Source organism: Streptomyces tyrfis (genome assembly GCF_037034285.1).
GTDB lineage: Bacteria > Actinomycetota > Actinomycetes > Streptomycetales > Streptomycetaceae > Streptomyces.
Genome location: NZ_JBAGJZ010000004.1, coordinates 56,585 through 113,289 on the forward strand (window position 1 = coordinate 56,585; position 56,705 = coordinate 113,289).

Annotated in this window: 49 protein-coding genes (2 of these 49 running past the window's edge); 26 read left to right on the forward strand and 23 right to left on the reverse strand. The window is 75.0% G+C overall.

The window, feature by feature from the left end; translation table 11 throughout:
* The 4 genes in view from WA762_RS04580 to WA762_RS04595 are tightly spaced (at most 8 nt apart) and all read right to left on the reverse strand, a layout consistent with a single transcriptional unit that may run on beyond the window.
* Window positions 1–125 carry the beginning of an N-acyl-D-amino-acid deacylase family protein gene (locus WA762_RS04580; protein WP_335933104.1) on the reverse strand. Its footprint begins 1,492 nt before the window's first position, so the window shows 125 of its 1,617 coding nt (coding positions 1–125); its start codon is at window positions 123–125; the stop codon falls past the left edge of the window.
* Complete coding sequence (locus WA762_RS04585) at window positions 125–898, reverse strand: amino acid ABC transporter ATP-binding protein (protein ID WP_335933105.1); 774 nt, start codon at window positions 896–898, stop codon at window positions 125–127. Before WA762_RS04585 ends, WA762_RS04580 begins: the two co-directional genes overlap by 1 nt.
* Complete coding sequence (locus WA762_RS04590) at window positions 895–1,848, reverse strand: amino acid ABC transporter permease (RefSeq protein WP_335933107.1); 954 nt, start codon at window positions 1,846–1,848, stop codon at window positions 895–897. The genes WA762_RS04585 and WA762_RS04590 overlap by 4 nt, the downstream gene beginning before the upstream one ends.
* Before the next feature lie 8 nt (window positions 1,849–1,856).
* The gene (locus WA762_RS04595) at window positions 1,857–2,744 is read right to left on the reverse strand and encodes an ABC transporter substrate-binding protein (protein ID WP_335933109.1); all 888 of its coding nucleotides are present in this window, start codon (window positions 2,742–2,744) and stop codon (window positions 1,857–1,859) included.
* 151 nt (window positions 2,745–2,895) lie between these two features.
* On the opposite strand from WA762_RS04595, the gene WA762_RS04600 reads away from it, so the two are divergent.
* The 5 genes from WA762_RS04600 (at window position 2,896) to WA762_RS04620 (ending at window position 7,866) form a co-directional block, all read left to right on the forward strand.
* Window positions 2,896–3,840, forward strand: coding sequence for a hypothetical protein (locus WA762_RS04600; protein ID WP_335933110.1), 945 nt, complete (start codon window positions 2,896–2,898; stop codon window positions 3,838–3,840).
* A gap of 142 nt (window positions 3,841–3,982) precedes the next feature.
* Window positions 3,983–4,129, forward strand: a complete 147-nt coding sequence (locus tag WA762_RS04605; RefSeq protein WP_335933111.1) for a hypothetical protein — start codon at window positions 3,983–3,985, stop codon at window positions 4,127–4,129.
* An 83-nt stretch (window positions 4,130–4,212) separates the two neighbouring features.
* Window positions 4,213–5,364, forward strand: a complete 1,152-nt coding sequence (locus WA762_RS04610) for a glycosyltransferase (protein ID WP_335933112.1) — start codon at window positions 4,213–4,215, stop codon at window positions 5,362–5,364.
* A 108-nt stretch (window positions 5,365–5,472) separates the two neighbouring features.
* Entirely contained in the window at window positions 5,473–6,678 is a 1,206-nt protein-coding gene (locus WA762_RS04615; protein ID WP_335933114.1) for an FUSC family protein, read from the forward strand.
* Window positions 6,679–6,861: 183 nt separating this feature from the next.
* Entirely contained in the window at window positions 6,862–7,866 is a 1,005-nt protein-coding gene (locus tag WA762_RS04620) for an alpha/beta fold hydrolase (protein WP_335933115.1), read from the forward strand.
* A 111-nt stretch (window positions 7,867–7,977) separates the two neighbouring features.
* Here the strand turns inward: WA762_RS04620 and WA762_RS04625 are convergent, their stop codons facing one another.
* Together WA762_RS04625 and WA762_RS04630 are read right to left on the reverse strand one after the other, a co-directional pair.
* On the reverse strand, window positions 7,978–9,072 hold the full coding sequence (locus WA762_RS04625; protein WP_335933116.1) for a CU044_5270 family protein: 1,095 nt from the start codon (window positions 9,070–9,072) through the stop codon (window positions 7,978–7,980).
* Window positions 9,069–9,740 (reverse strand): RNA polymerase sigma factor, encoded by a 672-nt coding sequence (locus WA762_RS04630; RefSeq protein WP_335933118.1) that lies wholly within the window; start codon window positions 9,738–9,740, stop codon window positions 9,069–9,071. The genes WA762_RS04625 and WA762_RS04630 overlap by 4 nt, the downstream gene beginning before the upstream one ends.
* 269 nt (window positions 9,741–10,009) lie before the next feature.
* Between WA762_RS04630 and WA762_RS04635 the strand changes: the two genes are divergently transcribed.
* The 3 genes from WA762_RS04635 to WA762_RS04645 all read left to right on the forward strand — a co-directional run bounded on the left by WA762_RS04635 (window position 10,010) and on the right by WA762_RS04645 (window position 13,126).
* Window positions 10,010–11,614, forward strand: a complete 1,605-nt coding sequence (locus WA762_RS04635; RefSeq protein WP_335933120.1) for a serine protease — start codon at window positions 10,010–10,012, stop codon at window positions 11,612–11,614.
* 175 nt (window positions 11,615–11,789) lie between these two features.
* A complete protein-coding gene (locus WA762_RS04640) occupies window positions 11,790–12,500 on the forward strand; it encodes a hypothetical protein (protein ID WP_335933122.1) in 711 nt (236 codons plus the stop codon).
* Complete coding sequence (locus tag WA762_RS04645) at window positions 12,497–13,126, forward strand: hypothetical protein (RefSeq protein WP_335933124.1); 630 nt, start codon at window positions 12,497–12,499, stop codon at window positions 13,124–13,126. Before WA762_RS04640 ends, WA762_RS04645 begins: the two co-directional genes overlap by 4 nt.
* 60 nt (window positions 13,127–13,186) lie before the next feature.
* Here the strand turns inward: WA762_RS04645 and WA762_RS04650 are convergent, their stop codons facing one another.
* A complete protein-coding gene (locus WA762_RS04650) occupies window positions 13,187–14,968 on the reverse strand; it encodes a serine/threonine-protein kinase (RefSeq protein ID WP_335933125.1) in 1,782 nt (593 codons plus the stop codon).
* A gap of 166 nt (window positions 14,969–15,134) precedes the next feature.
* Between WA762_RS04650 and WA762_RS04655 the strand changes: the two genes are divergently transcribed.
* Both WA762_RS04655 and WA762_RS04660 read left to right on the forward strand, forming a co-directional pair.
* Complete coding sequence (locus tag WA762_RS04655; protein ID WP_335933127.1) at window positions 15,135–15,830, forward strand: ribonuclease H family protein; 696 nt, start codon at window positions 15,135–15,137, stop codon at window positions 15,828–15,830.
* A gap of 127 nt (window positions 15,831–15,957) precedes the next feature.
* Window positions 15,958–16,704 carry a CDP-alcohol phosphatidyltransferase family protein gene (locus WA762_RS04660; RefSeq protein ID WP_335933129.1) on the forward strand — a complete coding sequence of 249 codons (747 nt, stop codon included), beginning with the start codon at window positions 15,958–15,960 and terminating at the stop codon, window positions 16,702–16,704.
* Here the strand turns inward: WA762_RS04660 and WA762_RS04665 are convergent.
* A complete protein-coding gene (locus tag WA762_RS04665) occupies window positions 16,670–17,119 on the reverse strand; it encodes an FAD synthase family protein (RefSeq protein WP_335933130.1) in 450 nt (149 codons plus the stop codon). The genes WA762_RS04660 and WA762_RS04665 overlap by 35 nt on opposite strands.
* A gap of 206 nt (window positions 17,120–17,325) precedes the next feature.
* Between WA762_RS04665 and WA762_RS04670 the strand changes: the two genes are divergently transcribed.
* The 3 genes from WA762_RS04670 to WA762_RS04680 are packed head-to-tail and all read left to right on the forward strand — an operon-like array spanning window position 17,326 to window position 21,520.
* Complete coding sequence (locus WA762_RS04670; protein ID WP_335933131.1) at window positions 17,326–18,591, forward strand: glycosyltransferase; 1,266 nt, start codon at window positions 17,326–17,328, stop codon at window positions 18,589–18,591.
* Window positions 18,588–20,279, forward strand: a complete 1,692-nt coding sequence (locus WA762_RS04675) for a lipopolysaccharide biosynthesis protein (protein WP_335933132.1) — start codon at window positions 18,588–18,590, stop codon at window positions 20,277–20,279. The genes WA762_RS04670 and WA762_RS04675 overlap by 4 nt, the downstream gene beginning before the upstream one ends.
* Window positions 20,276–21,520: an MATE family efflux transporter gene (locus tag WA762_RS04680; protein ID WP_335933133.1), complete on the forward strand. Its 1,245-nt coding sequence runs from the start codon at window positions 20,276–20,278 to the stop codon at window positions 21,518–21,520. Before WA762_RS04675 ends, WA762_RS04680 begins: the two co-directional genes overlap by 4 nt.
* Here the strand turns inward: WA762_RS04680 and WA762_RS04685 are convergent.
* Entirely contained in the window at window positions 21,489–22,997 is a 1,509-nt protein-coding gene (locus WA762_RS04685) for a hypothetical protein (protein WP_443080510.1), read from the reverse strand. The genes WA762_RS04680 and WA762_RS04685 overlap by 32 nt on opposite strands.
* Before the next feature lie 105 nt (window positions 22,998–23,102).
* Here WA762_RS04685 and WA762_RS04690 point away from each other — a divergent pair, with 105 nt between their 5' ends.
* Window positions 23,103–24,293 (forward strand): glycosyltransferase, encoded by a 1,191-nt coding sequence (locus WA762_RS04690; protein WP_335933135.1) that lies wholly within the window; start codon window positions 23,103–23,105, stop codon window positions 24,291–24,293.
* On the opposite strand, the gene WA762_RS04695 is transcribed toward WA762_RS04690, so the two are convergent.
* From WA762_RS04695 to gmd, 4 genes are all read right to left on the reverse strand, one after another.
* Window positions 24,265–25,092, reverse strand: a complete 828-nt coding sequence (locus WA762_RS04695) for a glycosyltransferase family 2 protein (protein WP_335933136.1) — start codon at window positions 25,090–25,092, stop codon at window positions 24,265–24,267. The genes WA762_RS04690 and WA762_RS04695 overlap by 29 nt on opposite strands.
* Window positions 25,089–25,805: a hypothetical protein gene (locus WA762_RS04700; RefSeq protein WP_335933137.1), complete on the reverse strand. Its 717-nt coding sequence runs from the start codon at window positions 25,803–25,805 to the stop codon at window positions 25,089–25,091. Before WA762_RS04700 ends, WA762_RS04695 begins: the two co-directional genes overlap by 4 nt.
* The gene (locus WA762_RS04705) at window positions 25,805–28,063 is read right to left on the reverse strand and encodes a LamG domain-containing protein (protein WP_335933138.1); all 2,259 of its coding nucleotides are present in this window, start codon (window positions 28,061–28,063) and stop codon (window positions 25,805–25,807) included. Before WA762_RS04705 ends, WA762_RS04700 begins: the two co-directional genes overlap by 1 nt.
* A gap of 175 nt (window positions 28,064–28,238) precedes the next feature.
* Window positions 28,239–29,252 carry a GDP-mannose 4,6-dehydratase gene (gene gmd / locus WA762_RS04710; RefSeq protein WP_335933139.1) on the reverse strand — a complete coding sequence of 338 codons (1,014 nt, stop codon included), beginning with the start codon at window positions 29,250–29,252 and terminating at the stop codon, window positions 28,239–28,241.
* 127 nt (window positions 29,253–29,379) lie between these two features.
* Between gmd and WA762_RS04715 the strand changes: the two genes are divergently transcribed.
* Window positions 29,380–30,363, forward strand: a complete 984-nt coding sequence (locus WA762_RS04715) for a GDP-L-fucose synthase family protein (protein WP_335933140.1) — start codon at window positions 29,380–29,382, stop codon at window positions 30,361–30,363.
* 141 nt (window positions 30,364–30,504) lie between these two features.
* Here WA762_RS04715 and WA762_RS04720 read toward each other — a convergent pair whose 3' ends face one another.
* The 3 genes from WA762_RS04720 to WA762_RS04730 all read right to left on the reverse strand — a co-directional run bounded on the left by WA762_RS04720 (window position 30,505) and on the right by WA762_RS04730 (window position 34,496).
* The gene (locus WA762_RS04720) at window positions 30,505–32,049 is read right to left on the reverse strand and encodes an exopolysaccharide biosynthesis polyprenyl glycosylphosphotransferase (protein WP_335933141.1); all 1,545 of its coding nucleotides are present in this window, start codon (window positions 32,047–32,049) and stop codon (window positions 30,505–30,507) included.
* Window positions 32,050–32,379: 330 nt separating this feature from the next.
* Window positions 32,380–33,372: an MASE1 domain-containing protein gene (locus tag WA762_RS04725; protein ID WP_335933142.1), complete on the reverse strand. Its 993-nt coding sequence runs from the start codon at window positions 33,370–33,372 to the stop codon at window positions 32,380–32,382.
* A gap of 290 nt (window positions 33,373–33,662) precedes the next feature.
* Window positions 33,663–34,496 carry a PP2C family protein-serine/threonine phosphatase gene (locus WA762_RS04730; protein ID WP_335933144.1) on the reverse strand — a complete coding sequence of 278 codons (834 nt, stop codon included), beginning with the start codon at window positions 34,494–34,496 and terminating at the stop codon, window positions 33,663–33,665.
* 186 nt (window positions 34,497–34,682) lie between these two features.
* Here WA762_RS04730 and WA762_RS04735 point away from each other — a divergent pair, with 186 nt between their 5' ends.
* Entirely contained in the window at window positions 34,683–34,982 is a 300-nt protein-coding gene (locus tag WA762_RS04735; protein ID WP_335933145.1) for a DUF1876 domain-containing protein, read from the forward strand.
* Between the two features lie 359 nt (window positions 34,983–35,341).
* On the opposite strand, the gene WA762_RS04740 is transcribed toward WA762_RS04735, so the two are convergent.
* The 4 genes from WA762_RS04740 to pgm form a co-directional block, all read right to left on the reverse strand.
* On the reverse strand, window positions 35,342–37,042 hold the full coding sequence (locus tag WA762_RS04740; RefSeq protein ID WP_335933146.1) for an acyl-CoA dehydrogenase family protein: 1,701 nt from the start codon (window positions 37,040–37,042) through the stop codon (window positions 35,342–35,344).
* A 235-nt stretch (window positions 37,043–37,277) separates the two neighbouring features.
* Window positions 37,278–37,904, reverse strand: a complete 627-nt coding sequence (locus tag WA762_RS04745; protein WP_335933147.1) for a TetR/AcrR family transcriptional regulator — start codon at window positions 37,902–37,904, stop codon at window positions 37,278–37,280.
* A 37-nt stretch (window positions 37,905–37,941) separates the two neighbouring features.
* Window positions 37,942–40,056: an ATP-binding SpoIIE family protein phosphatase gene (locus WA762_RS04750; RefSeq protein WP_443080511.1), complete on the reverse strand. Its 2,115-nt coding sequence runs from the start codon at window positions 40,054–40,056 to the stop codon at window positions 37,942–37,944.
* Window positions 40,057–40,392: 336 nt separating this feature from the next.
* Window positions 40,393–42,033 (reverse strand): phosphoglucomutase (alpha-D-glucose-1,6-bisphosphate-dependent), encoded by a 1,641-nt coding sequence (gene pgm, locus WA762_RS04755; protein ID WP_335933149.1) that lies wholly within the window; start codon window positions 42,031–42,033, stop codon window positions 40,393–40,395.
* 187 nt (window positions 42,034–42,220) lie between these two features.
* Here pgm and WA762_RS04760 point away from each other — a divergent pair, with 187 nt between their 5' ends.
* Entirely contained in the window at window positions 42,221–42,538 is a 318-nt protein-coding gene (locus WA762_RS04760) for a cupin domain-containing protein (RefSeq protein WP_335933151.1), read from the forward strand.
* A gap of 63 nt (window positions 42,539–42,601) precedes the next feature.
* Here WA762_RS04760 and WA762_RS04765 read toward each other — a convergent pair whose 3' ends face one another.
* Window positions 42,602–43,867 carry an MFS transporter gene (locus WA762_RS04765; protein WP_335933153.1) on the reverse strand — a complete coding sequence of 422 codons (1,266 nt, stop codon included), beginning with the start codon at window positions 43,865–43,867 and terminating at the stop codon, window positions 42,602–42,604.
* 79 nt (window positions 43,868–43,946) lie between these two features.
* On the opposite strand from WA762_RS04765, the gene WA762_RS04770 reads away from it, so the two are divergent.
* The 7 genes from WA762_RS04770 (at window position 43,947) to WA762_RS04800 (ending at window position 52,414) form a co-directional block, all read left to right on the forward strand.
* Complete coding sequence (locus WA762_RS04770; protein ID WP_335933155.1) at window positions 43,947–44,870, forward strand: LysR family transcriptional regulator; 924 nt, start codon at window positions 43,947–43,949, stop codon at window positions 44,868–44,870.
* Window positions 44,871–45,162: 292 nt separating this feature from the next.
* Window positions 45,163–46,047, forward strand: coding sequence for an ABC transporter substrate-binding protein (locus WA762_RS04775; RefSeq protein ID WP_335933311.1), 885 nt, complete (start codon window positions 45,163–45,165; stop codon window positions 46,045–46,047).
* Window positions 46,048–46,261: 214 nt separating this feature from the next.
* Window positions 46,262–47,278: a carbohydrate kinase family protein gene (locus WA762_RS04780; RefSeq protein WP_335933157.1), complete on the forward strand. Its 1,017-nt coding sequence runs from the start codon at window positions 46,262–46,264 to the stop codon at window positions 47,276–47,278.
* A gap of 129 nt (window positions 47,279–47,407) precedes the next feature.
* Window positions 47,408–48,709 carry a beta-ketoacyl-[acyl-carrier-protein] synthase family protein gene (locus WA762_RS04785; protein WP_335933158.1) on the forward strand — a complete coding sequence of 434 codons (1,302 nt, stop codon included), beginning with the start codon at window positions 47,408–47,410 and terminating at the stop codon, window positions 48,707–48,709.
* A gap of 25 nt (window positions 48,710–48,734) precedes the next feature.
* Entirely contained in the window at window positions 48,735–50,663 is a 1,929-nt protein-coding gene (locus WA762_RS04790) for an acyl-CoA dehydrogenase family protein (RefSeq protein WP_335933160.1), read from the forward strand.
* Between the two features lie 252 nt (window positions 50,664–50,915).
* Complete coding sequence (locus WA762_RS04795) at window positions 50,916–51,194, forward strand: acyl carrier protein (protein ID WP_335933161.1); 279 nt, start codon at window positions 50,916–50,918, stop codon at window positions 51,192–51,194.
* Window positions 51,191–52,414: a beta-ketoacyl-[acyl-carrier-protein] synthase family protein gene (locus WA762_RS04800; RefSeq protein WP_335933162.1), complete on the forward strand. Its 1,224-nt coding sequence runs from the start codon at window positions 51,191–51,193 to the stop codon at window positions 52,412–52,414. Before WA762_RS04795 ends, WA762_RS04800 begins: the two co-directional genes overlap by 4 nt.
* A gap of 600 nt (window positions 52,415–53,014) precedes the next feature.
* Here the strand turns inward: WA762_RS04800 and WA762_RS04805 are convergent.
* Window positions 53,015–54,001 (reverse strand): PRC and DUF2382 domain-containing protein, encoded by a 987-nt coding sequence (locus tag WA762_RS04805; protein ID WP_335933163.1) that lies wholly within the window; start codon window positions 53,999–54,001, stop codon window positions 53,015–53,017.
* A 477-nt stretch (window positions 54,002–54,478) separates the two neighbouring features.
* On the opposite strand from WA762_RS04805, the gene WA762_RS04810 reads away from it, so the two are divergent.
* Together WA762_RS04810 and WA762_RS04815 are read left to right on the forward strand one after the other, a co-directional pair.
* Window positions 54,479–55,063 carry an adenosylcobinamide amidohydrolase gene (locus WA762_RS04810; RefSeq protein ID WP_335933313.1) on the forward strand — a complete coding sequence of 195 codons (585 nt, stop codon included), beginning with the start codon at window positions 54,479–54,481 and terminating at the stop codon, window positions 55,061–55,063.
* A 114-nt stretch (window positions 55,064–55,177) separates the two neighbouring features.
* Window positions 55,178–56,221, forward strand: a complete 1,044-nt coding sequence (locus tag WA762_RS04815) for an NAD(P)-dependent oxidoreductase (protein ID WP_335933165.1) — start codon at window positions 55,178–55,180, stop codon at window positions 56,219–56,221.
* 222 nt (window positions 56,222–56,443) lie between these two features.
* On the opposite strand, the gene WA762_RS04820 is transcribed toward WA762_RS04815, so the two are convergent.
* On the reverse strand, window positions 56,444–56,705 hold the end of the coding sequence (locus tag WA762_RS04820; protein WP_335933166.1) for an RNA polymerase sigma factor SigF. It continues 716 nt past the right edge of the window; the window shows 262 of its 978 coding nt (coding positions 717–978); the start codon falls outside the window, past its right edge — the gene reads right to left on this strand; it ends in the stop codon at window positions 56,444–56,446.

The following is a 56,705-nucleotide window of genomic DNA, read 5'->3' on the forward strand; positions in this document are numbered from 1 at the left end:
TCCGTCCCGGCCGGGAGCACGGCGATCCGTCCGTCGGCGACCGCGACGTCCGCCTCCCGGGCGGGCGCGCCGGTGCCGTCGACGAGCGTCCCGCCGCGCAGCAGCAGATCCAGGGGGCGGCCCATCACAGCACCGTCGACAGGAAGGCCCGCGTGCGCGCGTGGCGCGGGGAGGTGAACAGGAGGTCCGGGCTCCCCGACTCGACGACGGCGCCCCGGTCCATGAACAGGACCCGGTCGGCGACCTCGCGGGCGAAGCCCATCTCGTGCGTGACCACGATCATCGTCATGCCCCGGCGGGCCAGATCGCGCATGACGCCCAGGACCTCGCCGACGAGTTCGGGGTCGAGCGCGGAGGTCGGCTCGTCGAAGAGCATCAGGGCGGGCTCCATGGCCAGCGCGCGGGCGATCGCCACCCGCTGCTGCTGACCGCCCGACAGCTGCGCCGGGTAGTGGTCCGCCCGGTCCGCGAGACCGACCTCGGCGAGCAGTTCCTGGGCCCGCTTCGCGGCCTCGGCGCGGGAACGCCCCTTCACGGCGACCGGGCCCTCCATCACGTTCTGCACCGCCGTGCGGTGCGGGAACAGGTGGAACCGCTGGAACACCATGCCGATCCGTTCCCGCTGGCGCCGGATGTCGCGCGGGCGGCGCTCGCGCAGGACCCGGCCGGACGGGCCGTGCTGCTCGTAACCGATCAGCTCGCCGTTCATCCACACCCGGCCCGCGTCGATTCCCTCCAGGTGGTTGAAGCAGCGCAGCAGGGTCGACTTGCCGGAGCCGGAGGGGCCGATGACGCACAGCACCTCGCCGCTGCGGACATCCAGGTCGATGCCCTTCAGCACCTCGGTGTCGCCGAACCGCTTGCGGACCCCGCGGGCCCGGAGAATCACGTCGCTCATGCCGTCGCTCCCTTCCCGCCGGTACGTCCGGGCCGCAGATCGGCCAGGATCCTGCGCCGCAGCGACGGGGCGGCCCCCGGGCTGTAGCGGCGTTCGATCGCGTGCTGCCCGATGCTGGCGACCGTCGTGAGGGCCAGGTACCAGAAGGACGCCACCAGCAGCAGCGCCACCACCTCGAAGTTGGCGAGGTAGAGGTGCTGGGAGACGGTCATCAGGTCGGAGCCCGCGATGACCGACACCAGCGAGGTCGTCTTGAGCATGGAGATGAACTGGTTGCCGAACGGCGGGACGATGACCCGCATCGCCTGCGGCAGGACGACCCGGAACAGGATCTGCCGGTTCGACATGCCGAGGGACGCCCCGGCCTCGCGCTGGCCGGGATCCACGCTCCCGATGCCCGCCCGTACGATCTCGGCCATGTAGGCGCCCTCGTTGATCGAGAGCCCGAGCAGCGCCGCCACGAAACCGGTGATCACCTGGTTCGACTGCCAGCTGATCAGCTTCGGCCCGTCGAAGGGGACCCCGATGCTGATCACCGGGAACAGCAGCGCCAGGTTGAACCAGAAGATGAGCTGGACCAGCAGCGGGGTGCCCCGGAAGAACCAGGTGTACGCACCGGCCGTGAACCGCAGCACCGGACTGTCGGAGAGCTGCATCACCGCGACGACGACCCCGATGACCACGCCGACGGCCATCGAGACGAGGGTGAGCTGGACCGTCACCCACAGGCCCTGGAGGATCACCCCGTCGAACTGGTACTGGGCGACGATGTCCCAGTGCAGATGGGGATTGACGATGACGGTGTACGCGATCCACACCGCGAACAGCGCGGCGGCCAGCACCGCCAGCCAGCGTCCCGGCCGGGGCCGGCGGCTCAGCCGCAGGGCGAGGTCGTCGTCGGGCGCGGCCGCCCCTTCGGCGGGCGCCTCGGACGTCTTCTGATACGTCATGTCCGTTCTCACTGCCCGTCGTTGACCGTTGCCTCGGTGACGGCGCTGTCGCCGACCTTCCACGTGTCGAGGATCTTGCGGTACTCCCCGCTGTCGATCAGCTCCTGCAGCGCCCGGTGCACCGCGTCGCGCAGTCCGGCCTGGCTCTTCGAGACCGCGATGCCCCACGGGGCGGTGCCGTACTGCTTCGACAGCACCTCGTACGCGCCACTCTTCTTCTCGGTGAACATCCTGGCGACGGGGTAGTCGACGATGGTCGCGACGGCGCGTCCGCTGTCCAGCTGGAGCAGCCCCGTCGGCGCGTCCTCGCTCTGCGAGATCCGCATCTTCTCCCCGCACTCGGCGTTCTGCTCCTCGCCGATGCGCAGGTTGGAGCTGCCCTTGGCGAGCACGACGCTCTTCCCGCACAGGTCTTCGAGGGACGCGATGCCCTGCGGGTTGCCTTTCTTCGTCATGATGACGCCGCCGGTGCGGAAGTAGTCGACGAAGTCGACCGCCTGCCGCCGCTGGGCGCTGTCGGTCATGGACGACATGACCAGGTCGAAGCGGCCGGATTCCAGACCGGGTATCAGCCCGTCGAACGCGGCGTTGGTGAGCTCCAGGCGAAGGTTCAGCCGGCGGGCGACGGCCTCGGCCAGATCCGGGTCGACCCCGGTGAGCCGGGTGGTCCCCGGGGCGTACATCTCCATCGGCGGATAGCCCACCGCGGTGGCCACCCTGAGCACCCCCTGCTTCCGGTACGGATCGGGGAGCAGCTCCGCCGCCGGCCGGCCGTCGGCGGCCCGGGAGGAACTGCCGGACGGGGCGTCGCCCTGGCCGGAACGCCCGCAGGCGGTGGCCGCGAGAGCGACGACGGCCAGGGCTGCCAGACAGCGCAGAGAACGGGGACGTTTCATCTGATTTCTCCCTCAACGGGGTGGCGGTGCGCCGATGCTGGCAGCCGGGCCCGGGGGAATGGAAGATGATGAAGCCATTCATGCCTGACCATCGAAATCTGTACGGGTCCCGCGCCGCGCGCCCGGACCCGGAACGGGATTGGGACATCGCATGCCACGACCTCCGGGCCGACGCGCCCTGCTGCTGTCGGCCGGCGGGCTGCTCGCGGGCGCCTCGGGCTGCTCGGGAACCTCCCGCCCGGCGGGCGCGGCCGCGTCCGGCTCCCCGCCGGCGGCGCTCCCCGCGACCACCGCCTGGCGCCCGGACCGCGGCGACGTCGACCCCGACGTGAAGCTGCGGGCCGTCCAGGTGGTGGAGGCGATCGGCGCCTGGCCCGCCGGACAGGGCGGCGCGGACGCGGCGAAGCGGCGGGTCGCCGCGCTGGGGGCGGCGCCGTCGCTGGTGGACCGGGCGGGCCCGTTGCGGCCCGCCGCGGACACCGCCGCGCTCCAGGTGGTCGACGCGCAGTACGGCGGGATCCTGGCGGACGCGGCCAGTGTGATGGTGGCGTACCGGCAGTGGACCCCGGGGCATGCCGGGGGCACCACCGTCGACGTGCGGCTGCGCCGGGCGCGGCCCCGCTGGGAGGTCACCGAGCTCCGTCCCGGCCGCCCCGGCCCGCCCGCGGCCCGGCTGCCCGCGGCGGCGCGGCAGGTGCTGGACCACGCGCGGATCGGCCTGCCCCCGGCGGCCGAGGCCGACGTCCGCAGCGGGCACGTCCATCCGGCCGCGCTGCGCGCCCTGCTGGAACTGGCCGGAACGTACCGGATCGACGTCACGGTGTTCAGCTCCGGACACCCGCTGTACGTGTTCGGCACCGACCGGCGCAGCGACCACCCGCCGGGCCGGGCCTTCGACGTGTGGCGGATCGACGGGCGCCGGGTCGTGGACCGGGCGACCCCGCGCCGGCTCATCGAGTCGTTCATGCGGGACGCCGCCGCGGCCGGCTCGTACAACGTCGGAGGGCCGGTCCGGCTGTCCGGGGGCGCGACCCCGAACCAGTTCTTCAGCGACGACACCCACCACGACCATGTGCACGCGGGGTTCGCGGGCTGAGGCCCGCGCGGCGGCTCGGGGGCGCTGGTCGAGACCGGCGCCGAGCGGCGGCCGGGGCGCGTCGGGCGGCGAGCCGGCCGCCTCGCCGACGCCCCGGCCGCACGCCGGCTCATGCGCCTCCGGCACGAAGAACGAGCCGGCGGTGGGCGCGACCGGCTTCCCCATCACCGGGTACGGCGGCTGCGCCGAACCCGGCGTGGCACGCGCCGTCCTGGTCGCCGCCGTGCTGCTCCGGCCCTACCGGACCAGGGCGCGGGACCGGCGCACGGCCGGGGACCCGCCGGCCTGACCGCCGGCCCGCCCGCCGGGCGGCCCCGGACGGCTCGAACGCGCTCCTGCGGACGCGGAGTTCGCGGACCTAGGCTCGGCGTCATGCGTGTACTCTTCGCCTCGACCCGGGGCACGGGCCACTTCCACCCCCTCGTTCCCTTCATCGACGCCTGCGCGGAACGGGGCGACGACGTCCTCGTCGTCGGCCCGCCCGGCCTCGAACCGCAGCTCGCGTCCCGGCCGCAGCCGTACCGCGTCGGCGCGAACCCTCCGGACGACGAACTCCTGCCGATGATGGACCGGCTGCGGCGCCTGCCCCCGGACCGGGGCGTGTCCGTGATGGTCCGTGAGGTCTTCGGCCGGCTGTACGCCGACGCGCTGCTGCCCGCGCTCGACGAGGCGTGCCGCACCTGGCGCCCCGACCTCGTGCTGCGCGAACCATACGAATTCGCCTCGGTGGTGGCCGCCGAACGCCACGGAGTCCCGCACGCCCGGGTCGCGATCAGCGCCGCCCGGTTCGGGCAGGAGGCCGACCCGCTGCTGGACCCCGTGCTCGACCGGTACGGCCGCGGCATCGCCGACCGCCTCCGGGCCTCCCCGTACCTGTCGCGGCTGCCGGCCTCCCTCGACCCCTCGCCGTATCCCGCGACCCACCGCTACCACACGCCCGCACCGCACGGCGCGCCGCGGGAACGGCGGCACGACGGCGAGGACCCGCTGGTCTACCTCACCCTCGGCACCGAGGCGGGCTCCCTCCCCACCGCCCCCGGCCTGTACCGGGCGCTGCTGGACGCGGTGCGCGAACTGCCGGTGCGGGCACTGCTCACCGTGGGCCACGCCGTCGACCCGGCCTCCCTGGGACCCGTCCCGCCCCACGTCCGGGTGGAGCGGTGGGTGCCCCAGGCCGATGTGCTGGACACCGCGTCCCTCGTCGTCTGCCACGGCGGCTCCGGCACCGTCTACGGCTCCCTCGCGGCCGGTGTCCCGCTGGTCTGCGTCCCGCTCTTCGCCGACCAGCCGTACAACGCGCGGCTGGTGGCCGGGGCGGGCGCGGGGCTCGCCGTCACCCCCACCGGGGGACCCGCCGACGCGGCGGCGCTGATCGGCGCCGAGGACGTCGTCCGCGTCCGGTCCGCCGTCGAACTCGTGCTCAAGGAGCCGTCATACCGGGACCGGGCCCGGCGCCTGGCCGACGAGACGCTCTCCACCCCCACCTGCGCGGAACTGATCGAGACCCTCCGCATCCGCGGCTGACGGCGGTGCGTCCGGGCGGCCCGGGCGCACCGGCGCCCGGCACGTCCGTACGGTGGGGTTCGCGGGCCGGCGGCGGTGCGGGGCGGCGTCAGCGGGCATGGGAAAGAGATGCCAGCAGTCTCCGAGCCCGTGATCAAGCTCGTCCGGCGCACCACCGAGCCCGTCGGGGCCCAGACCCTGCGTTCCACGGCGGCCTCCGTCATCGCCTACGTCGTGGCGGTGTGGACCCTGCCGCATCCGGCCCCGCTCACGGCACCGCTGACCGCGCTCCTGGTCGTGCAGGTCACCCTCTACGCCACCCTCACCACCGGCATCAAGCGGGTGAACTCGGTCGTCGTCGGGGTGGTCATCGCCACCGCCTTCAGCTCCCTGGTCGGGCTCAGCTGGTGGAGCCTCGGACTGACGATCTTCTTCTCGCTGATCATCGGGCGGCTGGTGCGCGTCGACGAGTTCGTGCCCGAGGTGGCGATCAGCGCGATGCTGGTCCTGGGCGTCTCGCAGGTCGCCTCCACGGCGCTGGACCGGGTGCTGGAGACGCTCATCGGCGCGGGCGTGGGACTGCTGTTCAACCTGCTCTTCGCACCGCCGGTGTGGGCGCAGAGCGCGGGCGCCTCCATCGAGAACCTGGCCCGGGCGATGGGGGCGATGTTCCGCGCGATCGGCGACGACGTGCACGGCCATCTCTCCGTCCCCCGGGCGGCCGACCGGCTGCACGAGGCCCGCCGCCTCGACCACGACATCGTCGAGGTCGACGCCTCGCTGCGGCAGGCCGAGGAGGGGCTCACCCTCAACCCGCGCGTCCGGCAGGGCCTGCTCCACCGGGTCGTGCTGCGCACCGGACTGGACACCCTGGAGATCTGCGCCGTGGTGCTGCGGGTGCTGGCCCGCACCCTGACCGATCTGGCGAAGGCCCGTACCGACGAGGCGCTGCTCCCCCTCGACGTGGCCGACTCACTGCGCGCGCTGCTCGGGCAAGTGGCCGACGCCGTCGAGGCGTTCGCGGCGCTGATCACGTCCCCGCTCGCCGAGAACGCCGAGGAGGCGGAGGCCAGGCTGGCGGAGGCCCTGGAGGTCAGCCGCGTGACCAGGGACCGGGTGGCGGACCTGCTCCTGGAGAAGGTCCGGGAGCACCCCCAACAGTGGCAGCTGCACGGGGCCCTGCTCGCGGAGGTCGACCGGATCCTGGACGAACTGGACATCGACAAACGGACCGAACGCCTCGGCAGGGAACTCGACCGGCGTTCGGCGCAGCTGCACGAACGCCATCCCTGGCTGCGCGCCGTCTCCCGCCGCCTGCGGGGCGAACGGGACTGAGAACGGGACGGGCGGGGAGCGGACGGGCCGGACCCGGTACGGCCGACGGGCCTCCCTCCGCGCCGTGGGCGCTCACCCGGACGGTCGGCCGATTTCACTCCGCCGCGTCCCGCGCCGCGCCGACCCGGCACGGGCCCGGGAACGCTGGGCTCACCAACCGCATCCCGACGAAGAGAGACCGACATGACCGCCTCGACCCACTCCGCGCCCCGGACACGGACAGCCGGGCGCCGCGGGCGGACCGTCGCCGCAGCGCTGACCGCGGCCGTGCTCGCCGTCGGCGCCGTGCCCGCGGCGGCCGACGACGCCGACGCACCGGCCGGCGGCAGGCCCACGGTGGTACTGGTGCACGGAGCGTTCGCCGACGCCTCCGGCTGGAACGCCGTGGCGGAACGGCTGCGCGGCGACGGCTACCGGGTCGTGGCCCCGGCCAACCCGATGCGCGGACTGGCGGGGGACACCGCTCACCTGACCGGGGTGCTCAAGGGCGTCAAGGGCCCGGTCGTGCTGGCCGGACACTCCTACGGCGGGGCGGTGATCAGCAACGCGGCCGCCGGAAACCCGCAGGTGAAGTCGCTGGTCTTCGTCTCCGCGTACATGCCGGACAACGGCGAGTCGCTGAGCGATCTGAGGGCGAGATTCGCGGACGGCGGGCTCAACTCGGCCCTGAGCCCGAAGCCGTTCAAGAAGCCCGACGGAAGCGAGGGCACCGACCTGTACCTGCGACCCGAGAGGTTCCGCGACGTGTTCGCGGGGGACCTGCCGCCGGCCGCCGCCGCACGGCTTGCCGCCGCCCAACGCCCCCTCAGCGGGGCCGCGTTCATGGACAAGGCGACCGCGGCCGCCTGGAAGACCATTCCGTCCTGGGCGATGGTCGCCACCGGGGACCGGGCAGTGGCGCCGGACCTCGCCCGCTTCCAGGCCCGGCGCGCCAAGTCGCACACCGTCGAGGTCGACTCCTCCCACGCCGCGATGATGTCGCACCCCGACGCCGTCGCCGACCTCATCCGGCAGGCCGCCGGAGGCCGGCGCGCCGACACCTCGGCCCTGGCCTCGATGGGCACCGGCACCCTGGTCCTGACCTGCGTCGGCGGGCTCGCGGGCCTGGCCCTCCTGGCCGGTGCGGGACGCCTCGCGGCGGCCCGCGGACGCCGGGCGGCCGACGGCGGGACGGGCCGGACGCCCTGACCCGTCCGCCGGCGCGACCCCGGGCATGGCCGGTCCCGGAGCGGCCCCGGCCGGGGACCCGCGCCCCCGCACCGGGCGGCCGACGCCGGAGCGGCGCGCCCCGCCGGGGCCCTACCCCGTCACCCGCCCGGGAAGTTCGCCGGCCCGGTCGACCGCGGCCCTGACGAGGACCGCGGAGACGCCGACGACGGTCCCGGCCGGGCCGGCTTCCTCGGACCCGGTGAGCACCGTGCGCTCGCCGAGGAACGCGTACGTCGTCCGGTCGAAGACCCACTGCGTCTGCCGGCCGTGCGCGGCCCGTGCCACGGCGACGCCCTCGCGCCCCGCCGCGTCGACGGCTTCCCGCACCACCGTGACCCCGGGGATCAGCGCCGCGGCCCGGTAGAGCGCGGCCTCCACCCGGGGCGGCGCCCAGGTCTCGGCCAGCAGATCGCCGATCGCGGTGAACGCCCGCTGGTCCGGGTCCGGGCCCTGCCCCCGGGTCGCCTCCCGGATCAGCTCCAGCAGCGCGTCCGGGTCGGTGGGCAGCGACGCGACATACCGGTGGGTGGGCTCGGTGACCGACGGGACCGTCCCGCGCGCGCCGCCGGCCCGGGACGCCGCCCCCGGGCCGTCCGGGCCGCCGACCGGTGCGGCGCCGTCGAGCCGGCTGTCGGGCCCGCCGTCCTCGCGCAGCAGTCCGGGGCGGCCGCCGTCGGCCGACGACCACACCCGCCGGGTGTGCACCGGAGGCATCGTCACCGGGCCGCCCCCCGCGCTCTGCGCGGCGTAAGCCACCCGGCTCTCCACGTACACGAACTGATCGGCGCGGACCGCCGGCCGCTCGGCCCGCGCGGCGGCCAGCGCCACACGGCCGAGGAGCCGGGCCGCCCCGGGCGCGCCGGCGGCATGCCGTTCCGCGACCGGGGCGGAGCCGCGGCCCGACGGGCCCGTCGGGTCCGCCGCCACGACACCGGCGGCCGCCAGGGCGCAGGCGAGCGCGGGCACCGCGAACCGGACGAGGCGCCGGCGCGGTCGCGGGCCCCGGGCGACGGCGTCGCGGGGCGCGTGCTCCACGGCGGCCTCGCGCAACAGCGCCTCCCTCAGCAGCAGTTCCCGGTCCGGGGCCAGGCCGGGGACCGGGGGAGGGGCCGACAGGCCGGTCAGGTCCGGGCCCGGGGGCGTTTCGGACGGGCGGCCCGTGGGACGGCGGGGGGTGTTGTTCATCCGAGCTTCTCCTGGGTCGACGACGACCGGGCCAGGGAAAGGCGGCCCGGGAACGGCTGGCCGGGCGCGGTGGGCGGCGGCCCGCCCTCCCGTGCGCGGAGCCGCCCGGTCGGGCCCCGCACCGGCCGCGCGGAGGCGCGGGTCCCGGCGTCGGTCAGCTCGCGCAGCCGGGCCCGCGCCCGGGACAGGCGCGACCGGACCGTGCCGACCGGCACCCCGAGCGCCTCGGCCGCGGCCTCGTAGTCCAGACCGGCCCACACCACGAGGGTGAACACCTCCCGGTCACGGGGGCGCAGCCGGGCCAGCGCGGAGTGCGCGGCGCGCAGCCGCTCGGAGTCCGCGAGGTGGGTGACGAGATCGTCGGCGAAGTCGGGCACCGCCTCGCGCTCCGGCAGCCGGGCGAGCGCGATGTCACGCCGCCGCCGCGCACGGGCGCCGCGCCGCATGACATTGGTCGCGATGCCCAGCAGCCACGGGCGCAGGCTGCCGCCGTCCGGGCGCAGCCCCTCCCGGGCGCGCCACGCCTCCAGGAAGGTCACCGAGACGACGTCCTCGGCCTCCGCCCAGTCGCCCGTCACCCGCAGGGCATAGCGGTACAGCACTTGGGCGTGCTCGTCGTACAGCTCGCCCAGGGCGTCGCAGTCCCCACGACGGAAGCGGTTCCTCATGAGTGATTCCACACTTCGCCCTGCCACTTCCGTTGCGCGCGTTCCCGTGAGCTGCGCCACAAGGGACACATGGGCAACAGAGATACACAGAAGTGAGCAACAGCGGTTCACGAAAGCCACAGAGGCACAGGGGGCCGCAGGAGCCGCAGGGTCATGCGGGCCGGGTGCGCCGCGTGCGCGGTGCGCGGGCCGCACCGGCGGTACGGGCCGGACCCCGCCACGTGGCCCAGCTCACAGGAACTCCGGGCCCCGGCCGCGCAGTGCAGGTCATGAGCATTTCCTCCGTACCCCGCCGACGCGTCCTGCGGAACCTGGCCCTCACCATCGTCCTGGTCGGCGGCGCGACCCCCGCGTACCCCGCCGCCGCGTCCGCCGCGGAACCGGCGACCTACGCCCTGACCATCGTTCACCTCGGCCGCGACGGCCGGCCGACCGACGACTACGAGACCGGTGTCACCGGGATCTCCGGACCGGGCGCCGACACGTCCGTCCGGCCGTACGACGCCTCCGGCACGACCACCGTGCGCCTGCCGCGCGGCCGCTACCTGCTGGACAGCGAGCTGACCGGCGCCGACGGCAGGAGCACCGACTGGATCATCCAGCCGCGCCTCGACCTCGACCGCGACACCACCGTCACCGTCGACGCGCGGACCGCCGCACCCGTCGACGTCAGCCCGCCCGACAGCACCGCGACCTTCCGGAACAGCGCCATGTTCGTCCAGGTGACGCACGACGGCGCGACCCGGGAAATCAACCTGATCAAGTACACCCCGACGCTGCGCGTCGCCCACCTGGGCCCCGACGCCGAGCCGGGATCCGTGGAGCAGTGGTACGACTCCTACTGGTCCGGCAGCACCGTCGGCTACGCGCTCGGCCACACCGGCACCGGCAGCCGCGCCCTGACCGGACTCGTCCGCCACCCCTCCGCCGCCGAACTGGCCGCGGTGCGGATCAACGCGGCGGCCCGGCCGGGCGCCCGGCAGAGCGCCTCCGTGGACATCAAGCCGACCGGCCTGGCGATGGGCGTGTCCGATTCCCTGCCGACCCCCGGCGCCCTCACCTATCTCGTGACCCCCGAACGCGGCACCTGGGACATCACCTACACCGTCCCCGACACCCCCGGCGCCGACTCCAACCGCTACAGCGCCGACCGCGTCGCCGTGCGCGCCGGTGAGACGACCACGCACACCTTCGACAACGCCGTCTTCGGCCCCTCGCTCACCGACCGGCACGGCGTCGTGCGCGACGGCGGCCGGCTCACCGCCGACATCCCGCTGCTGGCCGACGGGGAAGGGCACATCCCCTCGGCGCCGCCGTACGACACCGCCACCACCACCCTGCACCGGGACGGCGTGCTCGTCGGGAAGCGGACCGGCGAGCCCGGACGGGCCTCGTTCGCCGTGCCCCCGGGACGCGCCGCGTACCGGCTGACCAGCACCGTGAGCCGCGGCGGCGCACCCGGCACCGCGACCCGGGTCACCGCCTCGTGGACCTTCGCCTCGGAGGCCGCGGCCGCGAGGGGCGGCGCGGGGGCCGGGAGGCGCGAGGGCGCGGGGTCCGGCCCGGTTCCGGTGCCGGTGAGCGTGGTGCGGTTCTCGCCCGAGCTGGCCCCCGACGGCACCGCGCCGGCCCGCACGTCCCTGCGCGTTCCCGTCACCGTGCTGGGCGCCGCCGCGGGCGGACGCGTCCGCTCCTCGGCGTACTCGTACTCCACGGACGGCGGCGCCACCTGGACCCCGGTCCCGGTCGAGCGCGGCGCCCTGACGATCGCCGGCCCCGGCCCTGGCACCGGCGTCTCGCTGCGGGCGGAGCTGACCGACACCGGCGGGAACACGCTCACCCAGACCATCGTGGACGCCTACCGCACCCGGTGACCCGCTGAGCCGGGCCCGGCCCGCCGCTCCACCCCACGGTCCTCACCAGGCAGTTCTGCTGCTCCCGGCCGGTCCTGACGGGTGGTGCGGATCACGGACAGCCCCTGGACGGCGCGTGTATGGTCCACCGGGGCACGACGTGCCCCGGTGGACCGGCGAGAACCAGGGGCGGACAGTGCGGCAGAGAGCCTACGGACAGGTGATGCGCGCCGGGGGCTGCCTGCTGATGGCGTGGCAGGTCTGGATGATGTGGTACATCGCCAGCAACGAGGCGTCGGGCGTGCGGTGGACCTGCGACGGCACCGGCGGCTGCGGCAGCGACCAGTTCGCGTCCGCGGCGCCCATCGCCGGAGTGGGCTGCGCCATCGTCCTCGGACTGCTCTGCGCCCGGTACCTGCAGCGCGCCACGCCCGGCGCGATGGTCGCGCTCAGCGCGGTCGCCGCGGTCGCGGGCTGGTACGACGCACTGGCCGAGGGGCAGGTCGACCGTGACACCACCACCTCCTTCCATCTCTTCTTCCCGTTCGCGGAGTTCTCCGTCTCCGCCTGGCTGACCTTCCTCTGGTCCGCCGCGGCGGCCGGCTGCTTCGCCGCCTGGTGGGGCGCCGCCGTGAGCCTGCGGCGCACCGCCGCCCTGCGCCGGCTCTCCCGCCGCTCCAGCACCGCCGACGCGGTGCTGGAGGGATGGCGGTCGGTGGGCGGCCGGCACGGGGAGGTCGTGGTCGTCTTCGACGACGCCGCCGGGGTGCGCCACCGGGTCCCGACCGTGGTCGACCGCGTCGCCCTGAGCCGCGACGTCCTCGCCGTGTACGACGCCGACCGCCCCGACGACCCCGCCCGCACCCGGGTCGCCATCCCGCGCCGAAGGAGGCTGCGCCTCGTATGAACCAGTCACTGTCCTCGTTCCGCAGGTTCCTCACGGCGTTCGGCCTGCTCTCCGCCGCCGTCGCCGGGCTCGCCTTCGCCGCGCTGGTGCACGGCGCCGTCGACGGCCCCCGCTGGCTGCTGCTGACCGGCCTCCCCGCGTCGGCCCTGGCCCTGACGGTGTTCGACAAGGTGGCCGAGCCGTCGCATTCGGACCTGGTCGTCCTCGGACTGCGCTCCGGCGGGCCGCGCGCCTTCGCGCCCGCCCTCGTCCACGCCGTGAAGGCGGTGGACAAGGAGTCCGGGCGCCCGGCCGCCGACGGGCGGTCGCTGAACACCGTGTTCGAATTCGACCTGACCGTGGTGCCCGACGGGCTGCCCGCCTACCGGATCAGGGCCCGTCACCCCCTCGACGCGCAGGGGCTGCTGCACCGCCGCCGGGCGGTCGTCGAGATCGACCCGGAGCAGCCCTGGCGGGTCGTCATCCCCGCCGACCCGCCGCGCGAGTGGCTGGCCCGCGCCGAGGTCCTCACCCCGCCCACCGAGGTGAAGCGGATCGTCGGCGGGGCGCCGGCCGGCCTGCGGACCTTCGTGGCGAGCCTGGTGTTCGCCGCCGTCCTGCTGGTGCTGGTACGCCTGGTGGGCTGAGCCCCCGGCGCGCGGCCCCCGTTCCGCCCGTCACGGGGCCGGACCGGGGCCGACGTCTTCTCAGGCTCCGCGCGGATACTTCTTGAGCACCTTGCCGTGGACGTCGGCCCGCAGGTACGCGCCGCCGTACTCGTCGGAGACGTAGACGCTGAGGGTGGGCTGGTAGCCGTCGAACGGCGAGGCCGGATCGATGTTCACGTAATGGGTGGTGGGACTGGCGATCCCCAGTTCCTCGTCCGCCCGGCGCATCAGCGCCGGAAGGACGTCCCAGGCGAACTTCTCCAGGTCCACGGCCTTGTCGTTCGGCATGAGCGTGCCGCCGGCCCGGTCCCGTGTCACCTCGCCGTCCCGGTAGGTGTAGACGTCGTACAGCTTCTTGTCGGCCTTCACCGGGGCCTCGATCCTCGCGAAGTCGTCGTACAGCGAGAACGAGGTGACCCGGCTGTCGCCCGTCACCCGGGCGAGCGCGGCGATCACGGACCGGGCGCCGTCCGGCGTCAGCAGATTCCCCTTCCCCGCCTCGTCGCCTCCTGCCCGGCCGGGCGCCGTCGTGCTGCCGCTGTCCTTCGCCCCGGGGCGCGTCTCCCGCGGCGCGGGGGCCGACGGGCCGTCGGAGACGCGGCCCGGGGCGGCCGACGGGTCGCCGGTGGCCTTCGTGTCGGGGGCGGGTAGCAGGGCCCAGACCAGGGCGCCGGTCAGGGCGGTTCCCGCGAGGGCCGTCGAGACCGCGGCGACCCGGCCCCGGCGCACCCGGCGGCGGGCCTCGCGCTCGCCCAGCGGCGCGGGGCGCGGCGGCTCGGGCGCGGCGGCGGGCGGGGGCACCGGCGTGCCGGGCAGCACGGCCGTCGGCACGGCCGGCCCGTGACCGGGCGGCACCGCGTCCTGGGGCGCGACCGGCGCGGGGCGCGGCGGCACCGCGTCCTGGCGGTGGACGGAGGGCCGGGACGGGGGCGGCGGCGCGTCCTGCCGGTGCGCGGAGGGCGGGGCGGGCGGCGCGTCCACCGGCGCGGCGACCGCCGCCAGCATCCGGTCCAGCTCCTCGGCGCCGGGCCGCGCGGTCGTGTCCCGGGTCAGCAGGGCGGTCAGCACCGGGGCCAGCGCACCGGCCCGACGGGGCGGCGGGACCTCCTCGTCCAGCACGGCCGCCAGCGTGGCCAGCGTGGTCGCCTTGCGCAGCGGATGTCGGCCCTCGACGGCCACGTACAGCATCATGCCGAGCGACCACAGGTCCGAGGAGGGATCGCCCTCGTCGCCCCGGATGCGCTCCGGCGCCATGTAGTCGGGGGAGCCGATGAGGGAGCCGGTCGCCGTCAGGCTGGTGGACTCCCGGATCGCGGCGATGCCGAAGTCCGTCAGCACCGGGGTGCCGTCGGGCCGCAGCAGGACGTTGGCGGGCTTGACGTCGCGGTGGTGGATGCCCGCGGCATGGGCGGCGCGCAGCGCGGCCAGCACCCCGCGGCCCAGCTCGGCTGCCTCGACGGGGGTGAGCGTTCCCTCCGCCAGGCGCTCCGCCAGCGACACCCCGGGCACGAGCTCCATCACGATCCACGGGTACGCGTGGTCGCCGCCGTCCACGATGTGGTGGACCGTGACCACGCCGGGGTGGTCGAGCCGGGCCAGCGCCCGCGCCTCGCGCAGCACCCGCTCCCGCAGCACCCGGACCGACTCCGGGTCGTTCTCCGCGAGCGCGGGATCCGGGGGCCGCACCTCCTTGAGCGCCACATCGCGGTGCAGCGCCAGGTCATGGGCCCGCCAGACCATGCCCATGCCACCACTGCCGAGCCTGTTCACCAGCTCGAAACGGTCGTCGATCACACGGCGCGCAGGCCCCCCGGCGTTCATGGGAGAAGAGGTTACGGGGTCGGCCCGGGCCGGGGCGCATCCGCCCCGCGCCATCACGGGCCGTCGACCGCCCGCGCCGCCGCGTCACGACCCCGGACCGAGCGCACCGGCCGGGGCGGGGCCTCGGCGTGCCGGAGCGGGGGCGGGGCGCTGGCATGATCGAGGCATGAACGAGAGCATCATCGCCGCGTGTGACGGCGCATCGAAGGGCAACCCGGGACCCGCGGCCTGGGCGTGGGTCGTGGCCGATGCGCAGGGGCGGCCGCAGCGCTGGGAAGCCGGCCCGCTGGGGAACGCCACCAACAACGTCGCCGAACTCACCGCGCTGCGGGAGCTGCTGGAGTCGACCGACCCGTCCGCGGCGGTCGAGGTCCGGATGGACTCCCAGTACGCGATGAACGCGGTGACCAAGTGGCTCCCGGGGTGGAAGCGCAACGGCTGGAAGACGTCGGCCGGCAAGCCGGTGGCCAACCGCGAACTGGTGGTACGGATCGACGCCCTGCTCCAGGACCGGTCCGTGAGGTTCGTCCACGTCGCCGCGCACCGGGTGGACGGCGACCCGCTGAACGCCCTCGCCGACCAGGCGGCGAGCGAGGCCGCGGCGTCCCAGCGCCCGGCCGGCACGGCGCACGGCGCCGACGGGTTCCCGACCCCCGCCCCCGCCCGGGCGACCGAGGGGCGGAGCGGCCGCGCGCCGGCGCGGAAGACCGGCGGCACGGCTCGCCCCGCGCGTTCCGGCGGCACCATCCGGGCCAGGTACGCGGGCCGCTGCCACTGCGGAAAGCCGTACGCCGCGCAGGAGATGATCGCCAAGAACCCGAACGGCTGGGGCCACCCGGAGTGCCGTACCGCCTCCTCCTGAGCGGAAGGCGGCGCCGGCTCGGGGCGGTCGCGGGCCCGCGCGACGCGGGCCCGCGTGCCATGATGCGGCGGGGACGGCGGGGCCTCGACGGCTCCGCCGGGGTCGACGCGGACACGCTGGGGGGCGTATGGAGGGCATGGGCGCGGTGCTGCGGGAGCTGCGCGGGGCGCAGAAGACGGCCAAGGGGGTGTCGCTGTACTCGCGTCTGGTGAACCGCCCGCTGGGCCGCCTGTTCGCGGCGGCCGCGTGCCGCGTCGGACTGACTCCCAATCAAGTCACGCTGTGCAGCGCCCTGTTCACCTTCACGGCCATCGCCTCGGTGGCGGTGTTCCGGCCGTCGTGGGGGCTGGCGGTCGCGGTGTACGCGGGGCTGGCGACCGGTTTCGCGCTCGACTCGGCCGACGGGCAGCTGGCCAGGCTCACCGGGCGCGGCGGCCCGGACGGCGAATGGCTGGACCACGTCGTGGACTGCGCCAAGATGATCCTGGTGCACAGCGCCGTGCTGATCTCGTTCCACCGGTTCATGGGCCTGCCGTCCGAGACCTGGCTGCTGCTGCCGCTGGGCTTTCTCTTCGTCGCCGTCCTGACCTTCTGCGCCGGTCTGCTGCGCGAGCAGCTGGGCCGGGCGGCGGGCGGCGCCCGGCCCGGGGTGAATGCCGGGACCGGCCCCGGTCCGGCGCGGGGCTCCACGGCGCGGGCCGTCGCGCTGCTGCCCGCCGACTACGGGGTGTTCTGCCTGGTGTTCCTGCTGCTGGGCGACCCGGCCGCGTTCCGTCTCGGCTACGCGGCGCTCGGCGCCGTGCACGCGTTGTTCCTGGCGGTGTTCCTGGTCAAGTGGTTCAGGGAGCTGAGAGCGTTCCGGAGTCCGGACTGACCAGGGTGTCCAGCACCCGGCGCAACTGGGTGCTGGACGTGTGCACGGTGTACGGGAGGTACACGACGTCCACGCCGACCCGGGCGAAGTCGCGCTCCAGCCGTCCGCCCCGCTCGGTGCCCCGCCAGTCGTCCCCCTTGAAGATGACGTCGAACCTGACCTGCTGCCAGGTCTCGACCTTGTCGGGCACGGTCTCGACGAACGCGGCGTCCACGTAGCGGACACTGCGCACGATCTCCAGCCGCTCCGGCAACGGGATCACCGGCTCGTGCCCCTTGGCGAGCGCGGCCATCTCGTCCGAGACGACGCCCGCGACGAGGTAGTCGCAGCGGCTGCGGGCATGCCGCAGGATGTTCAGGTGCCCGATGTGGAAGAGGTCGTAGACCCCCGGCGCGTAGCCGACCCTGTACACCATCCGTTCTCTCCCCCCACGGTGAACGCGATGCCCGGGGCCCGCGGCCGTCCTCGGACGAACCGTCCGGCGCCGCGGGACTCCCGGATCGGTGCTCTTGGTCCAACGACCTTACTGCGAAGAACAGTTGTGGTCTCGTGAACGGATAAGCTCACTTTTGGGGCTGTTCCCCGGAGGGAACAGAACGGTCCGGGGGAAGGCGAACGTCCATGTCCGAAGCCGACAGTCACCGCCCGTTCGCGGGCCGCACGCTGCTGGTCGTCTCGACGAACTACGCGCCGGAGCTGACGGGCATCGGCCCGTACGCCGCGCGGCTCGCCGAGCACTGGGCCGCGTCCGGGGCCGACACCCACGTACTGGCCGGGATGCCGCACTACCCGTCGTGGCGGACCCTGGACGGCTACCGGGGGGCGTGGCGGATCACCGAACGGCGGGCCGGAGTCACGGTCCACCGGCGAAGACACTATGTGCCGCCCCGTCAGACCGCCCTGCGCAGAGCGGCGTTCGAGGCGTCCGTGCTCGCCCACGGCCTGCTGCCGCCGCCCCTCCCCGGACCGCCGGACGCGGTCGTCTCCCAGATGCCCAGCCTGGCCGGAGGCGTCCTCGGGGCCCGGCTGGCCCGCCGCCACCGCGTCCCGCACCTGCCCGTCGTACAGGACCTGATGGGCGCCGCCGCCGCGCAGAGCGGGATCCGCGGCGGCGGGCGTGCGGCGGCGGCGGCCTCGGCGGCCGAACGCCGCACACTGCGCGGCGCGGCCCTCGTGGGCGTCATCCACGAGAGCTTCGTCCCGCGCGTCGTCGACTACGGGGTGGACCCCGGACGCATCCGCGTCGTCCCCAACTGGTCGCATGTGGCGGCCCCTTCGGCCGACCGGGCGGCCACCCGGGCGCGGCTCGGCTGGGACCGCGGCACCCCCGTCGTCCTGCACTCCGGGAACATGGGGTTCAAACAGGGCCTGGAGGTCCTCGTCGACGCGGCCCGGCTCGCCCCCGAGATCCGCGTCGTGCTGATGGGCGACGGAAGCCGGCGCGAGGCGCTGCGCGGGCGGGCGGCCGGACTGCGCAACCTCGACTTCCTGCCGCCCGCCGACGAGGGGGAGTTCACCGACGTGCTCGCCGCCGCCGACGTGCTCGCGGTGACCCAGCGCGCGTCCGTGCTCGACATGAGCGTCCCGTCCAAACTCACCTCCTACTTCGTCTCCGGCCGCCCCGTCGTCGCCTCCGTGGCCGACGGCGGAGGCACCGCCCAGGAGATCCGCCGGTCCGGGGCCGGGGTCCTCGTCGCCCCCGAGGACCCCGCCGCGCTGCTGTCGGCCGTGCGCAAGCTCGTCGAGTCGCCCGCCGAGGCCGACGCCCTCGGCGCCAACGGACCGCGGTACGTCGCACGACACCTGGGCCGGGAGGCGGCCCTGGCCCGCTTCGACGCCCTGCTCACCGAGGCCCTCGCGGACGCACAAGGGAGACCACGCCGATGACCCACCCGATCCGCGCCCTGGGGGACCAGGACGAACCCGCGCTCCTGCGGGACCAGTTCCGCCAGCTTCTGCGCTACCGGGCGCTGCTCGCCGTCGGCGTGGCCATCGGACTGCTCGGCGGCGGCTGGCTCGCCCTGAGCGGCGGCAAGAGCTACACCGCCACCGGCGAGGTGGTCGTCCGCTCCGCCACCTCCGACCCCTTCGCCGCGGGCGCCTCCGCCGACAAGGGCATCAACATCGGCTCCGAACGGCAGACCGCGGTCAGCGACACCGTGGCCGCCCTGGCCGCCGTGGCCCTCGCCCGCGACGGCGACCGGGTGGAGACCGGGCCGCTGCTGTCCGGCCTCCAGGTCACCAACCCGCCGAACACCCTGGTGCTCCGATTCGCGTACACCGCCCGCACCCCCGGCCTGGCCCGGGCCCGCGCCCAGGCGCTCGCCGACGCCTACCTGGAGATCCGCCGGCAGCGCACCGAGAACAGCATCGCCAACATGGTCGACGGCTACCGTGCCCAGCTCGTCCCCCTCACCGAACAGCGCGACCAGCTGGCCCGGCAGACCGCGGGCAGCGGCGACGTGGCCGGCGCCCGGGCCAACCTCGTCGTGGCCATCTCCGAACTCAACCGCAAGATCTCCGAGTTGCGGGCCCTGGACACCACCCCCGGCTATCTCATGAAGAAGCCCGCCGCGCCCACCGAGCCCACCGGCGCCGGGCTGCCGCTGCTCCTGGGGCTCGGCGGCGTCGTCGGTCTCGCCCTCGGACTGCTGCTGTCCTGGGTGCGCCTGGTCTTCGACCCGGCCGTGCGCTCCACCACGGAACTGGTCCGCTCCCTGGGCGCCCCCCTGCTCGGCACCCTGCCCAGGGAACGGTCGTCGGCCGGCACCCCGCTCGCCATCGGCCGCCGGGGAAGCCGCCGCGCCGAGGAGTACCGCGCGGTCGCCTTCCGGCTCGCCTACGACCCCGCGTTCGCGCGGCGCCGCAGGCTCCTGGTCACGGCGCCGCGCGGGGACGGCGGCCCGGCCGCCGCCGCCGCGGCCAACCTGGCCGCCGCCTTCGCCGAGATGGGCCGGGACGTCATCCTCCTCGAAGCCGACCTGCGCACCCCCTCGCTGGCCGCGGAGCTGGGCCCGGCCGTGCGGGACCCCGGGCCCGCCTGGACGGGGCGCGGCCGCCGGGCCTGGCCGTCCGACAGCCGGATGAACGTGGACGTGCCGGGGTCGGGCGCCTTCACCCTGGTGGCGGGCCGGCGCACGGACAACGTGGCGCGCGCCCTGACCTCCGCGCCGGTGGGACGGGTCGCCGCCGAGGCGGACCGGCCCGGCGCCGTCGTCATCGTGCAGGCCCCGCCCGTGCTGTCGTACGCCGACGCCGTCGCGCTGATCGACCGCGTCGAGGGCGTCCTGGTGGTCTGCGACGCGCGGGAGGTGCACCGCAGCGACCTGGAACGCGTCCGCGAGATCGTCGAAGCCGCCGGCGGCGCCGTCCTCGGCGCCCTGCTCCACCCCTCCCCGAGCCGCCGCGAGCGCCGCGCCCACGGCCGGGCCGCCCGGCGCGCGGCCGCCGCCGAACGGGCCGGCGCCGCACCGGTCCGGGACGACCGGAACGGCCCCGCCGGACCGGGGGCCGCCGGCGACCCGTCCGCGACGCTCGGCCTGCGCGCCTACGACCCCACCGCCGGACGCGGATGAGGGCACGCACCGCGGTCGTCTGCTCGGTCGCGGACCAGGGCGTGGCGGCGCTCACCAACATCCTGGTGCTGGTGACGGCCGCCCGGCTCTCCACCGCCGCCGGCTTCGCCCGCTTCTCGGCGGTCTACCTCGTCTTCACCGTGCTGCTGGGGGTGTCCGGCGCCCACACCGGACAGCCGCTGGCGCTGCGTCGCGGCGAGGGCGGAGACGTGGGCGGGGCCTGCCGCTCCGCGGTCGCGTTCACCCTGCTCGCCGCCGCCGCGCTCGGGATCCCGCTCGCCGCGGTCTGCCTGCCGCTGCCCGGGGCCGCCGCCCGCGCCCTGGCCGTACTCGGCCTCGTCCTGCCGGCGGTGCTCGGGCAGGACGCCCTGCGCTACGCCTTCGCCACCCTGCACCTGCCCCACCTCGCGCTCGCCGGGGACGCCCTGCGGCTGGTCTGCGCGCTGGGCGCGCTCGCCGCGCAGCCGCACGGCGTCCCGGCCGCCCGGCTCGTCCTGGTCTGGGGCCTGTCCGCGCTGCCCGCCCTTGCGCTCTCGGCGGCGCTGCTGCACCGCAGGACCGCCGGAGCGCCCACGCGCCCCCGCGACCTGCTGCGCCGCGGCCACCTCGGACGGCGCTTCGTGGTGGAGTTCGGGGTGGGCAACGCCACGAGCCAGCTGTCCGTGCTGGGACTCGGCGCGGTCGGCACCCCGCTGGCCGTCGGCGCCCTGCGCGGCTCGACCACCCTCTTCGGACCGCTGAACGTGCTGTTCAGCTCCGCCACCGGCTTCGGCCCGCCGCTGCTGGGGCGGCTCCCCTCCGCCCGCCACCGGGTCCGCGCCTCGGCCGCGCTCGCCGCCGTGCTGGCCGCGACGGCCGCGCTCTGGGCCGCCGTCCTCGCCGTGCTGCCCGACGGCATCGGCCGCCACCTGCTCGGCGACACCTGGCCCACGGCGGCCGCCCTGCTCCCGGCGACCGGCAGCCAGTACGCGGCGATGGCCGTCGGCACCTGCGGGCTGCTGGCCCTGCGCGTGCTCGATCCGCGCACCACCCTCCCCGTCCAGGTGGTGTTCTCATGTGCCGCCGTCGCGTTCCTCGCCTGCGGCTACGCGCTCGGCGGGGTGCCCGGCGCGGCCTGGGGCCTGTGCCTGGGGTCCCTGTGCAAGGCGGTGGCCACCTGGGTCCGAGTGGTGCGGCTGGGCCGTCGCGCGTCCGCCCCGGCGGCGGCCGTCAGCGCCCGCCCCGTCCGCCCCGGCCCCTGAAGCCGGCGACGAGCAGCAGGCAGAGCAGCGCGATCGCCGGTTTGCCCATGGCCTGCAGCAGCGGACCGCGCAACAGGATGAACGCGTACCCGGCGACCAGCGGCACCGCCACCGCCGACAGGCTGCCGGGCCCCTCCCGCAGGACCGCGCGCGCGTAACGCCGGTCGGTGCGCGCGGCGGCGTACCCGGCCAGCGCGAACGCCCCGGCCATGCCCGGGGCGCCGAAGTCCACCCAGAGCTCGGTCCACAATGGCGCCGACAGGTTGGTCATGTTCATACCCATCCACTGGCCGACCCGGACCCCGGTGTCCTCCGGCTTCCCGCTCCAGACCGACCGGGGCACGAAGAACAGGGCCGAGCCCGCGAGCTGCCGACCGTAGGTGTGCCCCCGGGTGCCGACCCAGGTGATGGTGTTGGCGAACATCACCGTCTGGTCGTAGTCCTTGGTGGCCAGCGGCTCGAAGACGGACGACGACTCCACCGGCCGGTACCCGGAGCTGTCGTACCGGAACCGGTCCGCGTACGGGAACAGCACCAGCGCCCCGACCACCCCCAGCGCCAGCACCGTCCGGTACACCGCCGCACTGCGCGGGAACGCGGTGAACAGACCCGACACCAGCACCGTCAGGAACCAGTAACGGGCGTTGGAAACCGGGTTGTTGACGACCAGGTTCAGCAGGACCAGCGCACTCCACACCAGCACCGTCGAGGGGGTGCGCCGGGCCCGGCGCGAGGTCACCAGCCGACGGGTGTAGAAGAGCAGCGCGAGCAGGGCGGGCACCGTTCCGAAGCCCTTCAGGAACGCCGAGCCCACGTTGGAGCCGTCCGCCCCCAGCCCGCTGCCCGCGACCGAGGCGCTGATCTCCTGCCGGCTGGTGAAGAAGACCGCGGGCCCGCCGACCCGCATCACGTAGTAGCCGCTCGCCGCGAACGCCAGCAGCACCAGCACCCTCAGCCGCACCCGGTGCGCGGAGGCGGGGCCGCCGCCGGAGCGCCCGGCGGTCCTCCGGCGCAGCGGACGCCGGGACGCCAGCAGCGCCCCGAGGTCGAACGCGGCGCAGCCGACCAGGACCAGGGCGACGGCCGTCACCAGGTCGGAGCGCGGACCGACCAGCGGCGTGGGCGTCTGGCCGATGACCGCCTGCGCGAACGGCGCCACCCCCATCGCGATGTACACGAACATCCAGAACACGCCCTGCAGCAGCCGCCGCCGGGTGGACAGCACCATCGTGGCGAGCCGGGCCCCCGCGTAGCAGGTCAGCACCAGCTGCAGCCAGTACGCGGTGTCCCGGACGCCGGAGCCCGGCTGCGCGGCGATCACCGCGGGCAGGAAGCAGACCAGCGCCAGGATGAGGGGGACGGCCAGCGCGCGCGACAGCATCGCCCATGACATGGGCCTCGCGGGCGGTCGGTCCCGGCCTCCCGGACCGTGGTCCGGCACGGGTGCGGGCGGCGCCGTCTCGCGCACGGACGTCATGGGCTCCCCGTTCCACCGACCTGTGAACACTCTAACGAATCAACGCACTTGAGGGACTCGGCCGACTAATCTGGGTGTAAACCGCCGAGGCTGGGGGGACAGCCGGTGAAGATCCTGCACATCGTCACGCTGCACACCCCGGACCACGCGTTCGGCGGCCCCACCCGGGTGGCGCTCAACCTCTCGAAGACCCAGCGGGCCGCGGGCGACGACGCCCGCGTCATGGCCCTGGCGGACGGCTTCGCGGGCCCGTTGCCGCGCGAGGTCGAGGGCGTGCCCGTCCACCTCTTCCGGGCCCGTCACGTGCTCCCCAGATTCGAGGTCAGCGGCATCGCCTCCGGCGCGCTGCTGCTCGCCGCCCGCCGCATGACACGCGGCGCCGACCTCGTCCACGTGCATCTGATGCGCGACCTGGTGACCCTGCCCGCCGCCCTGCTCGCGCTGGCCTCCCGCGCCCCCCTGGTGGTCCAGACGCACGGCATGGTCGACCCGACGGAGAACCGGATCGCCCGGCTCACCGACCTGCTGGGAGTGCGCCGGGTGCTGCGCGGAGCGGACGCGGTGCTCCACCTCACGGAGGCGGAACGCCTCGACGTGAACGCCGTCGCCGCCCCCGTGCCGCTGACCCGGACGGTCCGGCTGGTCAACGGCGTCCGCCCGCAGCCGCCCAAACCCGCCCGCGCACCGGGCAGTCCGCCCGTGATCCTCTTCCTGGCCCGGATCCAGCAGCGCAAACGGCCCAGGGACTTCGTCGCCGCCATGCCGGCGGTCCTGGCCCGGCACCCGGACGCCCGGTTCGTGCTCGCCGGCCCCGACACCGGCGCCCTGCCCGAGACGCTCGCGCTCGCCCGCGAGCTGGGGGTGACGGGCTCCCTCGACCACGTCGGCCCGCTGGGGCACGACGAGGTCCTGGCGGCGGACCGCCGGGCCGACGTGTACGTCCTGCCGTCGATCGAGGAGCCCCTGGGCGTCTCCGTCCTGGAGGCGATGTCCGTGGGCACCCCCGTCGTCATCACCCGCACCTGCGGGCTCGGCCCCGACGTGGCGCGGGCCGGGGCCGGGCGAGTGATCGACAGCCGGACCGGCGAGGACGCCGGGAACGCGGCCGGGGTCGCCGCAGCGATCCTGGAACTCCTCGAACCGGCGGCCGCCGAACGGGCCGGCGCGGCCGCCCGGCGGCTGGTCGACGAGCACTTCACCATCGAAGCGGTGACCCGCACCCTCCGGCGCGTCTACGAGGACGTGCTCCGCCGGAGGGGACGGCTGGTCAGCCCGCCTTCCCCGCACGGGACTTGAGCCCGATCTGCCAGCGGTAGAAACTCATCGCCAGCGCGAAGTCGAAGCCCGCCCGCCCGTCGAGGAAGCCCCGCCGGTACACGTACATGTACGCGAACGACACCAGCGGCTTGAACGGCGCCCGGTGGAACAGCTGCCCCTGGCGCGACTTCACCCTGCGCACCTGCTCCTTGACGTCGGGGTGGTGCTCCAGCCACGCCTCCCAGTCGGAGTACCGGTTGTGCCGTTCGAACCAGGCGCCGACCGGGTCGAGGTCCTGGTGCTCGATCGGGTTGCGGAGCGTGCCGACCGACTCCGCGACCGGCTGGTAGTGGCCCTCCACCTCCCCGATGCCCGGCGCGTCGAGGTCCCCGATCTCCGGGTAGCGGCAGCGGGTGCGGTCGGTCAGCGACCGCTTGCGGATGGTGTAGCCGTGCCGCAGCCGCTTCCCGGAGAACCAGTAGCCCAGCGGGATGTCGTACGCCGCCGGCCGCGGAGATCCGGGACCGGCGAACTCCCGCCGCAGTTCGGCCAGCAGCCCGGGACCGATCCGCTCGTCGCCGTCGAGCAGCAGGATCCAGTCCAGGTCCGTGCGGACGTGCTCCAGACACCACTGCTTCTTGCGCGGATGGCCGCCGTCCCAGGTGTAGTGGATCACCTCGGCGCCGCACTCCTCGGCGATCTTCGCCGTGCCGTCCGTGCTGTGCGAGTCGACGACGACGACCGCCTCGAAGTGGTCGAGGACCGACCGCACCGCCTCGGCGATGTTGAGCGCCTCGTTCTTCGTGGGGATCGCCACGGCGATCGGCAGCTTGCTCATCCGGCGTCTCCTTCGGGCAGCCAGGCGTAGCAGCCGGTGGAGGTGAAGGCGCGGGCCGCCCGGGGGACCGTGATCCGGGCCGGCTTCCCGGCGGTCGCGGATCCCGACCCCAGCACCTCGCCGCCGGCCCCGGTGAGCTGCCAGACGCACGCGTCGGTGGGGGAGACCCCGCGGTAGGACCCGGGCCGCAGGTCCGCGCCCCGGTACGTGCCGTCCGCGTACCCCCGCGCGGCCTCCCGCAGCAGATCGCGGTGGCCGGTGCACAGGTGCTCGACGGCCGGACGGGCGTCGGCGATCTCGCCCGTCACGATGGCGCCGACCGCGGTGTCCCGGTCGGCCTTCACCAGGAACGTGAGCCGGTCGCAGGTCTCCTGACCGGTCTGGAGCACCGCCGCCGGATCCATGCCCCGGGGCACCCGGTCGGTCAGGTACTCCTTCTCCTTCCGGCTGAACGTGCCGGTGGCCGGGGTGAGTTCGGCGACCGGCAGCTTCGGCTGCTTCGGGTCCGGCCCGGCCGCGGACGGACGGGGTGCGGACGGAAGGGGCGTGGTGGCGGGGCCGGCCGCCGGGGGCCCGGCCGGGGCGGAAGGCGCGGACGGTGCGGGCGGCACGGAACTGCTCGCCGCCTCCCGTTCGTGGGACGGCGAGCCGCAGGCGGCCAGCGCCGCCGCCAGGACGACTGCGGCGAGGCCGGCGAGGGACGGATGCCGCATCAGCCCGTCCTCAGCGCGTAGTGGGCGGCGACCTGGTTGCTGCTCAGCGTGGTCGGATAGACGGCGGTCTCGTCGATCTGTCCGGCGAAGAAGTTGCTCGTCGGCTTGCCCGGCCAGTTGTTCAGGTTGTCCCCGCCCACCCGCCAGTAGCCGCTGTAGTCCTGGTTGACGGTGTAGGAGCTGTTGGAGGCGCGGAGCTTCCCGTCCACGAACAGCACCATGCCCCCGCTTCCCTGGTTGGCGACGACATGGTGCCACGCGCCGTCGTTGTAGGCGCCGGGCGTGACGATGGTCTTGGCGCCGCTGTTGTAGACCCCGAAGACGAGGTGCCCGTCGTCGCGCATGTACACGTGCTTGTCGAACTGGGTGCTGTTCTGCATGGTCACGTTGCCGAAGCCGACGATTTTGCCGCCCTTGGTCGTCTTGGTCTTGAACCAGGTCTCGATGGAGAACCTGACCGGATGCGGGTGACGCCGGTTGCTGTACGCGTACTGGCTCGCGCCGTCGAAGCCGATCGCGGTCGAGGGGCCGGCGATCGCGGCTGGCGTCTGCCGGTAGGCGGGGGAGTTGCGCAGGAAGGCGTTGTCCCGCCCGGAGCCGGTGTCGGCGGCGAACGTCGACGTGCCCTCGTCGTACCGCCAGTACAGCGTGGGGGCGTCGGCCAGCACCTTGGCGGGGTACTTCTCCGCGGTGGACGTCACGGTGGCGGAGAGGGCCGTGGACTTGGCGCTGGTGTTGGTCCCGTCGCTCGCGCTGATCCGGTACGAGTGGGTCTCGCCCGGGGCCACGTCGGTGTCGGTCCACCTCATTTGCGGGCGGTCCCAGAACACCGAGTACCCCGTCGTGGTGTACACGGGTGTGGTGGCGCCGTCCTTGTAGATCCGGTAGGTGAGCTCCCCGTCGTCGGCGTCGAAGCTGGCCTGCCAGTTCACCTCGATCTTGCCGGGAGCGACCGTGGACAGGCTGACGTTGGGCACCCACGGCGCACCGGTGTCCGGACCGTCGGCGAACCGGGTCAGGCCCTGCTGGCGGACCCCGTTGACGGCGGTGAACTCGCCGCCCACCCACAGGTAGTGGTGCCCCCCCTTGTCGGTCTGCGCCATCACCCGCGGCCCGACCGGCTCACCGATGCCGTCGTTGGTGTCGGGGAACCAGGGCAGCAGCTTGGGGTCGTTCACGGACTGGGCCAGCAGATGCTTGCGCGGCTGGTCCGGGAACTCGCCCATGCTCGCGCAGTCGTGCGCGTGACTCCCGCTGTACAGCACGCCGTTGTGCACCAGGACGGCCTGGGTGGCGCCCAGGCAGGTGTCCCGCCAGCGCTGCTCGAAATTGCTGAGGTTCAGCGCGATCCGGCCGTCGAAGACGCCCCCGCCGGTGCCCTCGTTGGCGGTGTAGAAGCCCGTGGCGTCGGTGGCGATGTCCTGCACCGTGGAGGTGTCGGGGATGAATCCGGCCGGGTAGGCCTTGACGACGGCTCCGGTGGCGGCGTCCACCACGGCCAGGGCGTGCGAGGTGGTGCCGTTGACCTTGAAGAAGTTGCCGCCGAGCAGGACGCGCTTGCCGTCCGGGGTCGGCTCCAGGGCCCGGCCCACGTCGTCCGCGTCGGCCTTCCACGGCTTGAGCGCGGCCCCCGTGGTGACCGCGGCGAACTTGTTCCGGGTCTCCCCGGCGACCTTGTTGAAGTCGCCGCCCAGGTAGACGGTGTCCGAGGTGACGGCCAGCGCCCGCACCGTCGCGGAGACGGACACCTTGAAGTCCTGGCGCGGGGTGCAGGTCGCCGTGTCGATCGCGGCGATGTTGCTCACCCCCACCCCGCTCACGGCCCCGAACTGCCCGCCCACGTACAGGGTCTTCCGGTCCGGGGAGAGCGCCAGCGCCCGCACGGTCGCCGTGCCCGACGACATGGTGAACGACAGCTCGCAGCCGGTGGGTTCGCCGGTCGCCGCGTCGAACGCGGCGAAGTTGAGCGCCGGCCGCTCCGAGACGCCCGCGTCGGCCCCCGGCGGCCGGAGGGCCGAGAACGTGCCCCCGGCGTAGACGACGCCGTCGTCCGACGCGGCCAGGGACCAGACGATGCCGTTGGTCTGCCAGGTGGTGAGGTCGTCCGCGGTCAGCGAGACCGGGGGAGTCAGGGCCGAGGCCGGGGAGCCCCCGGACGCGGCGGCGGTCAGTGCTCCGGCGAGCAGACACAGCGCGGCGGCCGCGGCACGGGCACGGCGGCGTCCGGCGGGTCTGCGCCCCGTGGTCGTCATCATCATTCAGCTCCGAAGGTGGAAAAGGTCCGCGGCCACCGGGCCGCGCTTGCTGCCCCGCCCGCGCCCGCGACGGGGACGGGCCGCCCCATCGCGGACGCGGGCGGAAGGGCGGTCCGGGCCCCGGGCCCGGAACGGACGGACACGACCGAGGCCGCGGGTCGGGCGGCGGCGGGCCGGCTCATCGGTCCACCCGCACGGCCGTGCCGGCGAGCTGGTCGGCGAGCAGCCGGATGTCGGCGTCGACCATGATCGCGGCGAGCTCCCGGGCCCGCACGACCGGCTTCCAGCCGAGCAGTTCCTCCGCCTTGGCGGCGTCCCCGATCAGCGCGTCGACCTCGCTGGGCCGCTCGTACTTGGCGTCGTGACGCACATGATCGCGCCAGTCCAGGCCCGCGTGGGAGAAGGCGTACTCCAGGAACTGCCGGACGCTGACGCCCTCGCCGGTCGCCACCACGTAGTCGTCCGGGGCGTCGCGCTGGAGCATCCGCCACATCGCCTCCACATACTCGGGCGCGTACCCCCAGTCGCGCACGGCGTCGAGATTGCCCAGATGCAGACGGCTCTGGAGACCCGCCTTGATCCTCGCCACCCCCCGGGTGATCTTTCGGGTCACGAAGGTCTCGCCGCGGCGCGGGGACTCGTGATTGAACAGGATCCCATTGACCGCGAACATCCCGTACGCCTCACGGTAGTTGACGGTCGCCCAGTACGAGTAGACCTTCGCGACGCTGTACGGGCTGCGCGGGTGGAACGGCGTCCGCTCGTTCTGCGGCGGCGGGCTGGCGCCGAACATCTCCGACGACGACGCCTGATAGATCCGGGTGTCGACCCCGCTGGCCCGGACGGCCTCCAACAGCCGCATGGTGCCCAGTCCGGTGATGTCCCCGGTGTACAGCGGGGCGTCGAACGAGACCCGGACGTGTGACTGCGCGCCCAGGTTGTAGACCTCGTCCGGCCGGATGTCGCGCAACAGGTTCACCAGCGCCACCCCGTCGGCCAGGTCGGCGTGGTGCAGGACGAACGACCGGTCCGCCTGCTGCGGGTCCTGATAGATGTGGTCGATCCGCTCCGTGTTGAAGCTCGACGAACGGCGCATCAGCCCGTGCACCGTGTACCCCTTGCTCAGCAGCAGCTCGGCCAGATAGGAGCCGTCCTGCCCGGTCACGCCCGTGATGAGCGCGGTCTTCGTCACGCGTCCCCCCATGTGTTCCGCCCGTAGGGCTGTGGATCCTCACCGATGTATCCGCCGTGATACCGGACTTGAGGATTTCGCGGTACGACGCCGCCGTGTGCGGCGGCCGCTGGCACAATTCCGGGCCATGACGACTGATGTCCCCGGCTCCCCCCGGGAATCCGCCCGCCCCCTGCTGCGTTCCGGCGCCCGGGTGTTCGTCGCCGGCCACCGCGGTCTGGTCGGTTCGGCGGTGACGCGCCGCCTCACCGCCGCCGGGCACGAGGTGGTCACCCGCGACCGCGGCCTGCTCGACCTGCGCGACGCCGGCCGGACCCAGGCGTTCCTCCGCGAGGTGCGCCCGGACGCAGTGGTGCTGGCCGCCGCCAGAGTCGGCGGGATCATGGCCAACGACACCTTCCCGGTGCAGTTCCTGGAGGACAACCTGCGCATCCAGCTGAGCGTCGTCGCCGGGGCGCACGCCGCCGGGGTCGAGCGGCTGCTCTTCCTCGGGTCGTCCTGCATCTACCCCCGGCGAGCCCCGCAGCCGATCCCCGAAAGCGCCCTGCTCACCGGCCCGTTGGAGCCGACCAACGAGGCGTACGCGCTGGCCAAGATCGCCGGTGTGGTGCAGACCCGGTCCTACCGACGGCAGTACGGCGCCTCGTACATCAGCGCCATGCCCACCAATCTCTACGGTCCGGGCGACAACTTCGACCTGGAGACCTCGCACGTGCTGCCCGCGCTGATCCGGCGCTTCCACGAGGCGCGGCGGGACGGCGCGCCCACGGTCGTGCTCTGGGGATCGGGCCGGCCCCGCCGGGAGTTCCTGCACGTCGACGACCTGGCCGCCGCCTGCCTGCTGCTGCTGGAACGCTACGACGGCGAGGAGCCGGTGAACGTCGGCTGCGGCGAGGACCTGCCGATCAGCGAACTCGCCGCCATCGTGCGGGAGGTGACGGGCTATCGCGGAGACGTCGAGTGGGACGCCTCGAAGCCCGACGGAGCCCCGCGCAAACTGCTCGACGTCACCCGACTGACCGCACTGGGGTTCACCCCGAGGATCCCGCTGCGCGAGGGCATCGCGGACACGTACGACTGGTGGCTCGGGCGGCGGGGCGCACGGCGCTGAGCGTGTCCCGACGGCCGCGCCGGCCCGGTGCGCGGGGCGGTCCGGAGGCACGCGTCGTCCGCCCGTACGGCCGGTTCCGTCCGCCCGGCCCGGCCCGGGCGGACGGTGGTGCGGTGATCCGCGCATCGCCGCCCGCCGCTCTCAGTACGCCCCGCGGCCGTCGGCGACGGCGCGCAGCGTACGGGCCATGAGCCCGAGGTCGGTCGCGACCGACCAGTTGTCGACGTACCACAGGTCGAGCGAGACGGTCTCCTGCCAGGACAGGTCCGAGCGCCCGCTGACCTGCCACAGCCCGGTCAGCCCGGGCCGGACCGCCAGCCGTCTCAGCTCCCGCTCGTCGTACCGGGACACCTCGTCCGGCAACGGCGGCCGCGGGCCCACCAGCGACATGTCGCCCCGCAACACGTTGACCAGCTGCGGGAGTTCGTCGAGCGACGTGCGGCGCAGCAGACGGCCGACGCGGGTCACCCGGGGGTCGCGCCGCATCTTGAACATCGGGCCGTCGTGCTCGTTCGCCCCGAGCAGCCGGTGCTTGTGGCGCTCGGCGTCCACCACCATCGTGCGGAACTTCCACAGCGTGAACGGCCGGTTGTGCCGCCCCTGGCGGACCTGCCGGTGCAGCGCCGGCCCCTCGGAGCCCAGCCGCACCGCCGCACCGATCAGGAGCAGCACCGGCGCGAGCACCAGCAGACCCAGCGCCGCGCCGATCCGGTCCAGAACGGACTTGAGGAGCATCTGCGGGCCGTGGCGCAGCGGCGGGGCGATGTGCAGCAGGGTCAGCCCGGCCGCGGCCGAAGGCCGTATCCGGCCGGGCGCGATGCCCGAGAGCTCCGACAGCACGGAGAGCGGGAGCCCGCCGTCGTGCAGCCCCCAGAAGAGCCGGCACAGCCGTTCCTCGGAGAGCTGCGGTCCGGGCACGACCAGGGCCAGATCCGCGTCATGGGCGAAGGCCGCGCCCAGCACCGTGGACGCGTCGTCGCCCGCGGGCGCCTGGGCGAGCCGTCCGGGCACCCGCACCCCGCACTCCAGCGGCGCGGTCCCCACCGGCACGGCGGCCACGACCGCGTAGGGGTGGCCGGAGCGCGCACCGAGCAGCCGCACCGCGCGTTCCACTCCCGCGGCCTCACCGACCACCAGCACCCTCCGTGCGGGCCTGCGGCGCCGCCCCGCACGGCACAGCCATCCCGCCGCGGCGACCGGCGGCAGGCCGGACAGCAGCGCCACGAGAGCGGTCACCGGATCGACCGGATCGCCGGTCGTGGTCCGTAACACGGCGAGCACGCCGACGAGCAGCAGCCAGTCCCCGCCCGTGCTCAGCGCGCCCGGGGGCCCGCTCCCGGCGCGGTCGTCCCCGTACCGGCCGCGCACCGCCCGGACGCAGCACCACGCCAGCGCCGCCACGGCCGCCACCGCCACGGCCCGCGGCTCGCCGCCGGACCGCAGGACGAGCCAGGCCGGAAGCCCGAGCCCGAGCAGCTCGGCGCCGACGAGCGCGGGCGCGCGGCGGCCGGTCCTCCGCCGGGCCGGCACCGGACGTCCGCGGGGAACGGGCGGCGTCCGCCGTATGTCGTCGGGTCTGCTGAGTCCCTTGCCACGAGGCCGGTGCGCAGCGGTTCGCGGACGCGGAGCCGTCCACGGAACCGCAGGTTCCGATCTGTCCGAATCAGTGAGCTCGACATGCCCCATGGACCCCCCAGTCACAGTTGCATCGCCACAAACGGGGCGCCCCCGCCGGTCCTGTGGACCGACGGACGCGCCCTCGCCCGGTGCACGATATCCACACACATGGCATTTCGCTGGAGTTCCAGTGAAGTTCAGACATGCGCACTGACTGGGAACTCGTCCCGTTCCGTGCGGGATCTCTGGATCTGCGGGCAACTGTTCGTATGTGGGGGTCGTCGGAGCCGGATGGTGTGCGGGCCTGTGCGACATCTGACGCATGGTTCCACCAAGCGGTCCGTCCCGGGAGACCGCCCGGACGGGCCGCGGCCGTCCGGGTCCGGTGGAGGGAGGTGTTCAGCCCCCGCCGGTCTCGTCGTCGGTCCGGGGCGGCCAGGCCGCCGCTCTCCCCGGAGCCAGCCGGTCCACCACCTCGGCCAGCTCCTCACAGGCGCGTTCGATTCTTCGGCGGATGTCGCTCTGCTCGGTGACCACGGCCGCGAGCAGCAGCGCGGTGAGCGCCACGGAGCCGTTGAGCACGGCGAGGTTGACCATCACATGGAGGACGCTGTGGCTCTCGAACGGGCCCACCCCCTGCGTCCCCGCGATCGCCGCCATCACCGACACCAGGAACGCGCACGGCGCGCTGCCCGCCAGCCGGAAGCTGAGCGCCGCCCAGACCAGCAGGGGGAAGACGAGGTACATCATCTCCAGCGAGCTCCGGGTGGCCACCCAGGAGACGCCCACGGCGGCGACCGCCAGCGCGCTCGCCTCAACCCACCGGTCGGCGGCCCGGGGCATCCGCGCCCGGCGCAGCACCAGCAGCAGCGGGGTGACGACCAGCACCCCCATAGCGTCCCCCGACCACCAGGCCGTCCAGACCGGCCAGAAACCGGACAGCGGGAGATTGTCGTCCACCACCAGCATGCAGGTGCCGATCGTGGCGCTGACGGTCATGCCCAGCAGCGCGCCGAGGAACACCAGCGCGACGCCGTCGCGCAGCCGGTCCAGCTCGGGCCGGAAGCCGGCCCCGCGGAGCATCCGGTAGGAGCAGACCGGGGCCAGGGTGTTGCCCGCCACGACGACGCCGGTGAGGAGCGAGACGGAGTCGCTGAGCGTGGTGACGACGCAGAGGGAGCCCAGCGCGATGCCGGGCCAGGCCGCCGGGCCCAGCTGGAGCAGGGCGCTCAGCGCGATGCCCGTCGGCGCCCAGAGCGGGGTGACGGCCGCCCCCCGGACGGACACCCCGGGGATCAGCCCGAGCCCGCCGGCGGCGTAGTAGGCGGCGGCGACGGCCAGGACGCGCAGGACGGCCCGGGCGATGGGTCTGGTTCTCTCACTGCGGATCACGCACCTCATCAGACACCGGCCCCGACGGGCCGGAGCCGCGTGACACGCTCGGCCCCCCGCCGGGGCGCCGGCGCGGCGAGGGCCCGGCCACCGGTCCCGGCGCGGGCGGCGCCCGGAGGACGGCCCCGGCCGTCCCGTTCCAGAAGGGCGCTCCCCGAAGGCGTTCCCCGAACGCGGGTCCGGCCGGCGGAGGCGTCCGTTCCGTCCCGGTGGGCCGTTGCGGTCGTTCCCGGCGTCGGAGTGCTCCGGCGGGGTGTCCGGCGGCGCCGCCCGGCGGGCGGGCGCGGCGGTCAGCGGCCCCCGGCGGGCGCGGGCCCGTGGCGCAGCACGAGGACGGCGGCGTCGTCCTCGTGCCCGGTCCGCTCCGCCGTGTGCAGGACCGCGTCGGCCAGCTCACCGGCGTCCGCGGTGGCCCCGGCGGACACCAGGCGCGTCACCGCGTCCAGGCCCTCCTCCATGGGGAACGAGGGCCCCTCCACCACCCCGTCGGTGAGCAGGACGAACGCGCCGGGCCCGGCCAGTCGCCGCCGGGTGACCGGATAGTGCTCCCCGGCCCGGATCCCCAGCGGCAGACCGCCCTCGTCCGCGGTGACCCCGCAGCGGCCGTCCGCGGTGGCCCAGACGGCGGCCACATGCCCGGCGCGGGCGCTGTGCAGCTCCCGGGCGACCGGATCGAGGCGGACGAACGTGCAGGTCGCGAAAAGGCCGGAATCATCCGACAGCAACAGGTCGTTGGTCCGGCCCACGACCTCCCCGGGATCCGAGGCGGTGGCGGCCATCGCCCGCATCGCGATGCGGACCTGGCCCATGAACGCGGCGGCCTCGACGTCATGGCCCTGGACGTCCCCGATGGCGAACGCCAGCGAGCCGTCCGGCAGCGCGAACCCGTCGTACCAGTCGCCGCCGATGTCCAGCCCGTTGCGGGCCGGCGCGTACCGGGCGGCGCTCCGCAGCCCGGGACGGTCCGGGAGCGACGCGGGCAGCATGCCGCGCTGCAGCGCCTCGGCCAGCTCCACCCGGGCCCGGTGCAGCTCCACCTCACGGCGCGCCCGCGAGGTGAGCTGCTGCAGCGTGGTGAGCAGCTCACCGGCGCTCGCCGAACGGGGAGGACGACGCCGGTTCATGGGCCGCTCCGCACTCGGTGGAGGTGACGTCACGCATCCTATTCCGGCGGTGTGCTTCCCGCAGGGCGGGCCGGGAGCGGGGAGACGGGCCGGAACGCGCGGGCGGCCCCGGTCGGGTGGATGCTGGTGACAGGACCGTGTCGTGTCCGGCGCACCGAGTCCGGGCACGGTCGCAGGAGGTGCGCGATGACTCGCACGCTGGAATGGAGCGTCCGCCTCGGCCTGTCCGAGGAGGACGGCACGACCAGGGCCGAGGCGGTGCTGGACACCGGTTCGGAGAAGGTCGTCGGACACGGGGTGGCCCACTGCAATCCGCAGGACGTGGACATCCCCGTCATCGGTGACGAACTCGCGGCGAGCCGCGCCATGAAGGACGTCGCCGCGCAGCTCATGAGGGCGGCCGACCGGGAACTGGAGTCGGCCGGTGCGGGTCCCGGGAGCGGACCGGTGGCGCCCCCGTACGCCTGGTCCGACACCACGGCCTGACCCCCGGGCCGAAAGGACGGCGCCCCGCCCGCGCCGGGCGGCCGCCGCATGTCCCCGCGCGGCCTGGGCCCGACCGGTTCCGGCGCCCCGTCCCGGTACAGGACGTCGTGTCCGGCGTCCGGGCAGGCCGATCGGGTGCGGGACGACAGCAGCTCCGCCGCCACCCGTCGGGTGGACGCCTCCGGCGCCGTCGGCGGCGCGTCCGCCGTGCTCTCGGCGAGCGGGCCCAGCGGCCGGCCCGCAGGCCGGGCGGTGGTGTCCTCGACCGGATCGCGTTCGGCGCGGCCGCGCGCCGCGACGGCGGACGGGCGGGCGGGGGTGGCTTGCGGTCACCGCCCGCCCGGATGCGCGCGACCCGCTCACGCGGCGCCGGAGTGCCGCTCGACGATCGCCGCGGCGTCGGTGCCGTGCGGCAGCACCCCGTACTGATGGCCGCGGTCCTCGCCGAGCCGGGCGGCGACGAACGCCTCGGCGCTCGCCGCGGGGGCGTGGCGCAGCATCAGCGAGGACTGCAGGGCCAGCGCCAGGCGCTCGACGGTCGCCCGGGCGCGGGTCTGCGCGGCGAGCGGATCGCCCAGGTCCTCCGCCAGGTCCCGGCGCAGCCGGCGGACGTGCGCGTCCAGCACCGGGTGGGCGCCGTCCGTGGTCTCCAGCTCGGCCCAGAAGGCGTCCAGCGTGCGCGGGGTGCGGGCGATGCCGCGCAGCACGTCGAGGGCGACGACGTTGCCGGAGCCCTCCCACACGGCCATCACCGGCTGCTCGCGGTAGCGCCGGGCCAGCGGCCAGTCCTCGGTGTAGCCGTTGCCGCCCAGGCACTCCAGCGCCTCGTAGGCGTGGTGCGGGCCGCGCTTGCAGATCCAGTACTTGGACACCGCGGTGGCCAGCCGCCGGAACAGCTCCTCGGACTCGCCGCAGTCGGCCTCGTACGCGTGGGCCAGACGCAGCGAGGTCCAGGTCGCGGCCTCCGTCTCCAGCGCCAGGTCCGCGAGGACCGCGGTCATGGCGGGCTGGTCGACCAGCCGGGCGCCGAACGCGCTGCGGTGGCGCGCGTGCCAGATCGCCTCGGACACCGACTCGCGCATGCCGGCGGTGGTGCCCAGCACGCAGTCGAGCCGGGTGTGGTTGACCATCTCGATGATGGTGGGCACTCCGCGCCCCGGCTCGCCGATCCGCACCGCCCAGGCGCCGTCGAACTCGACCTCGGACGAGGCGTTCGACTTGTTGCCCAGTTTGTTCTTCAGCCGCTGGATCCGGATGGTGTTGCGGGTGCCGTCGGCCAGCACCCGGGGCACCAGGAAGCAGGTCAGCCCGGCGTCGGCGCGGGCCAGCACCAGGAAGGCGTCCGACTGCGGGGCCGAGAAGAACCACTTGTGACCGGTCAGCAGATGGGCCCGGCCGTCGGGGTCGGAGAGCAGCGGCACCGCCCGGGTGGTATTGGCCCGGACGTCGGAGCCGCCCTGCTTCTCCGTCATCCCCATGCCGAAGGTCAGCCCGGACTTGCCGGCCGGGGCGAGCGGCCGCGGATCGTACGAGCGGCTCAGCAGGCCCGGCAGCCAGTCCCGCCCGACCTCCGGGTCCCGCCGCAGCACCGGGACCACGGCGTGGGACATCGACATCGGGCAGGCGTGACCCGGCTCGACCTGCGCGAACAGCATGAACGCGACCGCCCGCGCCACCGCCGCCCCGGGCCTCGGATCGGCCCAGCCCGACGTGTGCGTGCCATGGCTCACCGCGGCGCCGATGACCTCGTGGTACGCCGGGTGGAAGTCGATCTCGTCGACGCGGTTGCCGTACCGGTCATGGGTGCGCAGCACGGGCGGGGAGGTGTGGGCGAGCTCGGCGCTCGCCCGGAACCGTTCGGAACCGGTCAGCAGGCCGATCTCGTGCAGCTCCGGCTCGCGCCAGGCGGCGTCGAAGGCGCGCACGGCCTGGACGAGCGGGAGGTTGGCGGCGTACTCGTCGATGTCGGCGCGGGGCGGCGCCTGGTTGGTGACCTCGTGGGTGCGGTACGGGGCGGGCGCCTCGGTCCGGAGTCCGGCGGGCGGCGGGGTGAGGGTCATCGCGGGTTCCTGCTCCTGGGTCGGTGATCGGTGACGGGGTGGCGCAACGACGGGAACGGGCGGGGCGGTGGTACGCGGCCGGGGCGGCGCAACGACGGGGAGTGGGCGGGCGGCGGTGCGCGGCCGGGGACGGGAACGGGCGGGACGGGGGTACGGGTACGCGGTCGGGGCGCGGGGCGGGCGGTCGGGGGTTTGATGCGCGGTCGGGCGGCTCGCGAGGAGGGTTGATGTGGAGTCAGACGGCGTGCGGGGACGGGGGCGTGGCTCCGACCGCCCGCAGGCACAGCGCGGTGAGGCCCGCCACCACCGGCTCCGGATCGGCGCGTTCGCCGACCGGCGACAGCGGGCCGAGCAGGGCCTCGCCGACCGCGCCGATCACGGCGGCGGCCGACAACCGGGTGTCCTGCGGGGGAAGTTCACCGGCGGCGACACCCGCGGCGACCACCGACTCGGCGAGCGCGTGATAGCCGCGCCGATAGGTCAGCCGCTCCTGTTCGACGAGCGGGTCGACCGGTTCCGCGAGCAGCGCCCAGGCCGTGCGCGGGGCGCGCAGCGCGCGGCGGGAGAAGACCTCGACCAGTGCGCGCAGTCGCTCGGCCGCGCCGGTCCCGGCCCGTACCGCCTCCTGGACCGCGCTCAGTTCATGACCGGCGACATGGCGGAAGACGGCGGCGAGCAGCTCCTGCTTGGAGGCGAAGTGGTTGTAGACGCTGCCGGTGGCGACCCCGGCCCGCTCGGCGAGCGCGGTGACGCTCGCCGCCGCGTACCCGCCCTCGGCCAGCAGCTCCCGGGCGGCGTCCAGCAGCCGCTCGCGGTTCGCCAGCCGGGTCGCCTCCGTGCGTGCGGTGGATCGGTAGGCCACGATGTTCTGAACCTCGATTCATATCTTTGTGTGGCACTCAACCACGGCCGCGTCCCGGGGGCAATGGTCCCGCGAGGGTTCCGGGCGGGATCTCCTGCTCGGTCCACAGCACCTTGCCGTCGACGCCGTACCGGACGCCCCAGTGGCCGGCGAGCCGGGAGACGATGAACAGCCCGCGCCCGCCCTCGTCGACGGTGCGCGCGTGGCGGACATGGGGCGACACCCGGCTGCCGTCGTGCACCTCGCAGGTGAGGGTGCGGTCCAGGACCAGCCGGAGCCGCAGCGGCGGGGCGCCGTAGCGGACGGCGTTGGTGATCAGCTCGCTCACGATGAGCTCGGTCGCCTCCGCCGTGCCGCCGTCGAGGTTCCAGCCGTCGAGCCGGTCGCGCACCAGCGTGCGGGCGACGCCCGGCGTGGTGCGGTCGTGGGCCAGCTCCCAGACCGCGACCCGGTCGGCCGGGACCGCCCCGGCACGGGCCAGGAGGAGGGCGGCCCCCTCCGCGCGCGCCTCCTCGGGCAGCCCGTAGACGACGTCGTCGCACAGGTCCCGGATGTTCCGGCCGGGCCGGGCCAGGGCTTCCCGCACCGGGTCGGCCACGTTCCCGCCGGACAGCAGGTCCCCGGTGAAGAAGGCCAGCACGCTGCCCTCGTCGAGTCCGGACTCCGCCATGGCGAACGGCGAGCCGTCGGTGGCGAACAGCGAGGGCCCCTCCGGCACGTCCAGGGCGGTCGCGACGCCGTCGGGCGTGACCAGGACCGGCGCCGGATGCCCCGCCCGCGCCACGGAGCAGGTGCGGGCGATCGGGTCGTGGACGGCGTAGACACAGGTCGCGGCGAGCGGCTGCTCGGGTTCCCGCCCGGCGGTCCGCGGCTCCGCCCGCTCGGCGGCCAGCCGGCCGGCCGTCTCCGCGAGCCTGGCCAGCACCTCGTCGGGCTCCGGGTCGAACGCTGCCAGGGCGTGGACGACGGTCCGCAGCTGCCCCATGACGATGGCCGCGCGCAGGCCGGAGCCCTCGACGGCGCCGACGACCAGGGCGGTGCGCGCGCCGGAGAGGGGGATGGTGTCGTACCAGCATCCGCTGTTGCGCCCGGGCAGCAGGGCGTGCGCCGTCTCCAGGGCTACGCCGTCGCCGTCGGGCCGGGGCAGCAGCCTGCGCTGCACCGTCGACGCGATCACATGGTCGCGCAGGTAGCGCCGCGCGTTGTCGACGCTCAGGGCGACATGGGCGGCGGCGGTCAGGGCGAGGGGCAGGTCGTCCTCCGCGTACGGCTTCGAACCCCGGCACCGGTAGAGGCTCACCAGGCCGAGGACCGTCCCGTGCAGCGTCAGCGGGGCCACCAGCAGCGAGTGCGCCCCGGTCGCCTCCACCAGCCGGGCGGTGCCGGGGTCCCGGTCCAGCCACGGCGTCCGGTGGTGGATCGCCACGAGGCGCGCCCGCAGATCCGACGCGGCCAGGGAGTGCGGCGTACCGGCCGGCAGCCGGCGCATCTCCGCGACGAGGCCGTCCGGCCCGGAGTCCGCGTCCGGGTGGCGGACGGCCGCGCGACGCAGCGGGACCGCGGCGTCCAGCGGTCCCGGCGGCGGATCCGAGCCGCGCACGACGTCGTCCACCACCTCCACCACCGCGAGGTCCGCGAAGCGCGGGACGACGGCCTCGGCCAGCCCCTCGCAGGTGGCCGCCACGTCCAGCGACCCGCCCACGTTCGTCCGCACGGCCGCCAGGCACTCCGCCCGGACCCGCGCCCTCTCCCGCTCGTCGACGTCGACGACCGTGGCCAGCAGCCCGAGGGCGCGCCCGCCGGAGTCGTCCAGCCGGTGCACGGAGACCAGGAGGCTGCGGTCGGGGCCCGGGTCGTCCGCGAGCCGGCCGCGGATCACCCGGTCGTGCACGGAGGCGCCGCTGTCCAGCACGTCGCGCAGCAGCCGTTCGGCCGTGTCCGGCCGCTCCAGGTGGTAGGCGTCGGTGAGATGACGCCCCACCAGGTCGTCGGCGGGCCCGGCATGGGACAGGGTGGTCGCCCGCACCACGCGCAGCCGGGTGTCCAGGACGTGCAGCCCCACGCCCGACTGGGCGAACAGGACGCGCAGGACCGCTGACGCCATGGCATCGGTCCGGGCCGGCGTGAGGTCCTGGGCACCGGAGTCCGACACGGGTTCACCCCCCGTCGAGGCTTCGCCCCTCGCGAACCGGAGGCTGATGACCAGCGTCGGCCCGCCCGCCGCGCTTCGCCACCGGCGGACGGTGGACGGGTGAACCGCGCGGCCCGGCCGCCGGACGGTCCGGGAGCACCCGACCGGTCGGTACCGGCCGCCCCCGGCCCGGCCGGGGACCGACGGACCGGCGCCGGCCCCCGCCCGGCCGCCCGGGTCACCGGACCCGGCGGGCGGCGAGGCCGGGACGGGCGCGGGACGACCGGATCACCGCGCCGCCCCGCCCCGCCCCGGGCGGCCGGAGCCGCCGCCTCCGGACCGTGCCGCCGGACGGGCTCAGGCGTCCAGGGCGGCGCCGACCACGGCCCGGGCCTCCTCCTGCACCCGGCCGAGATGATCAGTGCCCAGGAACGACTCGGCGTAGATCTTGTAGACGTCCTCGGTGCCCGAGGGGCGTGCGGCGAACCAGGCGTTCTCCGTGGTCACCTTGATGCCGCCGATCGGCGCCCCGTTGCCGGGCGCCTCGGTGAGCACCGCCGTCACGGGCTCGCCCGCCAGCGTGGACGCGGTGATCTGCTCGGGGGAGAGCCGCGCGAGCACGGCCTTCTGCTCACGGCCGGCGGGCGCGTCGATCCGCGCGTACGCCGGCTCGCCGAAGCGGTCGGTCAGCGCCGCGTACCGCTCCGAGGGGGACCGCCCCGTGACCGCGAGGATCTCCGAGGCCAGCAGCGCCAGGACGATGCCGTCCTTGTCGGTGGTCCACACCGAGCCGTCGCGGCGCAGGAACGAGGCCCCCGCCGACTCCTCGCCGCCGAACCCGAGCGACCCGTCGGCCAGTCCGTCGACGAACCACTTGAAGCCGACCGGCACCTCGACCAGTCTCCGGCCGAGACCGGCGGACACCCGGTCGATCATGCCCGAGGAGACCAGCGTCTTCCCGACCGCCGCGGCCGCCGGCCAGCCCTCGCGGTGCGTGTACAGGTAGTCGATGGCCACGGCGAGATAGTGGTTCGGGTTCATCAGCCCGGCGTCGGGCGTGACGATGCCGTGCCGGTCGGCGTCGGCGTCGTTCCCAGTGGCGATCTGGTAGCGGTCGCGCTGCCCGATCAGCGAGGCCATCGCGTACGGCGACGAGCAGTCCATCCGGATCCGGCCGTCCCAGTCCAGCGTCATGAACCGCCAGGTGGGATCGGTCAGCGGATTGACCACGGTCAGGTCGAGCCGGTGCTGCTCGGCGATGCGGCCCCAGTACGCGACCGACGCGCCGCCCAGCGGGTCCGCGCCGATCCGCACCCCGGCCGAGCGGATCGCGTCCAGGTCGAGCACGGACGGCAGGTCCGTCACGTAGCGGCCGAGGAAGTCGTACGTCCCAGTGGTCGACGCGGCGCGCGCCCGGGCGTACGGCATCCGGCGCACGTCCTTCAGCCCGCCCGCGACGATCTCGTTGGCCCGTTCCTGGATCCAGCCGGTGGCATCGGACCCGGCCGGTCCGCCGTTCGGCGGGTTGTACTTGAATCCGCCGTCGGTGGGCGGGTTGTGGGACGGGGTGACCACCACGCCGTCGGCGAGACCCGAGGTCCGGCCCCGGTTGTGGGCGAGGACGGCGTGCGACACCGCCGGGGTCGGGGTGTAGCCGTCGGACGGATCGACCAGCACGGTCACGCCGTTGGCGGCGAACACCTCGACGGCGGTGACCCGGGCCGGCTCCGACAGGGCGTGGGTGTCGGCGCCGAGGAAGAGCGGTCCGTCCGTGCCCCGGCGCGCCCGGTACTCGCAGATGGCCTGGCTGGTGGCGGCGATGTGGTCCTCGTTGAAGGCCGTGGCCGCGGACGACCCGCGGTGCCCGGAGGTGCCGAACGCCACCCGCTGGTCCGGCACGGCCGGATCCGGGTGCAGCGTGTAATACGCCGTCACCAGCCGGGCCACATCGATGAGATCCTCCGGCCGGGCCGGCTGTCCGGCTCGTTCGTGCGGCATCCTCGTTCCTCCGTGTCGGTCGGTCGTCGCGTTCTTCCCCCGCGTCATTTTCGCGGGTGGCCGGCGCCGGCCGACGAGCGCCCCGCCCGATCGCCCCTCCCGGCCGCGCCCCCCGTGCCGCGCGGTCACCCGCCCGGCGGGCCCCGGCAGGATCGCGCGGCCCGGGGGACTGCGGCACAGTGGGCACATGGACGATCTGACCGCCCTCGCCGACGAGCACCTGGCCGCCGCCCGCGCCTCCGCGCACGGCCGCAGCGCCCACCGGCTGCTGCATCAGGAACCCCTGCGCCAGACCCTCATCGCGCTCACCGCGGGCACGGCCCTGGACGAGCACAACGCGCCCCTGGCGGCCTCGCTCCAGGTGCTCCGCGGCAGAGTGCGGCTGATCTCGGCCTCGGGCGGCACGGAAGTGGGCGCCGGCGGCCTGCGGCCCGTCCCGAGGGAGCGGCACGGGCTGGAGGCGCTGGAGGACTCCGTGGTGCTGCTGACCACCGTCAACGCCTGACCCCCGTCGACGCCCGCCGGCCCCCGCCGGCCGTCGCCGACGGGGGCCGGACGCCGGGCGTCCTCATGAGGCGACGGCGCCCGCCCCGGCGCGTGCGGCGCCGGCCATCCGGACGCGCTCCAGGATCCACAGCAGCAGGCTCCCGGCGGCCAGTGATCCGCCCAGCAGGCAGACACCGCCCCAGCCCGCCCGCGACCAGACCACCGAGGCGAGCGCGGCGCCGCCCGCGCCGCCCAGGAAGAAGAGCGTCATGAACCCGGAGTTGATCCGGTTCCGGGCCTCGGGACGGAGCGCGTAGATCACGTTCTGGCAGCTGTTGAGTCCCGCCTGCTGGGCGATGTTCAGCGAGATCACCCCGGCCGCCAGCCACGGCAGGGACGACTCCCCGGCCAGCAGCGGCAGCCACGAGACGGTGAGGAGCGCGGCCGCCGTGCCCGACACCGCCTGCACCCGGCCCCGGTCGCTCAGCCGCGCCGCGAAGTTCATGCCGATCACCCCGATGACGCCCAGCAGGCCGAACAGCCCGATGGCGGCCGCGTTCCAGCCGAACGGCGAACGGGTCAGCAGGAACGTCAGCGCGGTCAGCTGCACGCTGTACGAGGCCATCGAGAGCGCGCCGATCCCCGCCCGCCAGCGCAGCAGGGGCTCGTGCCGCAGCAGGGAGAGGGTGGAGCGCAGCAGGCCGGAGTACGACATCGACGCCGCCTCGAGGGCGCGCGGCAGGCGCGGCAGCCGGATGTGCAGCAGCACCGCCATCACGGCCATGAGCAGCGCGTTCACCCAGTACGCGGTCCGCCAGCCGCCCAGTTCGGACAGCGCTCCGGAGGCCAGCCGGCCGAACAGCCCGCCCAGCAGCACCCCGGACATGACGGCGCCGACGACCCTGCCGCGTTCCTCCGGAGCCGCCAGGGTCGCCGCGAACGGCACCACGACCTGCGCCCCCACGGAGGTCAGCGCCACGAGCAGCGTCCCGGCGATCAGCAGCGGGCCGTTGGGCGCCGCGGCCGTCGCGAGCAGGAAGAGGGCGGTGAGCGCGAACAGCCACACCGCGAGCCGACGGCGTTCCAGCACGTCCCCGAGGGGCACGAGCAGGATCAGGCCCAGTGCGTACCCGGCCTGGGCGGCCGTCACGATCAGGCCCGCGGTGGTGACGCCGATGTGCAGATTGCGCTCGATCACGTCCAGCAGCGGCTGCGCGAAGTAGTTCCCGGCGACCGAGAGCCCGGCGGCGAGGGCCATCAGCAGCACCGGACCGCGCCGGGAAGCGGGGGATTCGGGAAGCGGGCGGGGGAGGGCCCGGCTCCGGGCCCCGTCTGTGGAATGAGCCATGACCTCAGCGTCGGGGATCCCCCAATCATGAGTCCAACACATGTTTTTCATTTCATCGATCGTGGTTCACGATGGATGAATGGAGCTTCAGCAGATGCGGTACGTCGTGGCGGTGGCGGAGCTGGGCAGCTTCACCCGGGCCGCGAAACGGTGCCTGGTCGTCCAGTCCGCGCTGAGCCACCAGATCGCGCGGCTGGAGAAGGAACTGGGGGCCCGGCTCTTCGACCGCACCAGTCGCCGGGTGCGGCTCACCCCGGCGGGCGAGGCGTTCCTGCCCGCGGCCAGACAGGCGCTGGACGCGGCGGAGCGGGCCCGCAGCGAGGTCGCCGCCATGGTGGGGGAGGTCCGCGGCCGCCTCGCGCTCGGCGCCATCCCGACCGTGGCGGCGGTCGACGTGCCGGCCGCGCTGCGGGCGTTCCACCTCCGCCACCCGAAGGTGCACATCGTGCTGCGCGACGGGGCGAGCAAGGACCTGGTCGAGGAGGTCCGGGACGGCACGCTCGACGTGGCGTTCCTGGGGGTGCTGCCGAGCTACCGCCCCAGGGGCGTCAGGGACCTGGAACTGTCCAGCGGCGAACTGGTCGCCGTCGTCGCGCCCCACCACGCCCTGGCCGGCAGCCGGGAGGCGGGCCTGGAGCGGCTGGCGCGGGAGAGGTTCGTCGACTTCCCCGACGGCACCGCCGCCCGGGCGCAGTCGGACGAGGCGTTCGCGGCGATGGGCCTCGGCCGCGAGGTGGCGTTCGAGGTCAGCGGAACGGACTTCATCGTCCGGCTGGTCCGCAGCGGTCTCGGCGTCGCGATGCTGCCGGCCGCCTTCGCGGCGGAACTGACCGGGGTGCACGTGCTGACCGTCCGCGGGGCGCCGGTCCGCACGGAGCGGCTCGTGTGGAGCCGTTCGCGTCCCACCCCGGCCGCGGCGGCCTTCCTCACCGGACTCGGCCTCGACGCGGCGGCCGTCACCGGCGCGCCTCCCGCGCCCGGCGGCCGGGACACCGCCCGCTGACCGGTATCCGCGGCCGGCGCGGGAGCGGTCCGGAGCGCGCGGGAGCCGTCAGGAGGGAGCGTGCGCCCGCGCGGGAGCGGGGGCGCCGGAGGGGGCGCACGTCGGGCGCGGAAGGCGTCACGAAGGGGTGCGCGCCCGGCGCGGAAGCCGTCCCGGCCGCGGCTGGGATGTCTTCGCGCCAACTCGTCCGGGTGCGGGGCGATTCGGGGTCCCGCCGGGATTCGCCGGGCAGGTACTGGTGTACGACACGGAAGAGGCGCCCCGGCGGCCGGTGCCGGAAGGCGTGCGCGAGGTGAGGGAGCGGACCGTGTGGCAGTTCTCCGATGACCGTGGACAGTTGTCGACCGCCGAGCGGCGCCCGGCGCGGGTGCTCGCCTATGTGCAGGCCGGAGCGACCCTGTGGGACCACGGGATACGCCCCGACGCGTTGTTCGGATCCGATCACGACGACCCGGCCGTGCCGGACGCGGCGAAGACCGGATCGCTCCCGGCGGACGCCACCGCCTACCTCGGGGCGGGCAGCGCCCTGGACGCCGACACCCTGCTGAGCCGTGCGCCGGACCTCGTCGTCGCTGTCAGCTACGGCGGCGGCCAGGTCTACGGCCTGGCCCCGGAGACCGCCAAGCACCTGGAGGAGCACGTCCCCGTCGCCGTCGTCGACGTGGGCCAGGCACGCTCGTTCGCCCAGGTCACCGACCGGTTCGCGGAGCTCGCCCGGTCGCTGGGCGCCGAGGCGGCGGCCGGGGGCGCGGAGGAACTGGAAGCGGCCCGGGACCGGCTGCGCGCGCTCGGCACAGGGGCGCACCGGCCCCGCGTCGTCGCCCTGTCCCCGGCCGGACCGGAGAACACTCATCTGGCACGCCCCCGCATGTGGCCCGAGCTGCGGGTCCTGGCCGACCTCGGCGTCAACCTGGTGGAACCGGCCGAAGGGCCGGGCGTGAACTGGTCGACCACCGGCTGGGCCGAGGCGCGGGCGCTGCGCCCCGAGACGGTCCTCGTCGACGTGCGGGCCAACGCCACGCCGCTGCGCGAACTGCGGACGAGCGCGGAGTGGACGGCGATCGAACGGGCCGCCCGGGTGGTGCCCTGGAACCCGGAGCCGGTGTGCAGCGCCCGGGCCCACGCGCGCTTCCTGCACCTCGTGGCGGACGCGGTCGAGGGCGCCGACGGCGGCTGACCGGAGGCGGCGCGCCCGCGACCCGCCCCGCTCTCCGCCGCCCGCCCGTGCGAACGTTTCCGGCCATACGCGGGGTGCGGCACATCGCGTCGGCAGCGGGGGCCCGCCGGCACCTCGCGCCGTGCTCGCGGCCCGCGCCCGGAGCCCAGGGGGCAGGATGGGGACACGCCGACCGCGCACCGCGCCGTCCGCCGCCCGCACCAGGAGGTCCCCCATGCCCGACCGCCCCGACCTGCTGGTCATCGGCGAATGCGTCGCCGACGTCCTCCGGCTGCCGGACGAGGCCGTCCGGGTCCACCCGGGAGGCAGCCCCGCCAACGTGGCGTACGGCCTGGCCCGGCTCGGGCACGCCGTGACCCTGCTCACCCAGCTCGGCCCGGACGACTACGGGCGGCTGATCCGGCGTCATCTGACCGGGGCCGGCGTCGAGGTGCGCACCGACGGCGCCGCGACGCCGACCCCGTCGGCCGTCGTGACCCTGGACCGGGACGGCCGGGCCGAGTACGCCTTCGACATCGCCTGGACCCTCGCCGCGGCCGCGCCGGACCGGCCGCCCCGCCATGTCCACACCGGTTCGATCGCCGCCGTGGCGCAACCCGGCGCGGACACCGTCCTCGCCGCCGTCGAGTCGCTGCGCCCCTCCGCCACCGTCAGCTACGACCCCAACGTTCGCCCGGCGCTGATGGGCGACCACGCGGCCGCGGTCCGCAGGGTCGAGCGCTGTGTCGCGCTCAGCGACGTGGTCCGGGCCAGCGACGAGGACCTGGCATGGCTCCACCCGGGCCAGGAGCCGGAGGCGGTCGCCGAGCGGTGGCTGGGCCTGGGCCCGGCCGCGGTCCTCGTCACCCGCGGCGCCGCCGGCGTCCTCGCCGTCCTCCCCGGCGCCCGGGTGGCGGCCGCCGCGTCCCCGGCCGCCGTCGTCGACACGGTGGGTGCGGGCGACGCCTTCATGTCGGGCGCACTGCACGCCCTCGCCGCGCACGACATGCTCGGCCCGGACGGCCGACCGCGGCTGCGCGCGGCGGACCGGTCCGTCGTGGCCGACGTCCTGCGCCACGCCGTCGCGTCCGCCGCCGTCACCGTGGCGCGCGCCGGAGCCGCCCCGCCGGACCCGGCCGAACTGAGGGCGGCGCTGGCCCGCGACGACCGCTCGCGGCACCGCCCCGGCCCCGGGAACACGCCCATGGGAGCCCCGGGACGTCCCGCGCCGCGGAGCGCCGCCAACGGGTGAACATCGGCGCCGGCAGATGACCCGGACGGCCCAATCGTGACCCGTTCGGCTCATTGTGCGCATCCTCCGAGGGGCTACGGCCGTTCGACAACCGGTAGCCGTGATCGATTACGGAGGAGGGGGCGGAACATGGGGCGGGCCGACACGGACGTGGCAGTGACCGGCATGGGGATGGTGACGCCGGCGGGAGCGGACGAGCACACCTTCTGGGACGGGCTGTGCGCCGGGGTGTCCATGGCCCGGCGCTGCGAGGAACTGGCCGGGCTGCCGGTCGACTTCGCCTGTCCGGTGGACGGGATCGACCTGGACGAGGCCGTCGGCGGGCGCTCGGTGTGGCGGATGGCGCGGTTCGTGAAGATGGCGCTGATCGCCGCGCGCGCGGCGGTGGCCGACGCCGGGCTGGCGCCGGAGCGGTGGGACGGCGGCCGGGTGGGCGTGGTGCTCGGCGTCGGCGTCGGCGGGGTGTCCGTGCTCACCGACAACGCGCGCAGACTGGACGAGGGCGGGCCCGGGGCGGTCTCGCCGCTCCTGGTCCCGATGATGATGCCCAACGCCGCCGCGGGCGAGGTGGCCATCGCCCTGCGGGCGCACGGCCCCAGCCTGTCCCCGGCCACGGCGTGCGCGTCCGGGGCGACGGCGATCGCCGCGGCCCGCGACCTGCTGACGAGCGGCCGATGCGACGTGGTGGTGGCCGGCGGCGCGGAGTCCGTGGTGACCCCGCTGGTGGTGAGCGCCTTCGCGGGGATGGGCGCGCTCTCGACGCGGACCGGCGACCCGGCGGGGGCGTCCCGCCCGTTCGCCGCCGACCGGGACGGATTCGTGATCGGCGAGGGGGCCGCCGTGCTGGTGCTGGAGCGCGCGTCGGACGCGTACGCCCGCGGCCGGCGCCCGCGCGCCCTGCTGGCCGGCACCGGGTCCAGCACCGACGCCCACCACCCCACGGCCCCGCCGCCGGACGGGGCAGGTGCGCGCCGGGCCGTGCGGTCGGCACTGCGCGAGGCGGGCTGGGCGCCCGGCGACGTCGACCACATCAACGCCCACGGCACGTCCACCCTGCTGAACGACGCGATGGAGACCGGCGTCATCTCCGGGATGTTCCCCCACCGGCCGACGGTGACCGCGCCCAAGGGCGTGCTCGGCCACACTCTCGCGGCGGGCGGGGCCATCGAGGCCGCGGCCACCGTGCTCACCCTGGAACACGGACTGGTGCCCCCGGTCGCCAACCTGGACGCGCTGCCCGAGGGCTTCGACCTCGACTGCGTGGTCAAGGAGCCCCGGACACAGCACGCCGAGCGGGCGCTCAGCCACTCCTTCGGCTTCGGCGGACACAACGTCGTGCTCGCCTTCCGGCGCGCCGACGGCAGCGGCCCGGCACACCGGTGCGGGCGGTCCGGCGCGGTGCGCGGCGGCGTATCGGCCCCGGTGTCCTAGCCGTTGACTGAATCGTTCATTTCTCATGACCGCAACGATCGACAGCCCGTTCACCGAACGGTCCACGGAACTCCTCACCGCGGTGCTCCTCGGCGACGACCATCCACACGAACACGGCTTCTGGCGACGGCTGATCGCCACAGAACCGTTCCGCCGTCCCGACCGTCCCACTGCCGAAGAGCGCCTGGAGCTCGCCTACGCACGCCTGCGCGTCCTCAACGACGGCCTCGACGGCGGTCTCGGGGACGGCCCGGGGAGCGCCCCGGGGGGCGGCTCCGGCGGCGCGGCCCGGCTCGCCGCCGACGCGCGCGCCCTCGCGGCCCTGCACGAATGGCTGGGCCCCGTCGACCCGGCGCTCACCACCGTGGCCGGGATCCACTACAACCTCTTCCTCGGCAGCCTCCTCGACCACGACGGCGACCGCCGCCGCGACCTGTCGGACTTCCTCCGGCTGCGCGGCATCGGCACCTTCCTCTGCACGGAGGTGGCGCACGGGAACGACGCGGCGGCCATCGAGACCACCGCCCGCTACGAGCCCGCCCGCGACGGGTTCGTGCTGGACACCCCGCACGCCGGCGCCCAGAAGTTCATGCCCAACACCAGCCCGGCGGGCGGCCCCAAGTCGGGGCTCGTGGCCGCGAGACTGCTCGCCGACGACGCCGACCACGGGGTCTTCCTCTTCCTCGTGCCGCTCACCGACGCCGGACGCGCCCTGCCGGGTGTGCGGATCCGCAGGCTCCCCGCGCGCATGGGGAGCCCGGTGGACCACTCCCTGACCTCCTTCGACCGGGTCTTCGTGGGCCGCGACGCGCTGCTCGCCGGGGACCACGGACGGATCGGCGACGACGGCCGGTTCAGCAGCGCGATCGGCAACCGCAGACGGCGTCTGCTCGCGTCCATCGGCAGGGTGACCGCGGGCAAGATCTCGATGAGCGCCTGCGCGGTCGGCTCCGCGCGCGCGACGCTCGCCGTCGCCGTCCGCTACGGCGGCCACCGCCACGTCTCCGGGCCCCGGGGCACGGGACAGGTGCCGGTGATCGCGCACCGCAGCCACCACGGCCCCCTCGCCCGCGCCATGGCCACCGTCTTCGCGATGAGCCTGCTGCACCGCAGGGCGCTGGACCGCTGGGAGGCCCGGCAGGCCGAGCCGGGCCCCGGACGGGACGAGGCGGAACGGCTGGTGGCCGTCGCCAAGGGGTGGATCACCTGGCAGGCCAGGGAGGTGATCGTGGAATGCCGCGAACGGTGCGGCGCCCAGGCGCTCCTGGAGAACAACGGCATGAGCGCGCTCCTCACCGGGGTGGAGGGCGCCATCACGGCGGAGGGCGACAACCTCGCGATCCACGCCAAGGCGGCCGCGGAGATGCTCTTCACCGCCGAACCGGCCGGAATCGCACCCCCTTCCGGCGACGGGCCGGGCGACCTCTCCGACCCGCGGTTCCTCGGCGGGCTCCTGGCGGCCCTGGAGGAGATCTGGTTCGTCCGCGCCAGACGGCGCATGGGGGGCGCGCCGCACGGCGACCCGCTGGGCCGGTGGAACGCCGCCTCCGGGCCCGCCCTGCGCGGCGTCGAGGCCCACGCCCACCGGCAGGCATCCGAGGCCTACGCGGCCGCCGTCGCCGGACTGCCGCCCGGCCCCGCGCGCCGGCAACTCGCCGGACTCCACCGCCTGTTCGCCCTGGACCGGATCGCCCGCAACAGCGGCGACCTGTTGGCCGCAGGCTACCTGACGAAGCATCATATCGAGGAACTTCCCGACGTCACGGACCAGTTGATCGCGGAGGTCGCCGGACACCTGTCCGAACTCGTCGACTCCTTCGCCCTGCCCCCCGAACTGCTCGCGGACTGGCCCATCGCCGGTCCCGGCTATGTGGACGCCTACGACGACCCGGAGGCCGCCTGGCACCGCGACGTCGACCGTGCGAAGCCCCCGGGCGCGCGGCGGGAGCGGTGAACGGCGCCGGAACGGACGGGCGCGTCGACCGGGTCAGGGACACGGCGGGAGCCCTCACGGTCCGCGTCGTGCTGCTGCTCTTCTGGGGGACGCCGGCTCTTCTCGCCCGGTGGCGCACGGCGTCGCCGGGCGGCGCTGCCGAATCGGTTCGCCACAACGCGTAACTGGATCGACGCCACCGAGTTGATCCGGCGTCGGGACGATGCGTCCCCACTGCGCCGACAGTCGTACCGAATGATGGAGAGGAAGCTCATGAGTACGATTCATCCGCGGATCATCGAGGTCCTGACGCACACCTTCAAGGTGCCGGCCGCCGAGATCCGCCCGGACTCCACGATGGACAGCCTGGAGATGGACTCCCTCGCCGTCGCCGAGTTCGCCGTCCTGCTCAGGGAGACGACGGGCGGCGACACGGACCTGGACCGGATCCCCAAGAACGCCACCCTGGCGGACATCTCGCGCTTCATCGAGACGCCCCGCGGCAGCGGGACGCCGGCGCGCGCCGAGGCACACCTGAGCAACGCCCGATGAACAAGCCGGACATCGCCGTCACCGGCCTGGGCATGATCACCCCGGTCGGCAACGACACCGAATCGACCTGGAAGGGCGTGTGCGCCGGGGTCTCACCGGTGCGCACCGTTCCCGAACTCGACGGCTGCGCCATCGACTTCGCGTGCACGGTCGACGGCATCGACCTGGACGCCGCGATCGGCGGCCGCACGTCCTTCCGGATGGGGAAGTACGTCAAGCTCGCCGTCGTCGCGGCCCGGGAGGCGGTCGCCGACGCCCGACTCGACCCGGAACGGTGGGAGAGCGACCGGGTCGCGGTGGTCGTCGGCACCAGCAGCGGCGGCTCCGCGGCCCTGACCGAGCAGGCCGTGGTGCTCGACCGGCACGGACCGGACGCCACCTCGCCGTCGGGCATCCTGCTCACCATCCCGAACATGCCCGCGGCCGAGATCGCGATCCAGTTCCGGGCCACCGGCCCCAGCCTGGCGCCGTGCACTGCCTGCTCCTCCGGCGCCACCGCCCTGACCGTCGCCCGCGACATGCTGGCCACCGGGCAGTGCGACATCGCGATCGCCGGGGCCACCGAGTCGATCGTCTACCCGGTCGCCATGACCGGATTCGCCCGCTCCGGCGCCGCGGCCCGGCCGGACGGCGACCCGGCCAGGCTCTGCCGGCCCTTCGCGGCCGACCGGGCCGGGCTGGTCATGGGCGAGGGCGCCGCCGTCATGGTGCTGGAACGGGCGGCCGACGCGGCGGCCCGGGGCATCACCCCGAGGGCGCTGCTGGCCGGCACCGGAGCCACCACCGACGCCCACCACCCCACCAGCCCCCACCCCTCGGGCGCGGTGGCCCAGGCGGCGGTCGAGGCCGCGCTGCGCGACGCGGGCTGGGCGCCCGGCGACGTCGACCACGTCAACGCGCACGGCACGGCGACCCCGAGCAACGACGCCACCGAGGCCGCGCTCATCGGCCGGGTCTACCCGCACCGGCCGCCCGTCACCGCCCCGAAGGGCGTACTGGGGCACTGTATGGGGGCGGCGGGCGCGATCGAGGCCGGGCTGACGATTCTGACCCTCCAGCGCGGAGTGGTGCCGCCGATCGCCAACCTGGACGCCCCGGCACCCGAGTTCGACATCAACTGCGTCGTCGGCCGGCCGCTGCGACGGCCCGTCAGCCGAGCGGTCAGCCACTCCTTCGGATTCGGCGGGCACAACGCCGTGCTCGCCCTCCAACGGGCGTAGACCGGCGGACCGGTCGCCGCACGGTGGCAAACGGTCGCCGCGTGCCGCGCCGCATCCGGGGGGTCGTTCCCGGACGCCGGGGGAGCCCGGACACGGCGGGCCCACACGACTCCGCGAACCCGCGCGGGCGTCCACCCGGTGTGCCGACGCGGGGGCGAGTGGGGGAGCGGCGGCGGATGACGTGACCCGGCCCCCGCGGCACGCCGGCGCACCACAACGCCCCCGCGAGCCGCGCGCACGCTCCCGACCGGAGCGGACCGGCGGCGACCAGAGCGGACCCACGCGCCGCCGCATCATCCCCGCGCCGGGCGCGAACCGCCCGTCATCTACCGGCGCGTACCGGCGCGGCCCATGACCTTCCCGGGCCATGACCCTCGGCTGAATCCCTGGGCCGTCACCCTCGGCCCGTCAGTCCTGCCGGTGCTGTCAAGGTGCTGCCCGGCGCGGTCGGTGTGCGGCTCCGCTTCCGCTGTCGACGGCGGAGGCAGTGGAGGCAGCGGAGGCGGCAGCAGTGGAAGCGGCGGGGGCGGACCCGTTACCTGCCCGGGCCCGCCCCCGCCGGCCGGCTTCCGGCACGACGGCCGGCCGCGCCGCGCGGGGTCAGTGGCGGCGTCCCCGGCCGAACTCGCCGCCGGGACCCTCGCCGCCGACGTTCTTGCCGTCGGTGTAGTCGATCTGTTCCTTCCGGAGTTCGGCGGAGACCTCCTTCTGCTCGGTCACCCGCTCGGTCTCCATGCGCACCCGCTCGACGGGCACGGTCTCCTTGCTCGTGGTGGCGCGCTCGGCGTGCAGGGTGACCTCGACGTCCTGCTCGCGTATGTCGGTGGGTCCCGTTCCCCTCTCGCCGGGTTGCAGCGGCTCCCGGACCACCCGCACCTCCTCGTGCGTCAGCGGCACCGTCCTGGTGACGTTCTCCGTGACGACGTACTTGTGCAGCCGCGCCCGGCCGCTCTCGTACTCCTCGGTGCCTATGCGCAACTGCTCCTCGGAGCGGATCAGCTCCTCCTTGCCGCGTGTCTCGGCGGAGCGTTCGGTGCCCGCCCCCGCGCCGACCAGCGGCCGGGACTGGCCCGTCGCCGTGTCGCGGTGCCTGCCCATGCCCGCACCGGCTCCGGTCATGCCGGCGCCGCGCGACGGGGTGGTACGGGACGTGTCCGCGCCCGGAGCGCCGGTCGTGGCCGATTCGCCGCGCCCAGCGGCACGTCCCGTGCCGGCCGCGCCCATGGCCCCGGTTCCCGCCTGGCCGCCGAGCCTGGCCGTGGTGTTCCTGGCGAGACCGTAGTGACGGTAGAGCTCCTCTTCCTCCGCCACGGACAGATGAGCGTCCGCGTCCACCCGGGGGGCTTCCTTGACGCGGTCCTTCGGATGTGAAATGTGCAGGTCGGAGCCCACACGGCGGGCTCCGGCGAGGGGCACGAAGCTCTCCTTCATGCCGAACAGGCCGGTCTTCACCGTGATCCAGTCCGGGCGACCGGTGTTGTCGTCGACATACACCCGCCCCACGCTGCCGACCTTCTCGCCCGCGGTGTCGTACACCGTCAGGCCGTCGAGTTCTCCGGAATCCGTGAATCCGTCAGCGGCTCCCATGACCGATTCCTCCTCACCCGGGCGCGTCCTGTGGCTGGGTCCATCAGGGGAGGCGCGTCCGATTCCCATCGCGCCTCACCCGGTTGGACGCTGCAACCGCCCCGCTCGCGGAGGCCGACCACCGCATCCGCCCCGCGTCGGGGGTTCCGCCCCGGCACGGCGGTGTGCGGGCCGCACCTTCGTTACGCCAATCGGGTGATAGGGGCCTCCGGCGGCACCGCCATGAGCGCGCCGTCGGCGCACCGCACCGTCCCGGCCGGAGCCGTGCCCGCCGCGGGCCCGATCGCACGGGTCCGCAGGGCCGACGCCGCACGGCACGCTGTCATGCCCGCCGCCTATGATCGTCCGGCCGGTCTCCGGCCTTCCGTCCACAGCGCCATCCGGGGGTGTCCCATCGGTTCCGTACGCATCCGGCTGCCCGAGCAGCGCGGCGAGCTGCTGGCCAGGCGGGAGGAGGGCCGGGAGCTCCACCATCTGGTGTGGCGACTGGGACCGGGGTGGCGGGTGTGCAGCAGCGCCGTCCTCGGCGGCGGCATCGGGCCGCGGGCGTGGATCCTCAACGCCCAGGTGCCCGGCGGTTATCCCCGTATGGATCCCGACCGCCACCTCGCCGAGATCGCCGAGGCGGAACGCCTCACCGGGCCCGGCGTCGGCCTCATGACGGCCGCCGACGTCACCGCGTACGCCGCTGCCGCCGACAACGGCGTCACGGCCACCGCCACCTGCGGCCTCGGCGTGCGCGGCTGGGCCGCGGCCCCGGACGGGGACACCGCGGAACCGCCGCGCCCGGGCACGGTGAACATCGTGGTCACCCTGCCGGTGGCGCTCTCCGACGCGGCGCTGGTGAACGCGATCGCCACGGCCACCGAGGCCAAGGTTCAGGCGCTCCTGGACGCGGGATTCGATTGCTCGGGCACCCCCACCGACTCCGTCTGCGTCGCCGCCCCCGCTCCGGCGGGCGGCCCCGGCGAGCCCTTCGCGGGCCCCCGTTCCCGCTGGGGAGCGCGACTCGCCCGGGCGGTGCACGGTGCCGTCCACGAGGGCGCGCTGCGGCAATCCTGAGTCCCGTGCCCCCACCGGGCCGCACACCACCCCCACCGGGCCGCGCGGACCGGCCGGAGCGCTGCCGCCGAAGGACGAACGAGCCGCCGAAGGACGAACGAGAGGAGCGCGCTGATGGCACCCACCGCCGACGCCACCGATCCGACGGACCCCGCCGACGCCGCCACCACGGATCCCGCCCGTGCGACGGATCCCGCTGGGCCGGTCGTCGCCGTCCTCGGCACCGGGATCATGGGCGCCGGAATGGCCCGGAGCCTGCTCCGGGCCGGTCTCCCCGTCCGCGTCTGGAACCGCACCCGGTCCAGGGCGGTCCCGCTCGCGGTCGACGGAGCCGTGGTCGCGGACACGGCGGCGGAGGCCGTGCGAGGCGCGGACGTCCTCCTCACCATGCTCACCGACGGCTCCGCGGTGGCCGAAGCGCTCACCGAGGCGTCGCCCGGGCTGAGCGCGGGACAGGTGCTGCTCCAGAGCTCGACCGTCGGACCCGAGGCCACCGCCGGGCTCGCCCGGCGCGCCGCGGACCTCGGGCTGGTGTACCTCGACGCGCCGGTCTCCGGGAGCCGGGAGCCCGCGGAGCAGGGCGCGCTGACGGTCCTCGTCTCCGGGCCGTCCGGGGCGCGGGCGACGGTGCGGCCCGTGCTGGACGCGATCGGGCGGCGCACTGTCTGGGTCGGCGAGGAGCCCGGTGCGGCCTCGCGCCTCAAGCTCGTGGTCAACGCCTGGGTGATCAGCATGGTCAACAACGTCGCGGAGTGCCTGGTTCTCGCGGAGGGGCTGGGGGTGGACCCGAGGGCCTTCCTCGACGTGGTGAAGGGCGGCCCGCTGGACTCCGGCTACCTCCGGAGCAAGTCGGCCGCCGTGCTCTCCGGCGACCTCGCTCCGAGCTTCGCCCTGTCCACCGCGCTCAAGGACACCCGGCTGATCCTGGACGCGGCGGAGCGGGCCGGAGTGCGGCTGGATCTGGCCGCCGCGTCGGCCGACCGCTTCGAACGCGCCGAGGCGGCGGGACACGGGGGCGAGGACATGATCGCCACGTACTACGCGGACGGGACCCCGAAGCGGGACGCCGCCACGGGCCCCCGCGCGGACGCGGCGGACGGCACCGGGCACGGCGGCGGCCCGGACCGGCCGACGGACCCGCGCCGGCACGGGAGCTGAGCGCCGCCCGCGCGGGGCGGGCCGGGACCGGCCGGGACAGGATGCGATGATCCTGGACCGATCGGGACGGGGCATGATGATTCGGGACCGACCTGGACAGGACGTGATGATTCAGTCCGGTTCGGGGTGGGCCGGGCCGGGGCGTATATAGGGCGGGCCCTGTGCGCGGAGTGGGCGGGGCGCAGGAGCGCGCCGCGGCGGAACCGGGGCATGCCGCCCGGCTCACTCCTCCACGAACATCCCGCTGCGCAGCTTCCGCAGAATCCTGCTGATCAGCCGCGAGACATGCATCTGCGAGACACCCAGCGTCGCCCCGATCTGGGACTGCGTCATCTCCTGGCCGAAACGCATGTCGACGATGCGGCGCTCCCGTTCGTCGAGACCGCCCAGCAGCGGAGCCAGCGCGTGCAGGTTCTCGACCGTCTCGATGGCGGGATCGGGGCTGCCCAGGACGTCCGCGAAGGTGCGTCCGGGACCGATGTGC

Bases quoted from the DNA above. Each gene is read 5' to 3' on its own strand.
- WA762_RS04815 (WP_335933165.1), top strand. From the start codon at position 55,178: ATGGCACCCACCGCCGACGCCACCGATCCGACGGACCCCGCCGACGCC.
- WA762_RS04765 (WP_335933153.1), bottom strand. From the start codon at position 43,867: ATGGCTCATTCCACAGACGGGGCCCGGAGCCGGGCCCTCCCCCGCCCG.
- WA762_RS04650 (WP_335933125.1), bottom strand. From the start codon at position 14,968: ATGAACGCCGGGGGGCCTGCGCGCCGTGTGATCGACGACCGTTTCGAG.
- WA762_RS04705 (WP_335933138.1), bottom strand. From the start codon at position 28,063: ATGATGATGACGACCACGGGGCGCAGACCCGCCGGACGCCGCCGTGCC.
- pgm (WP_335933149.1), bottom strand. From the start codon at position 42,033: ATGCCGCACGAACGAGCCGGACAGCCGGCCCGGCCGGAGGATCTCATC.
- WA762_RS04590 (WP_335933107.1), bottom strand. From the start codon at position 1,848: ATGACGTATCAGAAGACGTCCGAGGCGCCCGCCGAAGGGGCGGCCGCG.
- WA762_RS04670 (WP_335933131.1), top strand. From the start codon at position 17,326: ATGTCCGAAGCCGACAGTCACCGCCCGTTCGCGGGCCGCACGCTGCTG.
- WA762_RS04645 (WP_335933124.1), top strand. From the start codon at position 12,497: ATGAACCAGTCACTGTCCTCGTTCCGCAGGTTCCTCACGGCGTTCGGC.
- WA762_RS04720 (WP_335933141.1), bottom strand. From the start codon at position 32,049: ATGGGGCATGTCGAGCTCACTGATTCGGACAGATCGGAACCTGCGGTT.
- WA762_RS04675 (WP_335933132.1), top strand. From the start codon at position 18,588: ATGACCCACCCGATCCGCGCCCTGGGGGACCAGGACGAACCCGCGCTC.
- WA762_RS04695 (WP_335933136.1), bottom strand. From the start codon at position 25,092: ATGAGCAAGCTGCCGATCGCCGTGGCGATCCCCACGAAGAACGAGGCG.
- WA762_RS04620 (WP_335933115.1), top strand. From the start codon at position 6,862: ATGACCGCCTCGACCCACTCCGCGCCCCGGACACGGACAGCCGGGCGC.
- WA762_RS04805 (WP_335933163.1), bottom strand. From the start codon at position 54,001: ATGGGAGCCGCTGACGGATTCACGGATTCCGGAGAACTCGACGGCCTG.
- WA762_RS04730 (WP_335933144.1), bottom strand. From the start codon at position 34,496: ATGAACCGGCGTCGTCCTCCCCGTTCGGCGAGCGCCGGTGAGCTGCTC.
- WA762_RS04630 (WP_335933118.1), bottom strand. From the start codon at position 9,740: ATGAGGAACCGCTTCCGTCGTGGGGACTGCGACGCCCTGGGCGAGCTG.
- WA762_RS04715 (WP_335933140.1), top strand. From the start codon at position 29,380: ATGACGACTGATGTCCCCGGCTCCCCCCGGGAATCCGCCCGCCCCCTG.
- WA762_RS04770 (WP_335933155.1), top strand. From the start codon at position 43,947: ATGGAGCTTCAGCAGATGCGGTACGTCGTGGCGGTGGCGGAGCTGGGC.
- WA762_RS04700 (WP_335933137.1), bottom strand. From the start codon at position 25,805: ATGCGGCATCCGTCCCTCGCCGGCCTCGCCGCAGTCGTCCTGGCGGCG.
- WA762_RS04785 (WP_335933158.1), top strand. From the start codon at position 47,408: ATGGGGCGGGCCGACACGGACGTGGCAGTGACCGGCATGGGGATGGTG.
- WA762_RS04665 (WP_335933130.1), bottom strand. From the start codon at position 17,119: ATGGTGTACAGGGTCGGCTACGCGCCGGGGGTCTACGACCTCTTCCAC.
- WA762_RS04635 (WP_335933120.1), top strand. From the start codon at position 10,010: ATGAGCATTTCCTCCGTACCCCGCCGACGCGTCCTGCGGAACCTGGCC.
- WA762_RS04760 (WP_335933151.1), top strand. From the start codon at position 42,221: ATGGACGATCTGACCGCCCTCGCCGACGAGCACCTGGCCGCCGCCCGC.
- WA762_RS04685 (WP_443080510.1), bottom strand. From the start codon at position 22,997: ATGACGTCCGTGCGCGAGACGGCGCCGCCCGCACCCGTGCCGGACCAC.
- WA762_RS04610 (WP_335933112.1), top strand. From the start codon at position 4,213: ATGCGTGTACTCTTCGCCTCGACCCGGGGCACGGGCCACTTCCACCCC.
- WA762_RS04800 (WP_335933162.1), top strand. From the start codon at position 51,191: ATGAACAAGCCGGACATCGCCGTCACCGGCCTGGGCATGATCACCCCG.
- WA762_RS04625 (WP_335933116.1), bottom strand. From the start codon at position 9,072: ATGAACAACACCCCCCGCCGTCCCACGGGCCGCCCGTCCGAAACGCCC.
- WA762_RS04780 (WP_335933157.1), top strand. From the start codon at position 46,262: ATGCCCGACCGCCCCGACCTGCTGGTCATCGGCGAATGCGTCGCCGAC.
- WA762_RS04735 (WP_335933145.1), top strand. From the start codon at position 34,683: ATGACTCGCACGCTGGAATGGAGCGTCCGCCTCGGCCTGTCCGAGGAG.
- WA762_RS04790 (WP_335933160.1), top strand. From the start codon at position 48,735: ATGACCGCAACGATCGACAGCCCGTTCACCGAACGGTCCACGGAACTC.
- WA762_RS04740 (WP_335933146.1), bottom strand. From the start codon at position 37,042: ATGACCCTCACCCCGCCGCCCGCCGGACTCCGGACCGAGGCGCCCGCC.
- WA762_RS04655 (WP_335933127.1), top strand. From the start codon at position 15,135: ATGAACGAGAGCATCATCGCCGCGTGTGACGGCGCATCGAAGGGCAAC.
- WA762_RS04600 (WP_335933110.1), top strand. From the start codon at position 2,896: ATGCCACGACCTCCGGGCCGACGCGCCCTGCTGCTGTCGGCCGGCGGG.
- WA762_RS04585 (WP_335933105.1), bottom strand. From the start codon at position 898: ATGAGCGACGTGATTCTCCGGGCCCGCGGGGTCCGCAAGCGGTTCGGC.
- WA762_RS04795 (WP_335933161.1), top strand. From the start codon at position 50,916: ATGAGTACGATTCATCCGCGGATCATCGAGGTCCTGACGCACACCTTC.
- WA762_RS04660 (WP_335933129.1), top strand. From the start codon at position 15,958: ATGGAGGGCATGGGCGCGGTGCTGCGGGAGCTGCGCGGGGCGCAGAAG.
- WA762_RS04615 (WP_335933114.1), top strand. From the start codon at position 5,473: ATGCCAGCAGTCTCCGAGCCCGTGATCAAGCTCGTCCGGCGCACCACC.
- WA762_RS04595 (WP_335933109.1), bottom strand. From the start codon at position 2,744: ATGAAACGTCCCCGTTCTCTGCGCTGTCTGGCAGCCCTGGCCGTCGTC.
- WA762_RS04680 (WP_335933133.1), top strand. From the start codon at position 20,276: ATGAGGGCACGCACCGCGGTCGTCTGCTCGGTCGCGGACCAGGGCGTG.